The organism is Halomonas sp. AOP27-A1-41 (assembly GCF_052378605.1).
Taxonomy (GTDB): Bacteria; Pseudomonadota; Gammaproteobacteria; order Pseudomonadales; family Halomonadaceae; genus Vreelandella; species Vreelandella citrativorans.
Map to the genome: position 1 here is coordinate 56,900 of NZ_JBQSXT010000003.1, position 57,671 is coordinate 114,570.

Consider the following 57,671-nt stretch of genomic DNA (forward strand, 5'->3'; position numbering starts at 1 on the left):
CTTGCCAACAGGTCGCCGTAGGCACGCAGCGTGCCGACGTTTTCACCGGTCGCCTCATAGGCATCGAACGCGTGGTCATAGTCAGGTTGCTTGAGCGTGGAGGGGTCAACATCCAGCCGCTGAGCCAGCGCCGCCGCACGCTGGCTTAACCGGTGCTGGCGCAAGGCGATAAAATCCATGCCGCCCAGCGTTCGCGCATCAGGGTGTAACTGCCCATAAACGCCCTGACGAACGCCAACCAGTTTGGTAATCGGGCCGATATCGTCAGGGTTGCCTCCACTATCCGCAATCATTGTTCTCGCCCGAGCACTGACGTCAGCAAGGCCCACGCGGTCAATCAACATATCGGATGCCGTGTTATCACTGACGGTAACCATCTGTTCAAGCAAGTAGCGAATCGAGATCGGCGTCCCCGGGTCGTGCCAGATCACGGGGCCCGCACCATCCACAAAGTCACTGCGAGAAAGCGTTAAGCGCTCATCCAGCGACAGCGTGCCTGCTTGACGTTCAGCAAGCACTTGGGCGGCAATAGGCACTTTTACCAACGAGGCCAAATACCAGGGCCTGTCCGCGTGCCATGAGTAGGCTTCTCCGGTGGCCAGGTTTTGTACATACACCCCTAACGTGCCTTCAAAGATGCCCTCAATAGCGGCGACTCGGGCATTCAAGTCAGCCTGCCATGTACTCTGTTTATCGACCTCGTAGTACCAGTTCGTCTCAAAAGCCTGTGTCTCACATTCCTGTGTTTGAGCACCGTCGGCATAGGCTGGCAGTGCCATTAAACACACTATGGCTAGCAGCCAGCGTTGCCATTGTTGCTGTCGTTGCAAACCATGTCCTCTTAGCGGTGCGCTGCGATCCAACGTGTCACCCAAATCCACCCGGCGGCGCCCAGTATCAACACGCCGCTAATCGCCAGCGCCTGTGGATAGGTATACATGCCCTCGCCTTGCAGCAAAAAGCGCAGCACGAGAAAGATCATCACAATATGAAAAATAAACGCTTTTAGCGCATCGCTGCCGACCACGGTGAGCGGCAAAAGTGCCCTGGCAGCAGCCGCTCCACCGGCCAGTGCCAATGCGAGCAAAATAAGCGCGCCACCTACACTAAACAGCATGAACTCCAGGCCAGGCGGATGTTTGCCTGTGTTATTGGCAACGGCCATCATGGCGGCATACACACGCTCATCCGCCAACGCGAGACCATAAAACGCCATTACCATTAACGCGCCTGCCGCCAGCAGTATTAACACCAAGCGGCGGCGCAAGTGAGCCGTAAAGTAACAGCGCAATAGCGCTTCACCTACCAATAATCCCACCAGGATAAGGGGCGCCCGGCTAATCTGCCCCCAGACATAGTGGTCTGGGTGGTCGACCAGTAAGGCTTTCAGGATATCGTTACCGCCAAAGCTAAGCCCTTGTAACCAGGCAGAAAGCGCCGTTAAGCCAATCAGTGTGGCAATCCGGCTCCAAAGAGGTGCCCGTGCCCATAGCGGTAGAATAAGCGGCACCCAAAGCAGGGCAATGGCATAAAAGCCTAAAATCTCGACCCAGATCCCAAAGCGCCCATAAAGCAGCGTATCGACAATATCACCAGGGGTACTAAACGGAAGCATCTCGATAATAATGAGTGCCTTGTACCAGAACCACACTTCAATCGCGCGTAGCCATAGTTTAAGGCGCCGTTTAGGCCAATCATCGCTTTGAGTGTGTGAAAGAAAGGCCACTGCCAAGGCAATGCCAAATACCAAAATAAACAGTGATGAGGAAAATTTGGTTAATAGATGGATAGGTACCATGCCCCAGTCAGGCACATTACGTATGCCTATCAGCCCACTAACCGTGTGGCTGACAATCATTAAGCCAATCGCGATGCCTCGCGCCAAATCAATAGCCGCGATTCGCCCTTCCGCTTTAGGAAGCTGCGGCGCCTCTTTCCAGTTCACCACGATACAGGCTTCCTTATAGTCATAACGGGCCAAGGGATAAGTAATGCTAACAATAGACGATAAGGCAACAACTTTTGCCTTGGGCTTTAAACGCAAAATGCCCCGCAGGCGGCGGGGCATTTTGTGGCTCATCCGTAAGCCAGAGCAAGCGTTATTCCATTAGCGGGTTAATTACCACTGGGTGTCGTCATCGCCATCAGTGGTTTCGTACTCCTGCTCCTCTTCCTCTTCTTCATAGGTGAATTCTTGCTCTTCCTCTTCATACTCAGTGGTTACATCTTGATCTTGCTGCTCAGTGTCATACGAATTAAAACTGCCTTGCTCGTCCTGCGTCGTCTCTTCTTGCGGCACGGGCTCTTGCTCAGTACCACTTTCCATTTCAGCAAACGCAAGAGGGCTTGCGATCAGACCAAACGATACACCTAAAATACCTAGTTTTTTCAGAGCTTCCATTTTCATGTCGTGCCTCCTAAGTAATCTGCTTTCTGTTGCTTCGTAAAAATAAATCAAACAAGGAACATCTAGCCAAGAACCAACCATCATCCTGATGCTGCGTTCTTGTCCTGATTACTGCACACGTCGTACCAGGTTTTTCTAAAAAACAAAAAACATATATAAAGTCAAAAACTTAAACTCAACAAGAGCATGCCAACCTATTGATTTTATGAAATATATTTAATAGTTTACTGTTTAACTGTGGCACATGAGCCCGCTTTGGTCATGCCAGGTGCGGTTAATGGCTTCGTCATTTAGGTTTTAAATGAAAACGGGCAGCGACTGATCCACAAACACAATAGACCTTCCCAACAGCTGGCATCAGAACATCCATCTTGAGCAACAGGATGCTGAGGGAAGTGCGTAGACAACATGTGCAAAATACAATAAAAAGTTCAGGAAGGAGGCCCTGCCCAGGCCGCTCCCACCATCGATCATAGTTAAAAAATCATCAGGAAATTCTTATCAGTGCGAATGACGCGGCACGTCAGAGCCTCGACAGCCGATCAGGAAGTCAAAGTCACAGCCTTCATCGGCTTGCAGCACTCGCTCAATATAGAGCTGGCGATAGCCGCCCTGGCTTGCGATAAGGGTCGAGGCCGCCGTGGCATCAAACGCGGCGAGACGTGCCTGAATCTCCTCTTCACTGACGTCCAGGTGCAGCCGGCCGCTGGCGCAGTCCAATTCAATCCAGTCGCCGTTACGCACCACGGCCAAGGGGCCACCCGCAGCAGCTTCGGGTGCCACGTGCAGCACCACGGTGCCATAAGCGGTTCCACTCATGCGCGCATCAGAGATACGCACCATATCGGTAACGCCCTGAGCAAGGATCTTGGGCGGTAGCCCCATATTGCCGACTTCGGCCATGCCGTGATAACCGCGAGGCCCGCAGTGTTTCATCACCAGGATATCGTTGGCTTCAACGTCCAGGTCCGGATCATTGATGCGCGCTTTGTAATCGTCGAAGTCTTCAAACACGACGGCACGACCACGGTGCTGCATCAGTTCGGCGGTCGCTGCCGAGGGCTTTAACACCGCGCCATTGGGTGCAAGATTGCCGCGCAGCACACAGATACCGCCATCTGCGGTCAGCGGGTTATCCAGCGGACGAATCACATCGTCGTTATAAAGCGGGGCGTCCTTGACGTTTTCCCACAGGGTTTTACCGTTAACGGTGAGAGCGTCTTTAAAGGGCAGACGATCGGCATCCCCCAAGCGCTTTAGCACGGCGGGCAGGCCCCCGGCGTAGTAGAACTCTTCCATCAAATAACGCCCGGAGGGCTGTAAATCTACCACCGTGGGCGTACCGCGCCCCACCCGGCTCCAATCGTCCAGCTTAAGGTCTACCCCCATCCGCCCGGCAATCGCTTTCAGGTGGATCACCGCGTTAGTGGAGCCGCCAATCGCTGCGTTGGTACGAATGGCATTCTCAAACGCTTCTTTTGTAAGAATTTTGGAGAGTTTTAAGTCTTCATTAACCATCTCGACAATGCGGTTACCGGAAAGGTGCGCAAGCACATAACGGCGTGAATCCACCGCAGGAATTGCCGCATTGTGAGGTAGTGAGGTGCCCAGGGATTCCGCCATACAGGCCATGGTAGACGCGGTCCCCATGGTGTTACAGGTGCCCGCCGAGCGTGACATGCCCGCTTCAGCGGCCATAAAGTCGTGCAATGAAATCTCGCCCGCTTTGACCTGCTCAGAAAGCTGCCAGACCACGGTACCCGAACCAATATCCTTGCCTTTGTGCTTGCCGTTAAGCATGGGGCCGCCGGTCACGACGATGGTGGGAATATCACAGCTCGCCGCGCCCATTAACAGCGCTGGGGTCGTTTTATCACAACCTACCAGCAGCACCACTGCATCAATCGGGTTACCACGAATCGCCTCTTCAACATCCATGCTGGCAAGGTTACGGGTAAACATTGCGGTCGGGCGGAGGTTGGATTCACCGCTGGAGAAGACCGGGAATTCCACCGGGTAGCCACCCGCTTCCAGTATGCCCTGCTTTACATGCTCCGCTAGCTTGCGAAAGTGAGCGTTGCAAGGCGTCAGCTCCGACCAGGTATTACAGATCCCGATAATCGGCTTGCCCTGGAATTCATGGTCGGGAATGCCTTGGTTTTTCATCCAGCTGCGGTACATAAAGCCGTTTTTATCGGCGGTTCCAAACCACTGGGCAGAGCGTAGGGGCGGCTTTCGTTCAGACATGGACGTCTCTCCGTACAATTCGGTAAAAGATAGAAACAAAACAGGAAAAAAGTGTCGTTAGGCGCGCTGGCGTCGCGTCTGTTTCCAGCGGTCAAACATTACCGCCAGTAGCAGAATTGCCCCACGTACTAGGTACTGGTAGAACGTTGGTACGTTGAGTAGCCCCATGGCGTTCTGCACGCAACCCATAATCAGTACGCCGACGACTACACCGGTGATAGTGGCAACGCCGCCCGATAGCGCCACCCCACCCAGTACACAGGCAGAAATCACCGCAAGCTCTAGCCCCATGGAGGTATTGGGATCGCCCAAGCCCATCCGCGAGGCCAGTAACACGCCCACTACGCCCGCAACAACGCCTTGTAAACCAAAGACAATAATCTTGAGTCGGCGGACATTGACCCCCGCGAGCGACGCGGCCTCCGAGTTACCGCCCGTGGCCAGCACATTGCGTCCGAAGGCGGTCATATTGAGCACCACACCGAAGATGACAAAGCAGGCCAACATGGTCCACACCGGCAGCGTCAGGCCTAGAAATGAAGCGCTACCCAGGTCAAAGAAACCCGGCACGGTAATCATCACCGCGTCGCCGCCCGAGGTGATATAGGCCAGCCCGCGTACAAACTCCATCGCTGCCAACGTGGCAATCAGCGAGTTAATACCAAACCTGGCAATCACAAACCCGTTAAAGGCCCCCACCGCGCCCCCGGCAACAACGCCACCTATAACGCCGATAAAAACGCTACCGGTGCTAGAGGTCACAACCGCTGCCACTACCCCCGCAAACGCCACGATTGAGGCCACCGAAAGGTCCACCTCGCCCAGCGCCAACACCAGCATCATGGTGGTCGCTAGGCTGCCTATCAGGGTGATCGAAAGCAGCAGCCCCACCATGTTTCGCCCGGTAAGAAAGTCGGGGATAAACACCGCCAAGGCGATAAAGAGCAGCATAAAAACGGCGATCAGCCCAGAGGTGTCCAACAGCGTGCGCAGCGGTTTAACGAGCCCTTGGCGCCCCGCAGGGCGCGTTGGCTCAACACCTTCTTGGGTTAATTTGTTCGATGTCATCACAGGTGTCCTGAACGTGTTCGATAATGGGTACCGCTTAGGCGGGTAGTGCCAGGCCTAATAGTCGTTCGGGCGTGGCGGCGTCTCTTGGCACCACGTCGACCAGCTCACCGTCGCGCATCACTGCGATGCGGTCACAGATGGAGCTAACTTCGGCAAGGTCGCTGGAAATCACGACAATGCTTTTCCCCTGCTCGGCCAGGTCGTAAAGCAGGCTATAAATGTCTCTACGCGCGCCTACATCAATCCCGCGCGTGGGCTCGTCCATTACGAAAAGGTCAATCTCTTCCGCGAGCCAGCGGGCCAAAATTACCTTTTGCTGATTGCCCCCGGATAGCTTGCCTATCGGTGCCCGATAGCTGGGGGTTTTAACGCTAAGCTGCTGAATATAGGCTTCAGCATTGCGTCGCTCGCGGCCAGGGTGACGGAAAACACCCCAGCGCTTAAAAAACCGCCGACAGCTGATATTGAGGTTGTCGGCAACACTCGCCACGGGGAAAATCCCTTGAGATTTACGGTCCTCCGGGCACATGGCGATACCGGCACGAATCGCCTCTGCGGGACTTTTAAAGCGTCGCGATTCGCCCTGGAACGTCACACTACCCGCTTTAGGCGCTTCCACCCCGCATACCAGCCGCAATAGCTCACTGCGACCGGCGCCTACCAGGCCAAACAAGCCAAATACCTCGCCACGCTTCACGGAGAAGCTAACCGGCGCATTCAGGCCGCGCCCTTGAATCTCGTCAACAGACAGCACCACATCGCCCTGCTCGCGGGCGCGATAGCCGTACACGTCATCGATGTCCCGCCCCACCATCTCGCTAACCAATAGATCATGCGTCAGCTGCGACATATCTTCGTGGGTACGAATATGCTGGCCGTCGCGAAAGATAGTGACCGCATCGCACATCTCAAACACTTCTTCCATGCGATGGGTCACGTAGAGCACCACCCGCCCCTCGTCACGCAGGCGTTTGACGATGCGTTTAAGCTGACGGATTTCCTGAATGGAAAGGCTACTGGTAGGTTCATCGAAAGCGATAACGCGGGCATCACGCAGCAATGCACGGCCAATCTCAATCATCTGCTGCTGGCCGATAGAGAGATCACGCACCTTGGTCGAGGGATGAATGTCACCCTCGCCAAGGTCAGCCAGAATCGCCAGCGCCCTTTCCCGCAACGTTCGCCGGTTCACAAACCCCTGACGCGTAGGCAGCTGGCCCAGCAGCAGGTTTTCAGCGACCGACATATTGGGCGAGAGCGTTAGCTCCTGGTAGATAATGGCGATCCCTTCGCGCAATGCTTCACGGGCGTTGCTGAACACGTGGCGCTGTCCATCAATCCAGAGAGCCCCCTCTGCAGTGCGGTTCACCCCGCTAAGCACCTTAAGCAACGTCGACTTACCCGCGCCGTTTTCGCCCATCAGCGCATGCACCTGACCGGTATGAGCAGCAAAGCTCACCCCATACAGCGCGCGCACTCCAGGGAATACAACACTGATATTGTCAAAGCGAAGATATGGATCAGACATACGTGAGCACTCCACCAAATAGCCCGTCACAAAAAGTCAGTTACAGACCGAGCGCGTCGCGCACTTCTTCCCAGTTATCACGCGTCATTAACGTGCCGGACGTTTCTGTAATCGCCTGAGGCTCCTGGTCTTCGCTGATCCAGCGGTAAAGGTCTTCAGCCGTTTGTCGACCGTGCATGGTAGAACTCACCGCAACGGTGCCGTGGAAGCCCGTGGGGTTGTCGCGGGAAAACTCAGCAAATGCCGCGCCTGAACCATTGATGCCCACCCCAATGACATCCTCAGCGGCCAGGCCGTACTGTTCGGTCGCCCGAACGCCCCCCAGCACACTCTCTTCATTTAGCGCGTAGATTATCCAGTGCTCATAATCACCGCGCTGAGAAAGCACCGGTGATGCAGCGGAAAATGCACCACTCGTATCCGTACTTTGTTGAGGCGCATCGAAGATGTTCTCTTCGGGGAAGCCTGAAGCAAGCAGCGCTTGGGTCGCTCCATCCGTCCGTTCAACGGCAGTCGGTAGCTCGTTATTGGTAATACGCAGCGCACCTACGTTCTCAACATCCCAGCCACGGGCTTCCATCTCGGCGGCAATTGCCTCACCAACCTGCTGGCCAATTTTGGTGCCGGACATACCCAGGTGCGGTACGCCTTCCATAGGCTCACCACTGGCGTTAACAAACTGGTCATCGACGGTCACCACTTTCATGCCGTACTGTTCGGCGCGATTCATGATCGCAGGCCCAAGACGTACATCTGGCGGGCAAATGACAAACCCTTGAGCGCCTTGTGAGTAAAGGTTATCAATCGCGCTAAGCACCTCTTGACCATCTTCACCACCCAGACGAACAACCTGGAAGCCAAGCTCCTCGCCCGCCTCTGTAGCGGCGCGCTGTTCGTTAATAAACCAGGCTTGTTCCGGCTTTTTGACGATAAAGCCCATCTTCACGTCGTCCTGTGCCTGCACAGAACCCAGCGAGGCCAGCATGACGGCGCTACCCAGCGCCAGGCGCGTAAACGTGGTTACGATGCTCATTGTTGTGCTCCTGATGTTCCAATTATTATTGATGTTATTGCTGCAATCACTGTCTGCTGCTCGTCAGGCACTTGGCTAGGCGTCCATATCGTCCTGGGCAGAGAAGCGGAAGATGGTACGTGAACGGTAGGTCTCTCCTGGCTGTAGCACCGTGCTGGGAAAGGCATCCTGATTAGGCGAATCGGGAAAATGCTGCGTTTCCAGTGCAAAGCCAGAGCGCTGTGGATAGGCATTGCCACTTTTGCCCGTTAAATCACCGGCCAAAAAATTCCCCGAATAAAATTGAATACCTGGCTCAGTGGTTTCAATTTCCAGCAGCCGTCCACTTTGTGGCTCCCACACCCTAGCGGCCATCACCAGATCGCCTTGCTCGGCGTTATCTCGGTTAAGCACAAAGTTATGGTCGTAGCCCTGCCCAAAGCGCAGTTGATCGTTATCTTGCTCAATACGCTCGCCAATCGACGTGGCCTGGGTAAAATCGAACGGCGTGCCTTCAACAGGCTGCAGCTCGCCCGTCGGAATCAATGATTCACTCACCGGGGTAAAGGCATCGGCATTGAGCATAAGCTGATGATCAAGGATGGAGTCGTTTCCTTCACCCTTAAGGTTGAAGTAACTGTGCTGGGTAAGATTGACGGGCGTTGCCTTGTCGGTCTCGGCCTGGTAATCGACAATCAGTTCATTTTGATCGGTAAGGGTATACGTCACTTCAACCGTCAGCTCTCCAGGATAGCCCTCTTCGCCATCCTCACTGACATAGCTCAACACCAGCCCCGTCCCTTCCTCATTTTCAAAAGGCTCGGCCTGCCAGAGCACACGATCAAACCCTTGCTCGCCGCCGTGCAGGTGGTTATCACCATCGTTGGTGGCTAACGAGTAAGTTTCACCCTCCAGCGCAAACTGACCTTCGGCGATACGGTTGCCGTAGCGGCCGATGAGTGCGCCAAAGTAGGGATTAGCTTGCTGGTAAGTGTCAGACAGATAACCATCCAGCGATTCAAAACCCAGCGCGATATCGTCAATGTTTCCGTCTACGTCAGGTACTTTCAGGGATACGATTGTGCCCCCGTAATTAATGACCTGAAGCTCAACGCCATTGGCGTTCGTCAGCCGGTAGCTTTGCACCTCACGGCCGTCCGGCAACTGGCCGAACGTCGATTGTTCGACGGCGTTCTCTGCTTTACTGTTCGCCATGGGTTCCTTATCACTTTGGGCCTGGGCTACGTTTGTCATCAGCGCGATGACGCCTGCGCTCAGTAACAATCTTGAGCCAACGCTACCTGTATGAGAGGGCATGGTGTTCCTCCTGTTAACATCGTTATTGTTATTCGTGCGGTATGCGGTTCACTACCAGGTTCATTACCAATTTTTCCACTACACGCCCTACACTAGACAGCTCTTAGATAACTAACCAATATAGGAACACGTTAATTCCGATACACTTATTGTTATCAAAAGCACTGAAAGGCTTATTCCATGAGCGTTCTTGACAGTAACTGGTTTCTCAACGCTCGACTAAAGTTGCGTCATTTTCAGCTATTTTTGGCGCTTGACGAGCACCGCAACCTGCATCGTGCCGCTGCCCAACTCAACATGAGCCAGCCCGCAGCCTCAAAACTACTCAGCGACCTGGAAGCCAAGCTGGGGATTCGCCTTTTCGAGCGCCACCCACGTGGTTTAACACCCAACTGGTATGGCGAAATCATGATTCGCCACGCGCATAGCGTGCTGTCGGCATTGCGGCATACCGGTGAGGAGTTAACCGCCTTACGCGACGGAAATATGGGCACCGTGGCAGTGGGAACAGTCATGGCACCCGCCGTTACGCTACTCACCAGCGCTATCGAGCGGGTACATAGAGACCGGCCGGGGCTTAAAATCAGTGTGGATGTGGATGTCAGCAAAGCGCTGGTGCCACGTTTGCTGGAAGGTGAGCTGGATTTCGCCATTACGCGTATCCCATCAGGCGTGGATGTAGAGCGCTTCGTATTTGAAGAAATTGGCGAAGAAGAGCTGTGCTTTGTGTGTCGAGAAGGGCATCCGCTAGCGGGCAAAACTCCACTGAGCCTCACTGATATGGCCGCCTACCCGTGGTCTTTACAGCCACCCGGCGCGCTGATGCGTCAACGGGTAGATAGTCTGTTTTTACATCATCAGGTAGCACCGCCAAGTCAGGTCGTCGACACCGCGGATGTATTTGTATCTTTAGCACTGGTCGATAAATCCAACACCATTACGGTGACCACACGCGAAACGGCGGACCTGCTTTGCGCCCCTCAGCGCTTTCATCTCCTCCCATTCAGTGAAACGCTCAGCGTACAGCCTTATGGTCTGGTCAGCTTACGCCACCAGCGGCTCTCGCCGGGGGCTGCAGTACTGATGAGCACTCTGCGCGAAATAATCGCCCACAATGCTCAACTGAAAAATAGCCATCGGTAAACGGAGCCAGCTATCTGTGCCTGGTCTTAGCGCTTGACCTTAGCACTTAGACTTAGTGTGAGTGCCGCGGCACTTCCGAACCCCGACAGCCGACCAGGAAGTCAAAGTCACAGCCCTCATCCGCCTGTAGCACATGCTCGATATAAAGCTGGCGGTAGCCGCCCTGACTTGCGATTAGCGTTGAGGCTTCTGTCGGGTCACTTTCGGCCAGGCGTGCGGTAAGTTCGGCGTCGCTAATATCCAGATGCAGCCGCCCGCTGGCGCAGTCGAGTTCGATCATATCGCCGTTGCGTACCGCGGCTAACGGACCACCCGCCGCGGCTTCCGGGGCCACATGCAGCACTACGGTGCCATAGGCGGTGCCGCTCATCCGGGCGTCGGAGATACGCACCATATCGGTCACCCCCTGGGCAAGGATCTTGGGCGGCAGGCCCATATTGCCGACTTCCGCCATGCCGTGATAGCCGCGTGGCCCGCAGTGCTTCATGACCAGAATATCGTTGGCTTCAACGTCCAGGTCCGGGTCGTTGATGCGTGCCTTGTAATCGTCGAAGTCTTCAAACACAACCGCACGACCACGATGTTGCATCAACTCGGCGGTTGCCGCGGAGGGCTTTAATACCGCGCCATTCGGCGCCAGGTTGCCACGCAGTACGCAAATCCCGCCATCTGCGGTGAGCGGATTATCCAGCGGGCGGATGACCTCGTCGTTATACAGCGGGGCGTCCTTGACGTTTTCCCACAGGGTTTTGCCGTTGACGGTTAATGCATCCTTAAAGGGTAAGCGATCCGCCTCGCCCAGGCGTTTGAGCACGGCGGGCAGGCCCCCCGCGTAGTAGAACTCCTCCATCAAGAAGTGCCCTGAAGGCTGCAGATCGACCACCGTAGGCGTACCACGTCCTACCCGGCTCCAGTCATCTAATTGAAGATCGACCCCAATCCGCCCGGCGATGGCCTTGAGGTGAATCACGGCGTTGGTCGAGCCGCCTATGGCGGCGTTGGTGCGGATGGCGTTATCAAAGGCTTCTTTAGTTAGTATTTTGGAGAGTCTCAAGTCTTCATTGACCATCTCGACAATCCGGTTGCCCGAGAGGTGGGCGAGCACGTAGCGGCGCGAATCCACCGCCGGAATCGCGGCGTTGTGGGGTAGCGAAGTGCCTAATGACTCAGCCATGCAAGCCATGGTGGAGGCGGTACCCATGGTGTTACAGGTTCCTGCCGAGCGTGACATGCCCGCCTCAGCGGCCATAAAGTCGTGCAGCGAAATCTCACCGGCCTTGACCTGCTCAGAAAGTTGCCAGACCACAGTGCCCGAACCGATGTCCTTGCCCTTGTGCTTACCGTTGAGCATCGGCCCGCCGGTGACCACGATAGTGGGGATATCGCAGCTCGCCGCGCCCATTAATAGTGCCGGAGTGGTTTTATCACAGCCGACCAGCAGTACCACTGCATCAATCGGGTTGCCACGAATAGCTTCTTCTACATCCATACTCGCCAGGTTGCGGGTAAACATCGCAGTGGGGCGCAGGTTCGATTCGCCGTTGGAGAACACCGGAAATTCGACTGGGTAGCCTCCCGCCTCTAATACCCCTTTCTTCACATGCTCAGCCAGCTTACGAAAGTGGGCGTTGCAGGGCGTGAGTTCCGACCAGGTATTGCAGATACCGATGATCGGCTTACCCTGAAACTCGTGGTCGGGAATCCCTTGGTTTTTCATCCAGCTGCGGTACATAAAACCGTTCTTGTCGGCAGTGCCAAACCACTGGGCTGAACGTAGATAAGGTTTATTTTCTTTAGATGCATCGCTCATTATCTCTCCTTTACCACTCGTTGCCAGTCACTAAGTCTTTTGTCGTTACCGTAAAAACACACGACCTGAATCAGATGATTAGTTAAACCAGAGTGAATACCAGCCAGGATAAGCCGAAGGCCATTAGTGATATGCCAATCGAAATCACCGTCCAGGTTTTAAGCATGGTTTTAGTATCGACACCTAGAAAACGCCCCACTAACCAGAACCCTGAATCGTTGACATGGGAGTAGCCGATTGCGCCAGCAACGATTGCCACCGCAATACAGGCTGTCGCTAATCCTGAAAGAGAAGGGTCAGCCAACACGACGGGGGCCATGATGCCCGCAGCAGTAGTTCCTGCGACGGTCGCAGAGCCCTGCGCAATACGGATGACCGAAGCGATGACGTAGCCTGCCAGGATAATAGGCAAGCCATAGTTTTGAAGGCTCGCCGCTAACGCATCACCGATACCGCTCGCGGTTAGTACGCCACCGAACATTCCCCCAGCACCGGTAATAAGAATAATGCTGCAAACGGGCGAAAGCGCTTTTTCAACGGTTTCATTAATAGAGCCAATGGCCTTGCGCGCTGACGATCTAATGACCAGCAACCACATCGCGACACATGTGCTGATCAACATGGCAATCGGTGTTTCACCGATCAATATCAAGCCTTGCAAGATCGGGTTTTCAGCATCAACGACTCCACCTTCAGACAGCGTTGTAAGACCGGTATTGAGGAAGATGAGTACGAGTGGCAATAACAACACTAAAAGTACGGTACGAAATGCCGGGCGTTTATCGACGGGCATCTCTTCATTACTTTCGCCCATCAGGCTGGGGACGGGTTGAAACGGCATACGGTTAGCGAGTACAAGCGATAGACGGTAGCCCATCAAATACCAGGTAGGCAAACCGACCAGCAGCGCAATAAACAGTACTTTCCCAATATCAACCTGAAGGAAAACTGCCGCGGCTACCGGCCCTGGATGTGGCGGTACCAGCGCATGCATGACCAAAAAGGCACCTGCCGCCGGTAAGCCGTATAGCAATAGCGATGCTTTAAGCTCTCTTGCCACGGAATAAATAACCGGCAGCATGACGACGAAAGCCGCATCAAGAAAGATGGGGAAGCCAAATAGCAAGCACGCAATTGATAAGCCCAAGGGTGCTCGGCTATGGCCGAATAAACGAATCAAGGTATCTGATAATACCTGGGCGCCCCCTGAGACAGCAACGATTCGCCCCAGTACTGCACCAAAGCCAATCAATAGCGCAACATTGCCTAAGGTGTTACCAAAACCACCCAAGAGCGTTGGAACTAAATCTTCCCCTGTGATACCCGTCGCTAGCGCAGTACCAATACTCACGATCACCAGCGCGAAAAATGGATGAAGACGTACCCTGATGATCAATACCAACAAAATAACGATGGCAGAAGCTGCTATCAGCATCAGGGCAAGGGTAGAAGCCCCCAATGTTTGAGTGGTTTCTAACATGGCGTTTTCCTAAGGTTTGTCGTTATTCATGCTGCGATATATCGCAGCTATACAAAGCAAACGCACTATAAGCAGCTAATTGATAACCAACAAATATATGAACCCTCTAAAATCAATATCATTTTAGTTATCAAACGAGGGATAAAGCCTGATTTATGGGACATAGCCGAAGAGGCCAGACATTGTTAGGTGAGACTAAAGTTGCCCCAGACCGAGAATAAATTAATGCCTTTACATCACGGAGTTATGCTGCCTTGAGCATAGTCAAAGAGTAGTAGGCGATTAAGCAGGCTATGGAAGCACGCTTAAGTATCAGGGTTTGCCATGCACCAAGGCTTGGGAAATATTGAACGTACGCCACCACGGTTTCCGGCAAGCACGATGGCGGCGTAAACAAGCGTTTATGAGGAAGTTTTCAGCAAGCTACCCCGTGCTTTATTAATGCAGATCATGCTGATGCCCTTTCAGATTTACGCTTCTGATAGCGATAGGCTTTAATCAACAAAGGTGAGCACCACAGCAAGATGACCGCAATGCCAAGCCCGGCACTGATGGGCCTTGCAAAGAAGCTGGTCAGGTCGCCACCGGTTCGCAACATGGCGCTCATAAAGTTGTTTTCAACAACGGAGCCCAGTACCAAACCGAGTATGGCGGGCGCCATAGGGAAGTCATTGACGGCAAGCAAATAGGCCACTAAGCCAACGATGAGCATTAACCAGATATCCACAACGCTATTGTTGATAGCGAAAGCACCCACAATGCAAAAGCACAATATAATGGGCATCAATACTCGACTGGGTGTAAGGATGAAAAGTTTTGACAATCTAATGGCTATATATCCAACAGGTAGCATCATCAAATTAGCCAATATAAACACAATGAAAAGTGCATAGATTAGGCCACTCCCATCCATAAAAATGGTGGGGCCGGGGTTCATCCCCTTCATATATAAAACGCCAATCACGATAGCGGTAATGGAGTCGCCGGGAATCCCGAAGACCAGAGCGGGCACCCATGCGCCACTGATCCCGGAATTATTGGCCGAGCTGGCATCGACAATGCCCTCGATATTACCGGTACCATATTTGGAACTGTCTTTTGACCTGCCTTTTCCCACACCATAAGAGATCCAGGCGGCGATATCCGCACCCGCACCGGGTAGCGCGCCAATCATTGTGCCGATTGAGCTGCCACGCACCATATTGCGCCAATAACGTTTAATGTGTCTCGGCACATTGTGGAAAACACTATCCTTATCAACAACGCTGATGGTTTTGTTCTCGGATTTTGATCCGTAGTAACTCATCAGTTCATTGAGGGCAAACATACCGATCATAACGGGTATGAAGTTAACGCCAGCCATAAGATCGGGCACTCCAAATGTGAAGCGAGGAGCACCACTCATCATATCTAGCCCTACCGTTGATAGCAGGACGCCAAACAGCAGTGACAGAAATGCTTTTGTTCTAGAGCCTACAGAAATAAAAATTGAGCAGCTTAGCCCCAATACCGCGAGCCAAAAGTATTCAAACGCACTGAACTTGAGCGCTACTTCCGCAAGTGACTGAGCAACGACAATCAAAATGATGGTGCCAAAAATACCGCCAAAAACGGAGCAGACCAGATTAATACCCAGTGCTTCCCTTGCCCTGCCCTTTTTCGCTAACGCATGTGATTCACCTACATAGGCAGCAGAGGCAGGTGTGCCTGGTATATTGAGATACGTACCGGGAATATCTCCCGCAAATATTGCCATGGCCGATGTGGTTACAATGGCAGCAATAGCGGGAATAGTGTCCATATAGAAGGTTAAAGGGACTAATAGTGCGACAGCCATTGTTGCCGTAAGCCCAGGCACGGCACCAACAAATATGCCGAATAATGAAGCTGCCAAGATAACCAAGATGGTATCAACATTTAAAACCAGCCCCACTCCATTCATCAAGATATCCATGGCAGGCTACCCCCTAATAAAATCCCTTGCGGCAATGGGATAAGCAAATAGTGCGAGAAAATAAAGTAAATGGCGGATGACATAACCACCGAGGTTACCAGAGCCACGTAAACCCTTGTTTTTCTCAATAACATGAGCAAAAACATAATGATCATTATGGTAAGCATTGCCCCCAGGTAATCGCTTGCCAGGATATAAAAAACGATCGCTATGGGGGGCAGCACCATCGCCCAGCTTATTTTTTCAGACGGCGGGGTAGCGAATGTCGGATCATCCTGTATTTCTTGAGCAGCCGCTTTTCGTCTCTGCCATAGCGCATTTAAGGTAAGTACCGCGCCGCCGATGCAAAATCCCCCTCCAACGAGAGAGGGGAACAGAGAAGGCCCATACTGAAGGCTGGGTAGAGTAGGAAATTGCTGGGCTGTGATAATCGTCACAACCCCTGCAATCATAAATCCTAGGCCGGCGAAAACATCTCTCATTGTCATTCCTTAGTTAGCCAAGCCAACTTGTTCAACAATTTCACCGAGAATACCGTCCATCTCTTCCATCATTTGGCCAAATTCTTCCGCATTGCGCCACTCGGTTCCAAACCCTCTCTGTGTCATGAAATCCTGGTACGTATCGCTTTGATAAGCAGCCTCGAGAGCTGACTCAAGCGTTGCGACAACCTCTGGGTCCATCCATTGGGGACCAACGATGCCTCGCCACGCACCTACTTGGTAGTCACTACCCACAAGCTCGTTGGCGGTAGGAATATCGGGGAAGGCTGAAAGACGCTCTGCAGCCATGACGGCAAAGCTTTTTACACGCCCTGCATCCATCATCGAACGAGCCTCAGGCACCGACGTAGATACAATATCGATCCCACCAGACGCCAGCTCCGTCATCGCGGGCGCCGAACCTTCGCTGGGGATCCAGATAACCTGATCGGCAGGAATGTCCTGGTCCATCAAAAAGCCCGTAAAGGCCAGATGCCAGATACCCCCCTGCCCGGTTCCCGAAGCGGTAAAGCTGCCTTTCGGCTCAGTACGAACAACCTCCAGCAACGCATCCAGACTCTCGTATGAAGAATCAGCGGCGACCTGGAGACCCGGGGAGTCGTAGTTGATTTGCGCGATGGGCGTGAAGTCTTCGTAGGTAAGCTCTGTCAAGCCTTGCCAATGCATAGTGTTAACTTCAACAGTGGCTAAGCCGAGCGTGTAGCCGTCAGGTGCTGCGTTAAGTATGGCGGTATGCCCAACCACGCCGCTGCCGCCGGTACGATTCACCACGTTGACGTTCTGTCCCAACTCCTCCTCCAAGGCGCGGGCAATGGTGCGCGCTGTTGCATCAGTACCGCCACCTGCTGCCCAAGGCACAATCAGCGTAATGGGGCGTTCTGGATAATCCGCCAGAGCTGAGCCAGAGGCCACCATAACAACTGCCGCTAAACTTGAAATACAGAGCGTCTTAAGAGAACGGTTTGTAATTATCATGTTTACTTCCTCTGGTAATTGCTTACCTACGTTTTATAGTGGCTAAGATGGCTTAAAGCGCCTTATATCAGTACGTTCTGGTTGACGGCTGAGGTGGCAGCTCTTTATAGCGGGCAAGCGTTGCCAGCGCTCCCTGACGGAGCAGGCTGATATCAATACCCACCGCAATAAATTGGCAGCCTAACGCCTGGTAGCGACGTGCATCCTCCTCTAACGGCGCCAAAATCCCTACCGGCTTGCCTGCCGCATGAACTGTGTTAATCACTTTCTGTATCGCGCTCTGGACATCGGGGTGGCCAGGATTGCCGGGATACCCCATTCCCACCGAAAGATCTGCCGGACCAACAAAAACCGCATCGACGCCGTCAGTGGCGGCAATGGCTTCTGCCTGCTCAACACCTTTAGGTGACTCAATCTGGACAATCAGACAAAGCGACTCATGCGCCTTGTTCAGGTAGTCATCCACGCCATCCCATCGGGTTGCACGCACCAGCCCACCGCCCACACCGCGTATGCCACGCGGCGGGTACCGCGTTGCCCGTACCAAGGCGGCCGCTTGCTCAGCACTTTCCACCATCGGCACCATCAATGTTTGCGTACCTATATCCAGTAACTGCTTGATCAACGCAGGGTCATGATTAACGCTACGCACAACGGGGGCAGATGAGTAAGGTGCCACGGCCTGCAGTTGGGCCAAAATAGTGGGTACCGTATTCGGGGCATGCTCACCATCGATTAGCAGCCAGTCGAACCCGGTGTTAGCGATTATTTCAGCGGCATACCCCGTCGCAAAGCCAGCCCAGCAACCCCACATGGGTTCGTGCTTGACCAGCATGTTTTTAAAGGGATTAGTGGGCAATTGCATGCATTGACTCCTTTGGAAGGCAAATGAAAACCACTGACTGAAGATCACCTACATCATTGACTGACCAAGTTTTATAAGCGCTGGCTTCTTGAACGCTACGTCTTCGTCTATGCCATAGCGCGAATACGGCCTGTTTAAGACACACTCCTCCCGGTGAGAAAGGAGGAAAGCAAGGGTCGTATAAACGAGGCAAATCAGGAAATGGTTAAGTAGTGGCGGTTTCTACAACAGATCCTGTTGTGAGAAACCGCCTACCAAGTCGTGCCTCAGTTAGCTAAGCCAACCTGTTCAACAATTTCACCAAAGACGCTGTCCATCTCTTGCATCAGCTGCCCGAACTCTTCCGCGTTACGCCATTCGGTGCCAAAGCCTTGCTGATCCATAAACTCTTGATAGGTATCGCTGTTGTAAGCAGCTTCTAATGCTGCTTCAAGCGTTGCCACTATCTCAGGGTCCATACCTTTAGGACCGGCGATACCTCGCCACTCGCCCACTTGATAGCTACTGTCGATTAACTCGTTGGTAGTGGGAGTATCAGGAAAACTGGGTATACGCTCAGGCGACATGACCGCAAAGCTTTTAACCCGACCGGCTTCCATCATTGAGCGGGCTTCAGGCACAGAGCTTGGTACGATATCAATACCCCCAGATACCAGCTCTACCATCGCTGGCGCCGCACCTTCACTAGGAATCCAGGTAACCTGGTCGGCGGGAATATTCTGATCCATCAAAAAACCCGCAAAGGCTAAGTGCCAAACACCGCCTTGACCGGTACCTGAGGCAGTAAACGTGCCTTTAGGCTCAGTACGTATAGCGTCGAGAAGTTCTTCAAGGCTTGCATAAGGGGAGTCTGCGGCGACCTGTATGCCGGGGAAGTCATAGTTGATTTGCGCAATCGGGGTAAAATCTTCATAGGTAAGGTTGGTTAAACCCTGCCAATGCATCATGTTCACTTCACCGGTCGCCAGGCCAAGCGTATAGCCATCCGGCTTGGCATTAACCATGGCAGTATGACCAACAACGCCACTGCCCCCGGTGCGGTTAACAACGTTAACGTTCTGGTCCAGCTCCTCTTCCAGTGCACGGGCGATAGTACGCGCTGTCGCATCAGTACCGCCGCCCGCAGCCCAGGGCACAATCAGCGTAATAGGACGTTCTGGATAATCCGCAAGGGCTGCGCCAGAGGCCACCAGAACCGCTGCCGCTACGCTGGAAGCGAGGAGTGTCTTGATCTTGAGAGAATGGTTTGTAATTGTCATATCCACTTTCCTTTAGTCGTTAACTGCCTGGATTCGATTATGGTTTTTTGAAACTGCCGGGTTCCATCCTTTATTGCGATCCTGCCAAAAACTTCCTTTATTTCTATTAAGTCGATAAACCTTATCTTTTAGAAAGCCTCATTAAGCATCTTGAAAAAGTCTTCTCTGGAAGGTGCACGTGGGTTGGTAGCCGTAGAGTGGTCTTCCAATGCCCACTGTGCCACTTGGTCTAAATGTTCTTCTCTAACGCCCATTTCACTCAGGCTGGAAGGCATTCCCAACTTAGCATTGAGCTTTACAAACGCTTCGGCTAAATCGTCCCCCTGAGCAAGCCCCATCGCGTCTTTGAGGCGAGCAAATTTTTCCTCGCAATCACGCTGGTTAAACCTGAGAACAGTCGGCATTAGCACGGCATTGAGCGTGCCGTGGTGAAGTTTTAGCTCATGCAGCCCGCCTAATGCATGGGATAGAGAGTGAACCGCCCCCAACCCTTTCTGAAACGCCATGGCACCTTCCAGAGCCGCCATCATCATTTCATTTCTAGCGGTTAAGTTAGTGCCGTTTTCAACCGCCTCGACCAGATAGGCACTTGCGCGCCTCAGGCCGTCCAATGCAATCGCTTCAGCAGGAGGGTTCACTTTAGGGCTTAAAAAGGTTTCAACGCAGTGAGCGATAGCATCCATGCCCGTTGCGGCAGTTAGAAACGGCGGTAAACCGAGTGTTAAACGTGGGTCGCAGATAGCAACTGAAGGAATCAGATACGGAGAAAGAAAACCCAGTTTCCGCTCATCGTTCATAGTAATCAGGGAAGCTCGCCCCACCTCACTGCCCGTCCCCGCGGTGGTGGGTACCGCAATCAGCGGCAGCACATCGGCATTGATCTTAGCGACCCCACCCTCAATCGCCGCGTACTGGCGTAATGGAGCGGGGTGGTTAAAAAGTAAAGCGACCGCTTTAGCCAAATCAATGCTGGAGCCACCGCCCACGGCTACGATGCCATCACACTGGTTTTCTCGTAGGAAAGACAGGGCTTGCTCTACAGCAGCTTCAGTAGGATTGGAAGGCGTGCCATCGAAAACGCAGGCTTTTTCATTAAACTCTTCAGAAAGCTCTGCAGATTCAATCACCTGCGTAATAAGAGGAGTACTACTCAGCCCCTTATCAGTCACAAATAAAGGCCTTTTCACCTTAAGCAACTGCAGCTCATTCGCTAGCTCCGCAATTGCATTCTCACCGAACTGAATTTTTGTTAAGTAGTTGATGATGTAGGGCATTTTCATTTCTCATTATTGTTTTGCTTGAAACCAAATATGCATCTTGCTTAAAGGTGTCATACAGCATACCTACATGACAATAGTTTATTGATGATTTTTTGGCCACTCATGCCTTTAGAAATTGGTTTGTTCACGCTGACCGTTCACTAAGCGGTTTATTTTCAGAGGGTTGTTGTCTTTCAGAGCCTCCGGTAGCAAAGCCATGGGGAGATCTTGATAACAAACCGGCCGCAAGAAACGATGAATAGCCGCGCTACCCACTGAGGTGGTACGCGTATCCGACGTGGCCGGGAACGGGCCGCCATGAACCATTGCATGGCACACCTCGACACCGGTAGGCCAGCCGTTTACCAGGATGCGCCCGACTTTCCGCTCGAGCGTGGGTAACAGGGCACGAGCAGCTTCCATGTCACCTTCATCCATCTGTAAGGTGGCCGTCAGCTGCCCTTCGAGCTGTTTAGCGACACTTAGCATTTCGCTTTCGTCGCTGCATTCGATAATCAAGGAAGCGGCGCCGAATACTTCTTCCTGTAACGCCCTGCTGCTTAGGAAATCAGCCGCTGGGGTGGTGTAAAGTGCCGTCTGACATTGATAGCCGTCCCTACCTGGCGCGCCACGCGCGATTTCCTGGGCGTTATCGCTTAGTTGCGATACCCCCTGCTCATAGGCCTGATGGATCCCCGGCGTCAGCATTGTTTGGGAGGAGCTTTCGTTCACAGCGATACCTGCCGCTTCAATAAACGTATCCAAGCCATCGCCTTTCACCACGACGACCAGCCCCGGGTTGGTACAGAACTGACCGGCCCCCATATTGAGCGAGCCGATAAATCCCTCACCCAGCGCCTTGGCACGAGCGCTGAGCGCTTCTGGAAGTACGAACACCGGATTGATCGAACTCATTTCCGCGTAAATGGGAATAGGCTGAGGCCTTGACTGGGCGGTCGCCAACAGCGCCATGCCACCTGACCGAGAGCCCGTAAACCCTACGGCCTGAATGTTAGGATGGGCGACCAAGGCCTGGCCGACTTCCCGCCCCGATCCAAACAGCAAGGAGAAGACGCCTTCCGGAAGCCGGCACCGGGAAACCGCTTTCTGTACGGCCTGGCCCACAAGCTCCGAGGTACCGGGGTGCGCGGAGTGAGCCTTGACGATCACGGGGCACCCGGCCGCCAAGGCCGAGGCGGTATCGCCGCCCGCCACGCTAAAGGCCAACGGAAAGTTGCTTGCCCCGAATACCGCAACGGGCCCCACTGCGATGTGCCGCTGACGAAGGTCGGCGCGGGGCAGCGGCTGACGGTCCGGCAGTGAAGGATCGATACGCACATCAAGCCACTCCCCCGAGCGAACTACATCGGCGAATAGGCGCAGCTGGCCGCAGGTGCGCCCACGCTCGCCTTCCAGGCGGGTCTGCGGTAGACCACTTTCAGCCATGGCGCGCTCGATCAGCGCCTCATCCAGCGCCTCGATTTCGCTGGCGATGGTCTCCAGAAATGTCGCCCGCTCTTCAAGCGAGGTTTCTCGGTAGCTATCGAAGGCCGAACTTGCCAGCTCACTGGCCTTTTCCACGTCTGCCTCACAGCAACCCTTGTAGGGAGGATCCAGCGTTTCACCCGTTGCCGGGTTGATGGCACGAATCTCCTTTCGCGTGCCGTCTATCCAATGCTGGCCGATCAGCGACTGACCTTTAAGTGAACTCATAGCGTCATTCCTACCATTGTTAATCAAGATGATCGTACTTCGTTACTCAGCCGTTCCGTTTTCCTTTCACAAGGCCGTTACACCAACGCTCTCGTCCGGCATCACTTTGATACGGTTGATCAATGGTTTTGTCATTAGATCGCACTCAATGCGCATTTCGTCACCGTCCTGGAGTTTCACGGCGTCGGCGAAGCTTAGAACCGCGGCGCCGAAGAAATGCACGTGGAGTTGTCCGGGAACGCAAAACGTTGCGTACTTGAAGTGGTGGTGCTCAAGGTTTTCGATCGAGTGGCACATATGTTGTTCGCCACTTGCAAAATCGTGCTGCCATACGACCGAGCCGTTACGGTGAATCGAAACGTTACCACGGACTTCTTCGGGCAGCTTACCGATGACGATCTCGGGGCCGATGCTGGCATCACGAAGTTTAGAATGCGCCAAATAAAGGTAATTCTGTTTTTCCGTGACGTGATCGGAAAACTCGTTGCTCAACGCATAGCCGATCCGGAATACCTGCCCTTGCGCATTAACGATATAAATGCCCGCCAGTTCGGCTTCTTCGCCACCGTCGAGTGCGAAGGCGGGCATTTGAATATCCTGGTACGGCGCGCGAAGCGTATGGCCCGTTCCTTTGTAGAACCACTCGGGCTGTACGCCAGGGCCCCCGCCTGCGGGCTTGCCACTTTCCACCCCCCACTCGAAGATGCGCTGAGTGTCGGTGATGGCTTCTTCGCTATTGCTCATTTCTCCCTCTTTGCCATGCATTTTATGGCGTGGCGCCGCGCTGCCCAGATGCGTAAGCCCAGTACCGGTAAGCAGCAGATGGGCGGGGTCCGGATGGGTGATCGGGGATAGCAATCGGCCAGCTTCGATCATATCGTTATAATTGAGCGCCTCGTCAGTGGCAGAGGCCTCCACCACGTCGCTTAATGCACGGCCTTCATTGGCCGCCCGAAGCGCTAGGTCATAAAGCGATGCCGAAAGCAGCTGTAACTTTTCTCCTTTCACTTGCGCAGCAATGACGGTGCCATTCTCGGAACGAATCTGAACAACATGAATATTATTTTGCATATGGACCTCAACGAATTAACGCAAGTGATAGCCAGGGCACGTAAGTCACCAGCAGCAAGGCGATTAACAAGGTAAGAAAGAAAGGTGCCGACGACCGCAGAAACTGCATGGTGCCCAATTTGGCGATATTGCAGCTGACAAACATCAGAACACCCAGCGGTGGGGTAATCTGGCCGATAAGAAGATTGAAGAGCATGATGATGCCGAAATGGACCAGATTGATATCCAGGGAATTCAGCAAAGGAATTAGAATGGGTACTAATACGATAATGATCGCGATGGTTTCCATGAACATTCCAATCGCCAGAAGCGCGACATTCAATAGAAGAAGCACCGCCCAAGGATTATCTGTAAGGCCAGTGATCCAGCCAACGACCTCCTGAGGTGCCTGCAAAATACTCAATGACCATGCCAAGGGCGCCGAAGCGGCGATGATGATCAGAATGGACGCTGCTTCTCGTGCTGTTGAAACCAGCAACTCGCCCATATCACGCCAGTCCAGTGACTTGTAGACGTACTTGCCCACCAAGAAGGAGTATGCAACAGCAATGGCGGCTACTTCAGTGACGGTAAACACGCCCAACCTGAACCCCACGATAATGATGATAGGCATCAACAGGGCCCAAGCGGCGGTTTTGGCACTGGAATAGAGCCTTTTCTTGTTGAAGCGCTCATCCTTAGGGTACTGCTTGATCATACTGATCAGCGTAATCAAAAGTGTTAGGCAAAAAGCGATTAATAGCCCAGGCAAAATACCTGCAAGAAACAGATCTCCAATCGAAATATTGGCCTGCCAACCGTAGACCACCATCAAGATCGACGGTGGAATGATCGGGGAGAGCGTAGCGGAAGACGTGGTGAGCGCGACCGAAAACCCACGATCGTAACCATGCTTTTCCATTTGCGGTACCATCACGCGAGTCGTGGCCGCGCAGTCGGCGAGCGACGAGCCGGATATACCAGCCATCAGGACGCTCGACAAGACGTTCACGTGAGCCAGACCACCTCGCAAATGACCGACCAGCGCCCGACAAAAACCGAAAAGCCGCTCGCTGATGCCACTCTTATTCATTATGCCTCCTGCCAGCATGAATAGCGGAATAGCCAGTAAGGGGAACGACTCGACACCCGAGGAAACACGCTGAGCCAAGACATTCATAGGAATATCCAGCGCCAGGATCGCGATAATGGACGCCCCCATCATGGCGACGGCAATCGGCATTCCTAATAAAATCAGCACAAATAGAAGTAGAACGATCGCAGCTAGCATAGTAGGAACCTATATTTCATCTAACGCTGATTCGAAGACCAGAAAGTCACGCTTGAGAAAGACGTTAACGAAGATGTGTAAAAGCCCAATAAAAAAGGTGATCGGCATGGCCATCGAGAAATAGGCGAGTGAAATACCCAGCATGGGCGACGTGTTACGAGAAACGCTCAGGCAGTAGAGGTAGCCTAGATAGGTCATGTAACCAAGCGTTACCGCCACCAGAGCAAAGATGCACACCCTGATCACTGGTCTCGCTATACTCGGAAGGAAGTAAAGAATTGAGTCCACGGTAATATGCTTTTTCTCGGCAAAAGCGATGCTACTTCCGATGAACGTAAGCCATACGATCAAGAGCCTTGAGACGCTTTCACTCCAAACAAACGGCGTCCCTACCACATAGCGAAAGAACACCCCAGCGACGAGCAACAAGGCCATCGCGCCTAGCAGCGAACCCGCAACCCACTTTTCCACCGTTAAAAGTTGCGAATCAAGACGCAGTAACACTGATTTCATAGCAATGCCTTTAGAGTTTACAGTCCCCGCCTTTTTACGAGACGGGGCTGTACGGAATCAGTCCTGCTGGCGGTAGCTTTCGACAGCATCCAATACGCGCTGAAAATGCTCTTCGCCCCAGCGGCTTGTTAAGTTGTCGTGAGCACTTTGTGCGGCTTGCTCGAAAGGCGCGCGGTCGATATTGTCCACCACGTCAATCAGACCCGAGTCCTTCATGCTTTGAAGCATTTCTTCCTCACGCGCGCTCTGCATGGCGTAGTTTTCATCGGCTAGCTCGGCCATGATGTCCTTGAGCGCTTCTTGCTGGTCACTGTCGAGCGAGTTGAAGCGATTGCTGTTGATCAGAACCACCTGGCTTTGAAGCATGTGGCGGCTCATGACAAGCTGGTCTTGAACTTCGAAGAACTTGCGCGCATAGATCGTGGGGATAGGGTTTTCCTGACCATCGACGGTACCCTGCTGAAGCGCCAAATAAACCTCACTAAACGGAATAGGCGTTGCGGACGCGCCAAAAGCACTAATCATTTCTACCCATGCTGGAGACTCGGGCACGCGAATTTTTAAGCCTGCCATATCTTCAAGGGAATTAACGTCAGCCCCTTTGAAGGTAAAGTTACGCCACCCCCAGTACCAAGATTTTGCTAAAGGCTGTAAACCGTATTGCTCATCTAGCTCTTCAAAAATGGGTTGATAAGCTTCCCCTTCTAAAATATGCCGCGCCTCGTCCCAGCTTTGGAACATGAAAGGTGCGTTCGAAATTTCGAGTGCGGGAACTAACGTACTGGCTCCTGAATACCCTGGAACGACTATATCTACAGAACCATTACTCGCTTGCTGTAGCAACTGCACTTCAGATCCTAACTGTTCGCTCGGAAAGACCTGAACGCGCACTTCACCACCAGTGCGTTCTTCAACTAGCTGGGGGAGCTTTGAAAAAAGCTCGTAGCTTGCCTCACCTGGATTAAATGTATGGGCTAAGCGCAGCGTAGTAGCAGCATTCACTGCAGAAGCACTTCCAAACACCCCGCCGACGCACAAGGCAATTCCTAAAAAGCGTACATTTTTCATTATTGAAGCCATTGGTCACTCCGATTCTTATTAAAAATTAGCAGGCTTTATTATTTCTATGATTTAACTTATGAAGCCATTGCGTGCTCAACACATGAAAGCAATCTAGAGCAAATGAACATTGCATTCAATGACCATTATATAGGACGATAGTCTAATCGACGTACGCGGCCTGCTTGTTAGAGTGCATCTACAATGACCGCTTTTGAGCTTGCGCTTGGCTCCTGTATCGAAAGCTCAATAACCAGTTTGAGGTAAACAATGGATCTCATTAATTCCCCGTCAGTTATTATTCAGCTCAACCCGCGGGATAACGTGGGCGTAGCCTCGAAAGCGGTACCCAACGGGTTTCCAATTGATAAAAATGGCACACTTGCTAAAGAGAATATCGATGCTGGTCATAAAGTTGCGTTAACTAACATCAATAAGGGCGAGGCTATTTATAAATATGGCCAACTTATTGGGATAGCGGCACAGGATGTAGAACCCGGTGAGCATGTGCACACCCACAACCTCACCATGATAGAACTCGATTCCTCATTAAAAGATTTTCAGCCTCACCCGCAAACAGACACCACAAGTAGTTCACGGACCTTCCAGGGTTTTCAACGTGATGATGGTAGCGTGGGCACGCGTAACTACATTGGTATTCTGTCGACCGTTAACTGCTCCGCGACGGTAGCGAAAGCAGCGGCAGACACACTCAATCAGTCTGACGAACTCAGCCAGATGGGCTTCGATGGCGTCGTCGCAATCACCCATGGCTCGGGCTGTGCCATGAATACGGACTCAGAAGGCTTTTCCTTTCTTGAGCGCGTCATCGCCGGTTATGCCCAGCATCCCAATTTTGCCTTCGTACTCATTATCGGTTTGGGCTGTGAGACCAACCAGGTCAAAACACTCGTCGCAAAAAAAGGCTTAGAAGACGCCTCGCGGCTTGCTTACTTTAATATTCAGGATGCGGGAGGCACTCGCACCAGTATTAAAACCGCGTGCGATCACATCATGCAGATGGCTGCTCAGCATGGGCAGATGCGGCGTGAACCTGCACCCCTAAAGCACCTAGTGGTGGCACTGCAGTGCGGCGGCTCAGACGGTTATTCAGGGATTACGGCGAATCCTGCGCTTGGCCACGCGGCTGATCTTATCGTGCAACACGGGGGCAGCGTGATCCTTGCAGAAACTCCCGAGATTTACGGCGCTGAGAATCTTTTGATAGACCGCTCTATCAATGAAAACGTCGCGCAAAAACTGCTTGATCGTATTACATGGTGGAAACATTACACCGAAATAAATGGTGCTGAATTAAACAACAACCCGTCGCCGGGCAATAAAGCAGGCGGGCTTTCGACGATTCTTGAAAAGTCCCTAGGAGCCGTTGCGAAAGGTGGCAGTTCAAGCCTAAACGACGTGCTGCACTATGCCGAAAAGATAACCACTCGTGGCTTTAACTTTATGGATAGCCCGGGCTACGACCCCGTTTCTGTAACTGGGCAAATTGCTTCTGGGTCAACGGTTGTCTGTTTTACTACCGGACGTGGATCGGTTTCAGGTTTTAAACCCGCGCCCTGCCTGAAGCTCGCAACCAATACCTCCATGTATGAGAAAATGCATGAAGACATGGATATAAACTGTGGCGTTATCGTCGATGGCACTGCCAGTGTAGAAGACGTCGGGGAACAGATTTTTGAGCGTATCATCGCCATTGCCTCAGGCGACATGAGCGCTAGCGAGTCACTGGGTTATGGTAGTAATGAGTTCGTTCCCTGGCTGGTCGGTGCCATCACCTAATCGTATATTGAAAGGCAACTAACTAACCATGACACAAACGCTGCGCGACCAGCTCTATACGGCTCTTAAGCAGGGTATTGTTGGAAAGCGCCTGGAACCTGGCCTTGTGCTGCTTGAAGGGAATATAGCCGAGCTGTTTGGTATCAGCCGCTCCCCTGTTCGCCAAACCTTGAGCCGGTTGCATGAAGAGCAGTATATCTGCCGATTTGAGGGGCGCGGCTATCTGGTGGGCGCATCGCCAAGTGAGATAGTACGTCGCTCCCTCAGCGAGCGTGATTTCAAGCAACTTGGCCATGCCCCCAAAGTAGATCGTACCGCGTCCTGGCGTGCCCACATCGACAGCGTCGAACATGACATTGTCCTATGCTCAATCAAGGGCACCTTTGAACTTAATGAACTGCAGCTTTCCAAATCACTGAATGTCAGCCGCACGGTTACCCATCAAATTCTTCTCCATTTGCAGTCCATCGGCCTGGTCGAAAAGATTAAATACAATAGTTGGAGCGTAGTCCCCTTAGACGACAAGCGACTACACAACCTTTATGAAGCACGCCGCCAATTAGAGCCTTACATGATTACGCGTGCCACCAACAATATTTCAGAAAGTGCACTCAACGGCTATATTGCCAAACTTAAACACGCCGCAGACAGTTATCCAGATATTAAAGGTGAATTACTGGATGAGTTAGAAAATGACCTTCATCACACCGCCGTCAGTCTAGGTGATAACCAGGAGGTAATGAATATGCTACGGCGCACTCATCCTATCTTGTTAATCAGCAAACACCTGCTTGGGCGGGTGCTTAAACTTCCCGATCAAGATCCTTTTTTTGATGAGCACTTGTGGATATTTGAGAAAATACGTCTGCAAAAGCCTCACCAGGCTGCAAAATTATTAATGGTCCACTTGGAGCGCTCAGAATCTAAAGTACTTGAACGTCTTATCAATTTCAGAGAATCAGGCGATATCAAAATACCGCTTTATCTACGAGGATAAGCCAATAGCATTACCTCAATAACAATAAAAGCGGTTCAACAGCCTCCCCACCGTTAGAGGAACTAATAATGACAACGTTACGGTCTATCGGCTTTATTGGCACCGGTATTATGGGTGCTCCTATGGCACGGCGCTTGGCCAAAGCAGGTCATCAGGTGCGCGCTTGGAACCGGACAAGAAGCAAGGCCGACAGCTTGGAAGCGGTAGGTATCGAGACAGTGGAAAGTCCTGAACAGGCAGTCACCGAAAGCGAGGTTGTGATCGTTATGCTCAGCTCGGGTCCGGTGTGCGATGAATTACTGTTAGGTTCAGATAGCCTGCTCAACGCCATGCAGCCCGGCGCCACTCTGATCGTCATGAGTTCTATTCCGGTCGAGACGGCACGCCGCCAAGCTAAGGAGGCCGCAAAGCATCAGGTTCACTACTTGGACGCACCGGTATCCGGTGGTGAGCAGGGAGCGATTGACGGCACCCTGGCCATCATGGCGGGCGGAGATGCTGAAAGCTTTAAAGCCGTTGAGCCTATTCTTTTATCGCTCGGCAGACCGGTCCATGTTGGCCCTGCGGGCAGCGGTGAGCTGGTCAAGCTTGCCAATCAGATGATCGTGGCCAACACCATTGCTACCGTGGCCGAAGCCATATTACTGGCAGAGCAAGGGGGAGCTGATCCTGCGCAGATGCTGAATGCGCTAGAAGGAGGCTTTGCCGACTCGACTGTTCTGCGTATCCACGGCCAGCGCATGATCAAGGAAGATTTCACTCCCGGCGGGCCGTCGAAATGGCAATTGAAAGACACCCAGACTGCCATGGCTTTAGCCCAGGAATGGCAGCTGAAGCTGCCGGTATCCTCGTTGGTCAACGGGCTTTATGAAGCGCTTATCGCCCAAGGAGAGGGTGATCTTGACCATAGCGCCCTGATACGCCAGCTCAGACGCCACAATCAATAAACCTTCTGTCCACCCATAACGCCGGGAAAATAAACACAATGAGCCAACATTACGATGTGCAGGAAATAACGCGATTCAGCACTGACTTACTTTTAGCCGCAGGGCTCGATGATGGTAAAGCCAATGCCGTCGCTGAAATGCTTGTCGAAGGCGACCTGATGGGACACACCACTCACGGGCTGCAACTCCTTGCGCCTTATCTTGAGGAAATACAGTCAGGCCGCATGCCAGTCACTGGTGATTATGAGGTGATTTCTCAACGAGCCGCCGTACAAACCTGGGATGGCCGTTACTTACCCGGGCCGTGGTTGATTCTCAAAGCCATGGAAGCTGCGGAATCCATGGCGCGTTCCTGCGGTACCGGTACGGTGGTGATTCGGCGCTCTAACCATATTGCCTGTCTGGCTGCCTACCTAAAGCGTGCTACCGATCAAGACCTTGTGGTGGTGATTGAATCATCCGACCCGGCGACCAAATCCGTTGCCCCCTATGGCGGGTTAGTGGCGACCCATACGCCCAACCCTATCGCCGTGGGCTACCCGACTGATTCAGGCCCTGTTCTTTTGGATGTCAGTACGTCCATCACCACCAATGGCATGGTCGGGCGGCTTAACAAGCAAAATAGCCGTTTGCCTTATCCGTGGCTTAAAGACAATCAGGGCCAGGCAACCGATCGCCCCGAGGTACTTTTCGACGAGCCCAAAGGCAGCATTATGCCCATCGGCGGGCTAGATCACGGCCATAAAGGCTACGCACTAGGGCTCATGGTAGAAGCCTTGACGTCTGGCCTGGCAGGGTTCGGGCGCGTCCAGTCACCTTCGCAGTGGGGGGCTTCGGTCATGGTGCAGGTACTGGACCCGGAAGCCTTTGGTGGGCTTGAAGCGTTCAAGCGTGAAACCGGCGCGTTGGCCGATGCGTGCCGTAACAATCCCGTCGCCGAAGGCGATCCTCAGGTACGCATTCCTGGAGAGCGCGGGCTCGATCTCCATAAGCGCTACTCACAACAAGGCGTTCCGCTTCCGGAGGGTGTTCCCGAAGCGCTTCACGATTGGTCAGAGCGTTTAGGTGTTGCCTTCCCTCAGGCACGCCAATAACCGCTTTCTGCTTAGGTTTATGGTCAAGTTCAGACAAGTGAGCGTTATCCAGGACGTCATCAAATAACTGATCGGAGGTCACCATGAAACAGGAACGTATCGGATTCATCGGGCTCGGCTTAATGGGTAAGGAAATGGCCCGCAATATAGTGCGTAATGGCTACCCGCTAACTGTTATGGCACACCGCAATCGCTCGCCTTTAGAGGTGCTCTCTGCCGAAGGAGCAGTTGAAGCCGCAAGTGCTGCCGAGATGGCCAAAAACAGCGATATTGTTTTTATCTGCGTCAAAACATCCGAACAGGTTAGCGAGATTGTGACCGGACCCGATGGTTTGATGGCCGGGGCCCATGAAGGGCTGATTATTGTCGACTGCTCTACGGCTCATCCTGAATCGACCGAGCGCCTTGCTGAAACTGTCGCAGCGCACGGAGTTACCCTGGTTGACGCGCCGTTGGCCCGCACACCGCGCGAAGCCCGTGAGGGGCGGCTTAACGTTATGCTGGGAGGCGATACCTCAACGGTTACGCGCATTACGCCAGTTATCGAAAGCTTCGCCGAGAACATCTTTCATGTGGGTGCCGTCGGGTCAGCGCATAAGCTGAAACTTATCAATAACTTCCTGTCGCTGGGTGCGGCGGCACTGGTTAGCGAAGCCGCTACCATGGCTGCCGGAATGGATGTCCCTCAGAATAAATTGCTGGAAATCTGCTCTCAGGGTGGCGCCAACAGCGCCATGCTGGCCCCGGTTATGGAGTGGGTGCTGCAGAAAGAGTGCACAAAATTGCAGTTCAGCCTTGAAAATGCAGAGAAAGACATGCGTTATCTAGCTGAAACGTTAACCGAGTACCGGCTAACATCCGACATGCTTCCCCCACTTTGCGAGTTCCTTAAACAGGCTCGAAATGACGTGGGGAAAGAGAGCTTCGTTCCCCAATCTTACGACAGCTGCATGCAGCGTAATGGTATGGGCTCAGACGGCAACAAGCACTGAGATAAACCCCAGGTTACCTCGCCATCGCGGCTTAACTTTCCATCGCGAATTGGCAGCGTTCACTCCACAAACGCGTCGGTAGCCTCGCGGTGGCCATACAAAAATGCGTCAGCCACTTGGCGTAGTGGCGCTATATCCACGTCACTACGCCCACTGGCGACAAGCTCAATAAAGTGGTTATAAAGGCCTGCATACTCGCGCTCCTCCTCATCCACTATAAGCTCGTCGTTAATCATCAGGCGCCGCCCTCCCTGGGTCAGGCTCAAACGGCCGTTATCCGTAGCGACGTGGATATCCCAGGTTTGTGGGCCGGTTTGGCGAAAATCAAAGACCGCCTCAATCTCGGCACCATCTGGATCGGCAAAAGACAGCTCAGCGGCAATTGGGGTCTGGCAATTAGTCGGTACCCATAACTGTGCCTGGCGCAGAAAAAACGCCTGAGGAAGAATGCTGGTGACGATCGAAAGCGCGTTGATACCTGGATCAAATACCCCCATACCGCCCGACTGCCATATCCACGCCTGACCTGGGTGCCATACTCGCACGTCTTCTTTCCACTCGATCTCGACGCGCTGAACCTGGCGTGCTGACAGCCACTGCTTGGCTTTTGCTACGCCGGGGGCAAAGCGTGAGTGCCAAGCGGCAAACAAGCTAACGCCTTGCTCGGCAGCCAGCGAAATCAAGCTTTCCACCTCACTGAGTGTGGCCCCAGGTGGCTTCTCCAGCAGCACATGCTTGCCACGCAGCAACGCCAGGCGCGCCTGTGAGTAACGCAGGTGCGTCGGCGTGCAGATTGCCACGGCGGTTATTTCAGGGTGGGCATCGAGCATCGCGCCCAGGTCTTGATAGCCGGACACGCCCGGTAACGTAGCGTGAGGATCTGCAGTGGCGACAAGCAGGCAATGCGGGATGGTAGCTATCGCCGGAAGGTGCTGGTCACGAACGATTTTGCCCACACCCACTAAGCCGAGGTTGAAGTCAGACATGTGCTTGCCTTTGTTTTGATGTGAAAGGTTTTAATGTAAAAGGTTTTAATGTGAAAGCTTAACGAGAAATAGATTCAGGGCGCAGCGTGGGGCAGCTCAACGCTGCGCCCTAATGAGCTGACGCTATGCTCAAGCCCTAGCGCTTCTGCCGTCCCTGCCAATACCGCTTGGGCCGCTAGAAACGCCTCGCGAGGGCGACGCAGCCGGATGCTTTCCATCAGCTGCCGATGACGCTCCAGGCTCTCTTCCGGATCAGAGGCGCTTTCGTTCGACATCGAGACCAGCAGGTAGATAGAGGGCCGCAGGATATGCGACAGCTGCGCCCAGACGATATTGTGGGTCGCCTTAAAGATCGCCTCGTGGAAGGCAATATCACACTCGCTGTGTAAACGCCGTTCTTCTTGGCAGGTCGCATTGCGCAGGTTCTGGCCCAGCCCTTCAAAGGCCTCTTCAATGGCCACTAAATCACGTGCTTTGGCGCGTTTGGCGGCGGTCATTGCCACATAGGGCTCAACATCCAGGCGAAACGCGAGAATTTCGCGCTGAATATCGGGATTGGGGGCCGCATAACGGGTAAGCCAGTCGGTCACCTGAACATCGAGAATATGCCACTCTGAGTACTCACGCACCTTAGAGCCGTGGCCTGAGATACGCTCGATAATCCCCGCCTCCACCAGTTGGCGCAGATCGCTACGTACCGCCGAACGGTTAAGCGAAAAGCGTTCACATAGGTCCAGTTCACGCGGCACAAAGTCGCCGGGGCGATAGCACCCGCCGAAGATTTTCTCGGCAAGGTATTCAGCGATACTGGGGCGAGCCAGCGGCTTACTGAGAGATGATGTCACTGCGATAAGACCCTATTTCAATTCCAGACAATCATAACGTACTTGACCTGTCTACGGTGGTGGGTGTCGTCGTTTCAAGCCCGGCGCGCTGCCTCAGCTCCAGCCGCCGTTCATAAAGCCCTTTAGCACTTAACGTGCCAAGCACCAGGGCGCCGCCCACCATGGCGACCGGTGCGGGCTGTTCCGCCAGAATCCACCAAGCCAACAGTGTGCCCACCACGACTTCCAGCAACAGCAGCAAGCCGACTTCAGCGGAAGGCAGATACAACGGCCCACGCTGCAACAGTGTGACGCCGCAAGGCACAATGAACAGGCAAAGCAATACCACCACCGCTAGCTGGTTCGTAGCGGGTAAGGATGGCTCGCTGCCCGCCAGCCAGAAAATCCCTGCTACGCTTCCCACAATAAGGCCGTTGAATACCAGCATCGGGCTCATATCCACCCCTGGCCGCGTACGGCAGAGGGTAAAGTTAATCGCCAGAGTCGTCGCCGTCACCAAGGCGAAAGCGTTGCCTACCCACGAGCCTGCGCCCGAGTCATCTAACGCAATCATGGCGACACCCGCCATGCACAAACAGATCGCAAGCCAAGTGCGTCGGGGCAAGCGCTCCTTGAGAATGACCCAGGAGAGAATTGCCGCGATCAATGGTGCGCTGGCCAGGATCATCAACACGTTACCTGCCTTGGTGTACTGATTGCCAAGCACAAAACCACAGGTTGTCAGACTGAACAGCAGCGCCACGGCGATGCCGGTCCAACCGCAGCGGCGATAAGCCGCCAATGTGCCGCGGCCATAGCGCGCCAAGGCGATCAGTAAAAAACCCAGCGCGGAGAGAAAGCCGCGCCACATGAGTATCTCAGCATCGGGCAGATCGGCTACTTTGATCAGCAAGGCATCCGGCGCCATGATCATCGCGCCGCCACCGGTCAACAGCAGCCCCTGCTGGCGATGTGATAAAGCACTAAAGCTGCTCATGCTAGTGATTATCCCTGGGCGGATGCTGGCGGGCGACATCGCGGTACTTGGTCGCAGGTTCTAATGTCATGCCGCGATCCAGCGGCTCGACCATGCTGCGCTGAATCTCTTGCCAAGGGGTCTGGTGGCCTGGGTAACAGTAGCCGCCCTGCTGAGCCAAACGCTCGCGGCGTGCTTCCAGCTCACTGGCATCAATCAGCAGCTGTACTTCGCCACGTTTAAGATCAACCCGCAGCCGATCGCCGCTTTCAAGCAGCGCTAGCCCGCCTCCTGTGGCTGCTTCCGGAGACGCGTTGAGAATCGACGGCGAGCCGGAAGTGCCCGACTGACGCCCATCGCCCAGGCAGGGCAGCGACTCAATCCCCTGTTTGATCAACGCCTCTGGCGGCTGCATATTAACCACTTCGGCGCCGCCGGGATGCCCTACCGGGCCAGCGCCACGCATCACTAAAATGGTGCGAGCGTCGATATTCAACGCTGGGTCGTCGATACGGGCGTGATAATCTTCTGAGCCATCAAACACCACCACCTTGCCTTCAAAGGCTTCAGGGTCGCCGGGATCACTCAAGAAGCGCTCGCGGAAATCTCGAGAGATAACGCTGGTTTTCATCAGCGCTGAGTCGAACAAATTGCCCTTGAGATTAAGAAACCCTGCATGGGCCACCAGCGGCTCGGCGTAGCGGCAAATCACATTGGGATCCTGGGTTTCCCGGCCCTGCAGATTATCGCCCAGAGAGCGACCATTCACCGTCAGCGCATCGCTATGCAGCTTGCCGGCCCCCTGGAGTTCATGAAGGATTGCGGGCACGCCGCCCGCACGGTGAAACTCTTCACACAGAAAAGCGCCGGCAGGCATCACGTTGGCCAGCAGCGGAATCTCGTGGCCCAGGCGCTGCCAGTCGTCGTTATTAAGCTCAACGCCTGCATGACGGGCGATAGCGTTAATGTGTACCGGCGCGTTGGACGAGCCGCCCATGGCCGAGCAGGCCACAATGGCGTTCTCAAATGCTTCGCGGGTCAGAATATCCAGCGGGCGCAGGTCTTCCCAGACCATATCGACGATTCGCACACCGGTGTCATAGGCCACCATGGCGCGCTCTTTGTAGGGCGCGGGGATGACCGCCGAGCCCGGCAGGCTCATGCCCAATACCTCAGCCATGGAGTTCATGGTGGACGCCGTGCCCATGGTATTGCAGTGGCCAATCGAAGGCGCTGAGTCGCTGGCGCGGGAAAGGAATTCTGCGTAGTCGATATCCCCCGCTGCCAGGCGCTTGCGCAGCTCCCAGATAATCGTGCCCGAACCCACCCGCTCGGCGCCCCGCCAGCCGTTAAGCATCGGCCCACCGGACAGCACAATCGCGGGGATATTCACCGTTGCCGCGGCCATCAGCGCAGCGGGAGTGGTTTTGTCACAGCCGGTGGTGAGCACCACGCCGTCTAACGGATAGCCATGGAGCACTTCCACCAACCCCAAGTATGCAAGATTGCGATCCAGCGCTGCGGTCGGCCGACGCACATTCTCATGGATAGGATGCATGGGGAACTCGAACGGCACGCCACCCGCCGCGCGAATACCGTCTTTAACCCGCTTGACCAGATCAATATGGTGACGGTTGCACGGGGTTAAATCAGATCCCGACTGGCAGATACCAATAATCGGCTTACCGCTCGTCAACTCATCCAACGTAATGCCGTAATTGAGGTAACGCTCAATACACAGCGCCGTAGTGCCGGGATGATCAGGGTTATCGAACCAGTAACGTGAACGCAACTGCTCAGGGGTTATTCGATGAGGGTTGGCCATGGCTACGCTCCACGCCTAAAGTAAAGGTAAAACGTCAGCAGGCGTGCCTAAGCCACTTAACCGTCTACTAACATTCTCAATTAAATTCAATAATCTCCTTTAAACATAAGGAGAGGGGGTCGCCATGACGGTACGCGTTCTTTACAGCGCCGTCGATACATACAAAAGTATATGTTGAACATATACTCAAAACGTTAGACATTCAGTTCAGGGCTGCGGTGCTGACCCCACGAGGGAAGTGCCGCTCAAACATAACAACAACCACGTTGCAGCTCGCTTGCAAGACGTTCTTCGCGAAGCGGTCTGCAGTACGCCAGGAGAGTGATAACGATGCATTATCTTTGGAAACGCACCCTGTTAATGACCGGTGCTACGCTACTCAGCTCAGGCATGGCTTACGCGCAAACGCCCGACCTTTCTGACCCACCCGAGATCGAAGGCGGCGTCGTAGGCGATCACGGCAGCGTGACTCTACGCATGGGGCTTGGCTTGGCCGAAAGCTCGCCTCAGTACATCTCCAGCCAATACTTTGCGGATATTCTCGACCAGCGCAGCGAAGGAAGAATCAGCGTCAACATCTTCCCCAACAGCCAGCTCGGTGATGACGTGCAGATGATGGAAATGCTCCAGACCGGCACGTTGGACATGACCTACCCTTCCTCCTCCCCCGCGACTGGCTATGTTGAAGAGTTGGCCGTTTTTGACCTACCGTTCCTGCTCCCTACTCGTGAAGCTGCCATCGAGGCCATGCGTAGCGACGCTGCCCAAGAGATGCTCGATGCGTTTGACGGCACCGGCATCAAGGCATTGGCCTTTGCTGAAAACGGCTTCCGCCAGCTTTCTAATAGCGCACGCGAAGTTTCATCGCCGGAAGATGTAGCCGGGCTGGACGTCCGCGGCCTTTCAGTACGTACCATGGAAAACCCCGTTCACCTGGCTATCTGGCAGGCACTTGGCGCCAACCCAACACCCATGGCGTTTGGCGAGCTGTTTTCAGCCATGGAGCAGGGCGTTGTGGATGGCCAGGAAAACCCCTGGAGCACCATCCTGACATCCAACTTCTATGAAGTGCAGGACTACGGCTCCGAAACACGCCACGTTTATACCCCCTTTATTAAGATGATCTCCCAGCGCTCCTGGGATCGACTGGACCCTGAGTATCAGGAGCTGGTTCAGGAGGCTGCCCTGCAGGCCGCCGATTATGAAATCCAGCTCTCAGCAGAGTACGACGACTGGGCACGCGAGCAGCTTGAAGAGCGTGGCATGCAAGTGACGCGCTTAACTGACGAACAGATCGCAGCTTTCCAGGAAGCTGTACAGCCCGTTTATGACGAGTGGGCACCACGCATTGGTGAAGATTTAGTGGCAGAGTTCCAGCGGCTCGCCGGGTCGACAGCAGCCCAATAGGTATCCGCTGATACTTCGGATTGCTCTCGTGCGCATTTTCCACGATTAGACCATGCAAGAGGCCAACGCCTCTTGCATGGTCGTTACCTGTCTTTTCGGAGAGCTCATGGACACACCTGATACTCCTATTCCGGATACCACGGCCTTTTTCGATGACCCTCAGCGCGAGCCGCTGGAGATCGATACCGAGCAGCGCCGTGGTCCTGCGCTGTTCCGATGGCTAACACTGGCAATGGAGCACACAATTGCGGCTCTGCTGGTAGCGCTCATTTTGTCGGTGTCGGCCAACGTCGTGGGCCGCGCCGTATTGAATCATTCGCTGCCCTGGGCCGATGAGTTGGCACGTATGTTGTTTATCTGGCTGATTTTCCTGGGTGCCGCGGCGGCATTTGCTCGCTATGAGCATATTGCGGTGGATATCTTAGTGCGCAGGTTAAAACCGCGCGCTGCCCATGCACTGTATCTGTTTCAGCATTTGGTGATCACTGCGTTGATGGGCATCATCGTCTGGGGTGGCTTTTTGGTGATGTCGCGAGCCTCCGGGCGCACCGCAATCCTTGGCGTGCCGTGGAATATAGTGAATGTCTCGCTGGTACTCTGCGCCGCCTTTATTGCCGCCGTGGCTATCTGGCGCGCCTGGCAAAGCATTTTGCAGATACGTTCGCCGGACGTCATGCCCACCGCTGATGGAGACCGTTAAACCATGCTATGGATTTTTCTAGGCATTCTGTTCGCCTCGCTGGCTCTGGGCTTGCCCATCGCCTTTGGCCTAGGCGTTGCGGCCGTGGTGATGGCGCTACTCTCGGATATTCCTCTCTCCATCATGATTGAGCAGTCAATACGTGGGGTAAATAGCTTCCCTCTGTTGGCCATCCCGTTCTTTATTCTAGTGGGCGAAGTAATGAGCAACGGCGGCATTGCCCGCCGCTTAATGGAGCTTGCTGGGGCTTTGGTCGGTTTCGTTCGCGGTGGTCTGGGCCAGGTCGCGATTACCGGCTCAATGTTCTTTGGCGGCATTAGTGGTTCTGCCGTGGCCGATACAGCCGCGACCGGCGCGATGATGATCCCCTCCATGACTAAGCAGGGCTACACTGCTCCCCAAGCCACGGCAATCAATACCGTTTCCTCGGTCATCGGCATTATTATTCCGCCGTCTATACCTCTGATTTTGTTCGGCATCGTGACTGAAACCTCCATTAGCCGCCTGTTTATAGCGGGTATCGTGCCGGGGATATTGATTGGTTTCGGGTTAATGGCCACGACCTTCATCATGGCCACCATCGGCCATGCCGGACAGACCCGCAAGTTCCGTTTCGATGTACTGTGGAAAGCCTTTAAGGCGGCGTGGCTTGCCCTGGTGTTGCCGGTGATCGTTATCGGCGGGATTATCGGTGGCGTATTTACCGCTACTGAGGCCGCCGTTGCCGCCCTGCTCTACTCGCTATTTATCTCGTTGGTGATATATCGCGAATTCCACATCCGCGAGCTGTGGGGTATGTTGATTCGTACGGCTCGATTAACCGGGATGGTGTTACTTCTGCTGGCCTTTGCCACCGTCATCGCCTGGTTTCTGACTATCAATATGGTGCCGCAAACGCTGGTTACCCAAGTCCAGGCAATCACCCAGGATCCCTTCTTACTGCTATTAATCGTTGCGGGCTTACTACTACTCGTAGGATTCGTGATGGACCTGACGCCTGCCATGGTCATTATGGCACCTATGCTGACACCCATTGTCACCTCTGTGGGTGTCGACCCGGTCTACTTTGGCGTCCTCATGGCATTCATTCTGGGTATCGGCCTTTTAACACCGCCGGTAGGCACCTGCCTTTACGTTGGCTGTGGTGTCGGCAAGGTCTCCATGGAACAGCTGGTTAAGGCCATGCTGCCCTACTACGCCGCCCTGCTGGTGGTACTGGTTATCTTGATTGCCTTCCCCGGGATTGTGACATGGCTACCGGACCTCACCGCTGTGCGCGGCAACTAATCACTGACATTATATAAGGAAATCATATGCGCTTGATTCAGTACCTCGACCAGAACCAAGTTCACGTTGCTCTGGTAGAGGATGCCCAGACGGTTCGCCCCATCGCCATAGAGGGCGGCACTTACGCGCTAGCCAAAGCCGCTATTGCCGCTGGGGAGTCGCTTGAACAAGCCATTAAATCACGGCTTGGCGACTCGCTGGTTGATTACCAAACGTTAATCGACGAGCAGCGCCTGCTACCGCCGCTCACGCATCCCGACCCCGCCCACTGCCTAGTGACCGGCACCGGCCTCACCCACTTGGGCAGCGCGGATACCCGGTCCGCCATGCATGCCAAAACCCAAGTGGCCGAGGAGGAACTGACCGACTCCATGCGCATGTTCAAACTCGGCGTTGAAGGCGGAAAGCCTTCCGATAACGCCGAAGGGTCGCAGCCGGAATGGTTCTATAAAGGCGATGGCGACTGCATCGTCGCGCCGGAAGCAGACATGCCTTCTCCCGCGTTTGCTCAGGATGCTGGTGAAGAACCAGAGCTTGCGGGGCTCTATATTGTGGCTGACGATGGCACTCCGTGGCGGATTGGCTACGCTGTGGGTAACGAATTTTCCGACCATGTTACCGAGCGTTTTAACTACCTATGGCTGGCGCACTCTAAACTGCGCGCCTGTAGCGTTGGGCCAGAGCTGTTGATCGGAGAGTTGCCTGCCCACCTTGAAGGCACCAGCCGCATTGTGCGCGATGGTCAAACATTGTGGGAAAAGCCGTTTTTAACCGGTGAGTCCAATATGGCCCACAGCCTCGCCAATCTTGAGCACCACCACTTCAAATACGCAGGCTTTCGCCGTCCGGGCGATGTCCACGTCCACTTCTTCGGCACCGCCACGCTGAGCTTTGCCGACCAGATCCAAACCCGCGATGGTGACCGTTTCGAGATTACGCTTAACAATTTTGGCCGCCCGCTACGTAACACGCTGCGCATGCCAACGAATCACGAGTACGAAACAACCATCGTCAACGCGCTTTAACAGGAGGCTACATGACACTGCAAGGTACACTGCTTATCGGTCAACAGGCCGTCACCGGTACTCAAGCCGATATTGTTGCCGTTAACCCGGCCACCGGCGAGACACTGGAGCCGCGCTATCCCGGTGGTAGCCGCGCCGAGGTTGAAAAAGCCTGCCAGCTTGCCGAAGCGGCGTTTGATCAATACCGCGAAACCTCACTTGAAGCGCGCGCTCACTTCCTGGAAACCATTGCCGAAGAAATTGAGGCCATTGGTGCTGACTTGACCCAGCGCGGCGTGGCCGAAACCGGCTTGCCTGAAGCGCGCCTTGAAGGCGAGCGGGGTCGGACCTGTGGCCAGCTACGGCTGTTCGCTTCGGTAGTGCGCGCAGGCGAATGGCTGGATTTACGCTACGACCCGGCCCAGCCTGAGCGTAAGCCCATGCCGCGTGCCGACTTACGCCAGCGCCATATTCCGCTTGGCCCCGTGGCCGTGTTCGGCGCCAGCAACTTTCCGTTGGCTTTCAGCGTAGCAGGGGGCGATACCGCCTCGGCGCTGGCGGCAGGCTGCCCTGTGGTCGTGAAAGGCCATTCAGCCCACCCCGGCACTTCTGAGCTGGTAGGCCGCGCTATTCAACGCGCCGCGGCCAGGTGCAACATGCCGGAAGGGGTATTTTCGCTACTGTTCGGCTCAGGTCGCGATATTGGCCAGGCGCTGGTCTCAGACCCGCGTATTAAAGCGGTTGGTTTTACCGGCTCACGCAGCGGCGGCATGGCCTTGATGGCGACTGCCCAGGCGCGTCCCGAGCCGATTCCCGTTTATGCCGAGATGAGCAGCATCAACCCGGTATTCCTGTTCCCTGAGGCACTGCAAGCGCGCGGCAACAAGATTGCCGAAGGTTTTGTCGCTTCGCTGAACATGGGTGCCGGCCAGTTCTGCACCAACCCTGGCCTGGTCATTGGCCTCAAAGGCGCTGACTTGGATGCGTTCATCACTACCGCAGGGGAAGCCGTTAAAGCCAGCGGCGCACAAACGATGCTGACGCCCGGCATCCATGAGGCGTATCAAAGCGGTGTCTCCGCCCTTTCGGGCCAGCCAAGCGTCAAGGAAGTGGCCCGTGGTCAGTCAGGTAGCGGCCCGCATAGCTGCCAACCGGGGCTATTTGTGGCCAGCGCTCAGGACTTCCTTAACAATGACGCGCTTCAGGGCGAAATTTTCGGCGCTGCATCGCTGGTCATTGAGTGCGCTGACGCGCAGGAGATGCAGCGTGTTGCCGACCAGCTCGAAGGTCAGCTGACGATTACCCTGCAAATGGACGATGGCGACCTGGAGGCCGCAAAATCACTTCTGCCCACGCTTGAGCAGCGCGCCGGCCGACTCCTGGCCAATGGCTGGCCGACCGGGGTCGAAGTGGGCCACGCGATGGTACATGGCGGACCGTTCCCGGCAACGTCCGACAGCCGCACCACGTCTGTCGGCAGCGCCGCGATTTATCGCTTCCTGCGCCCGGTCTGCTATCAGGACCTGCCTGCTGGCTTACTGCCAGAAGCATTGCGCGACGATAATCCTTTTAATGTTTCACGACTGGTCGATGGCAAGCGTGAAGGCTAGCCCCAGCAACGTTAAGAAGCATCCGATAGGCGTTTTTTAAGCTGCCTATAGGTGCCGTAGTGACGGTCGAGGTGGCGCCGCATGGCCGCCTCGGCCGCATCAGGGTCCCGGGACTCGATCGCTTCGATGATTTCAGTATGAGCAGCAGTGGCCGCCTTATCCTCATCCTTTTGCTGTAATACCAATGCGCGCCGATCATCCAGCCATTCAGAAAGCGCCACGTGAATAGCATCAAAGATCGGGTTACGGCCAATACTTGCCAATACGCCATGAAAGTCGTTATCGGAGCGCTTGAAACGAGCCTCATCACCAATAGCGTCACGATTGGCTGACAGCGCATCGCGTAATCGCGTCAAATCCTCATCGCTTGCGTGGCGCGCAGCATGACGCGCCAGCGATATCTCAAACATCGCCCGGGCTTCCTGAAAATACTGCTGCCCATCAGGCTTGGAAAGCAACTGCCGGGTAACGCCAGAAAGCCTCGCCATGACGGCTTCGGCGGTAGGCCGGATCACCCTGGCACGCGTACCGCTGTTGATCGCGATTAACCCAAGCTGCTGCAAATGGAACAGTGCTTCACGCACGGCGGGCCTGCCCACACCAAACTGCTCCATCAATTCCCGTTCTGAAGGCAATTGATCATTTTCGCTTAGCCGCCCCTCAAGAATCTCTGCCTCAAGCTGTTCGGCGACCTGTTCAGACAGCGTTTTACGCTCGATCCGGTATCTGCTCATAGGCAGTCGCTCCTGATTAACCTGGAATTCACCGCCACTTTACTGTATTTCCCGTTGCGATCCTTCAACTGTCCCTTCAATCGAGTCGAGATAGCGGCGCTAGCTGGTACTGCTTGGCGATCTCTGCATAAGCCGACTGATTGGCAGAATCCAGTGGAATGCCGCCAACATCGCGCTGCGCCTGACAGCGCCATTCGCGATCACCTGGCGCCATTACCCGCGCGTCTGGTGTAGCAGGCTGGGCCCGGAGATCCGCTAAATATTCAGCCAGTCCGCGTGCAAACGTACCTTCTTCCACAAACGCATCGGGTTTCATTGCTAAAAAGAAATGCCCCACGCCACGTGGCGTCGCCATATCCGGCCCGACCATGGGTAAAAGTTTGAAGCCGTGCTGCATTCCCGAGAGCATCGAACTAAGTATTTCGACCATGCCGCCAAGCCCTGCGCCTTTAAACCCAAAGCTACTGCCTCCTAACGGCAGCAATGCTGTAACCTCGCCAGGTACGCGGCTCACCTTACCTTCAGCATTAGCAGCCACCTGATCCGGCAGTTCGCGACCAATCGCCCCGAACTGCCGCACGCGGTTCCAGGGAATCGAGCTGGTCGCCATATCCAGCAAATACGGCGCGCCCCCAGCTACCGGCGCCGCAAAGGCGATAGGATTAGTGCCGTGAAAAGGCTTGGCGCCGTCATGGAGCAGCACGAACGGATCCGAGTTACAGAACGCCATGCCCAGATAGCCCTTTTCGGCCGCCGCCAACGCATAGCACCCCGCTGCGCCAAAGTGCGATGAGTTTCCAACCGCCACAGCCCCCATTCCCACGTCGCCAGCCATCGTCATGGCCTGCTCGATGGCGGTGTAGCCTGCCAAATGGCCTAGCCCATCATCGGCATCTAAAAAGCCCGTTGCCGCCAAGCGCTGGTGAAACACCATGTCAGGCGCGCCGTTGATACGCCCGCCTTTCAGCGCCTGTAAATAATGCGGCAATAGACGTAACCCGTGGCTATCTGTACCCATGCGTGAGGCGGTTACCAACGCTCGGCTCACGGCATCGGCAGATGCTTGATTGGCGCCAGCAGCCACAAGTGCCGCTTGCATAAAGCGCGTTAAATCCTCACGGGTAACGCGAAAATCCAATGACGTATCGGTCATCAAGCAATACTCCAAAGCCTAATATTGTTGTTAACGGCTAATCAGCCGGTCGTGCTCAACGGTATATCAGCGTGGGAAGCCACATGGAAATAGCCGGAATAAAAGTCACTAACAGCAAGCAGATCACCAGCGGAATCAGGAACGGAATGGTTCCTCGCATGCAGCGCTCAAAGCTGACATTGGATACTCGGGAAAGTACGTAGAGCACCATTCCCACCGGCGGCGTCAACAGGCCGATCATCAGGTTGAGCACCATAATCACGCCAAAATGAACGGGATCGACACCCACGGCCACCGCCATGGGCAACAGGACCGGCACCAGGATGGTGATCGCGGCGATCGTTTCCATAAAGCAGCCGACAATGATGAGTACAATGTTGGCCATCATCAGTACGGCGAGTTTGCTATCGGCAAACGGCCCCATTAGAGCAATCACGTTCTGGGTGACTTGGTTACTGGTGAGTATCCAGGCAAATATTGATGCGGAAGAGACAATCAACAGAATGACCGCCGTTGTCTCAATGGTTTCCATACTGACTTTTAACAGCTTACGCCAGGTCAGGGTACGGTAAACCACGATACCCAGTATCAGCGCATAGAACACCGCAGCGACCGCCGCCTCAGTAGGGGTAAACGCGCCGGTGATAATACCGCCCACGATAATGACGGGCGTCATCAGTGATAGAAAAGCCCGCTTAAAGGTATGCCCAAGCACGCGCATCGAAAATATCGCGTCACGCTGATAGCCGCGGCGGCGCGAGATGATAAAGATCATCAGCATTAACATCCCCCCCATTAACAGCCCAGGAATTAACCCGGCGGCAAACAGTTGGCCCACAGAGGCTGATGCCATAACGCCGTAAATGACCATGGGTAAACTCGGCGGGATAATCGGCCCGATGGTGGATGAGGCCGCGGTAATACCCACCGCAAACTCCTCATCGTAGCCCGCATCTTTCATCGCCTTCACTTCAATCATGCCAAGGCCACCGGCATCCGCCACGGCCGCCCCTGACATTCCAGAAAATACGATACTGGCACCCACGTTAACGTGCCCCAGCCCACCGCGCATCCAGCCCATCAGGGCCTTGGCAAAATTGAAGATTCGCTCCGTGATGCCGCCGTTATTCATCAGGCTGCCAGCAAAGATAAAAAACGGAATGGCCAGCAGTGGAAAGCTGTCGATGCCGTTGATCATGCGGTGCGCTATGACGATGCTGGGCACTTGGCCTGTGATCAGTACAAACATCAGACAGGCGCCCGCCAAGCTAACCGCAATGGGAACCCCGAGCACCAACATGGTGAATAACGCGAAAAACAAGAAGCCGAGGTGATAACCCATCAGCGGTAATATTACGCACCCCAGCACGGCCAGCACCGAGAGCAGTGGCGACACTAACGGTTTTTGCCAACGCATCATGGAAATTCGGGGCATAGTAGGCCTCTCGATAAAAATGGCATAACGGGATACCACTTCTCAAACGACATCGGTACGATCCCGGTACTTCAGATAAAGCCGCTGGATGGTACGTAGCGCCATTAATACAAACGCCGCACAGACCGTGAAATAGATGATGCTCTTGGGCAGGTCGACCGATACCATCAGGCTATTGGTACGTGCTGCCAGCTGATAGGCGATCCACGCCATTGCTATATAAAAACCAAGGCTTACCAGGCCCACCAAGCGCTCCAGTAAGCGTGCCTGCCACTCCGGCATGTAATGGTAGAAGAACTCCACCATGATGTGGCTGCCGTTGCGGGCGGCCATTACGCTGCCCAAAAAGCCAACCCCAATCAGCAGATAACGGGCAATTTCCTCAGTCCAGCCGATAGAACTGCCCATCACATAGCGGCTAAAAAACTGAGCGAAGACCACCAGAATAAGTGCCCAGAACAACGTCAGGGTCACAAAGTCTTCAATTCGATAATCACTCAGTTTGAAGGGGGCATCTTCAAAGGCGGATTCAAAATCCACCATAGGATCAATGCTGGGCGGTGCATCTTCGCACTCGTCACTCATGGCACAATACTCCAGACACTTCGCTAAAAAGTTAGCGAAGTGCTCGCTGAGGTTGGGTTATTGGCCGATAGCCTGTAGGCGATCGTAGGTTTCCTGATCCCAAGTGGCGACATTGCCGTTATGGGCAGGTACAACGGCCTCACGGAAAATGTCGCGATCCACTTCGTTGATGGTATTACCCTGTTCCTCAAACCAGGCGACCAGCTCTGCCTCAGCCTGCAGGATATCCTGGGTGTTGTTCTCAGCGGCTTCCTGGAATACCTCGCGGAATATTTCCTGATCCTCTTCGCTCAGTTGGTTCCAGCGCGGTCCACCTACGATCGTGATTAGCGAATCAGTAATATGGCCGGTTAGATTGATGTAATCCTGTACCTCATGAAAAGCCTTGGCGCGAATGGTTGGCAGCGGATTTTCCTGCGCGTCGACCACACCTTGCTGCAGGGCCAGGTAGACTTCATCGAAAGCAATCGGGGTGGGGTTAGCGCCTACTGCGTTAGGCATCATCATGTACATCGGCGCGTTGGGCACACGTATCTTGAGGCCTGACATATCCTCGGGTGTATTGATCGGCGTATTCGATGTTACATGGCGTTCGCCATAATAATTGAGCGTCAGTGGCACGTTCCCGGTGGCATCCTGGTAGCCTCGGGCAATTTCCTGGAACAGGTCACTGTCAGCAAAGGCCTGCCAGTGATCAAAATCACGGAACATATACGCAGCCCCCGCAATGCCGATTGGCCCATAACCGCGGCCAGCAAACTGCGTGCCGGTATAAATGACATCCACCGTGCCTAGCCCAAGCCCTTCGTTAATGTCTTCCTCTTTACCCAAAGAAGAAGCGGCGTATACCTCCATGGTGTAACGGCCATCGGTCCGCTCTTCAATTTCATCTGCCGCCCACAGTGCCCACTTATGGAAAGGCTCCGACGTTTCATAAACGTGGGCAAAACGCAGGTTCTCGGCGGCCTGTACCGCACCGGCCACGCTGATACCTGCAGCGATTAGCGTAGCGGTTAACAGGCGAGACATGGCTAGGTGGTATTGGCTTTTGTAGCGCATCTTATTTTCCTCACAACCATTGGATTTATTGTTGGTTATTTGCGAGTAGCACTTGCGAATAGCAATAGCGGATGTAACCGACCATCTTGCTGTATACGTATCATACCAGCAGTTTCAAACCTAGCTGGTGGCCTTCAATTGCGCAACTACCTTCATCTAAACAGATTTGCCTATCGACCCGAAATGTAGCGGTGCGCTAGAGTAAGTCATGCTCTGGTATACCTGTCATACAGAACAACATCTATAACAACGCAGGCGACACGGTAGCAACGCCGGTCGCTTGTCCATCAGGAGGCGCTCATGCAACCACTATCACTGATTGATACTCTTCCCACCGACATGGATAACGCTCTGCTCGTGGGCCGCGTATGGTTGGACGGCGCGCACCCGGGTCCCGCATTGGTCACGGTGAACGAAGGCAACATCATCGACATCACCGAGTTTGGCCCTACCATGGCCGACCTGCTGGAGCGCGACGATGTTCTGGAGGTGGTGCGACGCGCCGAGGGTGCATCGTTAGGCAGCATCGAGACGCTGCTGGCGAACTCTCAACAGGCTCAACCACAAGTGCCCTACCTGCTCGCCCCCTGTGATGTTCAGGCTGTTAAAGCTTGTGGCGTCACCTTCGCCGTCAGCTTACTTGAGCGGGTAATCGAAGAGCAGGCCGGCGGCGACCCGGCTAAAGCCGTTGCGCTGCGCGACGACCTGCAGGCACTGATTGGCACCGACCTTTCCAAGATTGCCCCCGGGTCTGAAGAGGCCATGGCGCTTAAGACAGCGCTTCAGGCACGCGGTGGCTGGTCACAATATATGGAAGTGGGTATTGGCCCTGATGCGGAAGTGTTTACCAAAGCTCAGCCGCTTTCTTCGGTAGGCTTTGGAGCATCAGTAGGATTGCATGCGTCTTCACAGTGGAATAATCCTGAGCCCGAAATCGTGCTGGCCGTGGATAGCCGCGGCCAGGTACGCGGCGCCACCTTGGGTAATGATGTCAACTTGCGCGACGTTGAAGGACGCAGCGCCCTACTGCTTGGCAAGGCGAAAGATAACAACGCCTCCTGCTCAATCGGCCCGTTTATTCGTCTATTTGATGATCACTTTACTATCGACAGCGTGCGCAACTGCCAAGTCGCACTGCGTATTGAAGGCGAGGATGACGACTTCCTGCTTCAAGGCGAGAGCGATATGCGCGAGATCAGCCGCGACCCGTTGGACTTGGTAAGTCAAACCATCGGTGAACATCACCAGTACCCGGATGGTTTCATGCTGTTTCTGGGCACGATGTTCTCCCCTATCAAAGACCGTGATGGCAAAGGCCAGGGCTTTACCCACCACCTCGACGATCGCGTGACTATTTCTACCCCAGCCTTGGGCTCCCTGGTTAACCCGGTGGGCAGAAGCGATCAGCTACCGCCTTGGACCTACGGCATTCGCGAACTGATGCGTCACTTGGCCCGCCGCTGATCCTTCCACTGCTTAAATCACACCCCGGAGAACGCAATGACAACAATTACGCACGTCGAGATCCAGGATATCCGTTTCCCCACCTCGCGCTCGCTCGATGGCTCTGATGCCATGAATGCCGCCCCCGATTACTCAGCCACGTATGTCATCCTGCATACCGATGATGGCAGCCCGGAAGGGCACGGTTTAACCTTTACCATCGGCCGGGGTAACGAGATTGTGGTCACCGCCGTGCACTCCCTGGCGCCGCTGATCGAGGGTCGCACGCTTTCCTCCATTACCGACAATATGGGTACGTTCTGGCGCGAGCTCACCGGCGACAGTCAGCTGCGCTGGATTGGCCCCGATAAAGGTGCGATTCACTTGGCTACCGCCGCCATCGTTAACGCCGTGTGGGATATGTGGGCAAAACGCGAAGGCAAGCCGGTATGGAAACTGCTGGTGGATATGACCCCAGAGCAGTTGGTGCGCTGCCTTGATTTCCGCTTTGTCACCGATGCGCTAACGCCTGAAGAAGCAATTTGTCTGCTGCGCCGCCAGGCCCCCGGCAAAGCCGCGCGTGAGGCCGAAATGCGCCGCGATGGCTACCCCGGCTACACCACTTCTGCAGGCTGGCTTGGCTACAGCGATGACAAAGTGCGCAACCTGGCCCGGGAAGCGTTAGCAGAAGGGTGGACCCACTTTAAACAGAAAATTGGCGGCGATATTGAAGAGGATGCCCGCCGTGCAGCGCTACTGCGAGAAGAGATCGGTTGGGACAACGTGCTGATGATGGACGCCAACCAGGTATGGGAAGTCGATGAAACCGTCGCCAAGATGCGCCGTCTGGCTGAATTTGACCCACTATGGATCGAAGAACCCACCAGCCCCGACGATATTCTGGGCCACGCAGAGATCCGCCACCGCGTCGCGCCTATCGGGGTCGCCACCGGCGAACACTGTCACAACAAGGTGATGTTCAAGCAGTTCTTTCAGGCGGACGCCATTGACTACTGCCAGCTGGATGCTGCCCGCCTGGGTGGCCTCAATGAAGTGATTCTAGTCGTACTGATGGCCGCCAAGTACGGCGTACCGGTTTGCCCGCATGGCGGCGGTGTTGGGCTGTGCGAATACACCCAGCATATTTCGCTGTTTGACTACATCGCGGTATCCGGCGAGCTTGAAGGGCGTGTGCTTGAGTATGTGGATCATCTTCACGAGCACTTTATCGACCCAGTAGTGATTAATCATGGCCGCTATCAGGTGCCCGAGGCACCAGGCTACAGCATTGCCATGCACGCCGAGTCCCAGGCACAGCATCGCTATCCAGAGGGTGCTGCATGGCAGGAAGCGGACCAATGACAGACGTTAATATCTTTCTAAATGAACTCACCAGCCTGCTTGGCGAGCGTGGTCTGCTGCGTGAGCCGGAGGCCATGGCGCGCTACGTCAGCGACTGGGCCGGCGATACGCTGGGCGTGCCGCTGGCCGTGGCACGCCCGGCTGATACAACAGAGGTCGCTGAGGTGGTCAGGCGCTGCTATGCACAAGGTGTCGCTATGACGCCCCAAGGCGGTCATAGCGGTTTGGTGGCAGGTGCCTTGCCCGCCGCAAGCGGTCAGGAGCTGGTAATCAGCCTGGAGCGGTTGAATAGCGTGCGCGCCATTGATCCGATCAATTTCACCATCACGGTGGATGCGGGCTGTATTCTCGAAAACGTCAAGCTGGCCGCTTTTGATCATGACTGCGAATTTCCGCTTTCGCTCGGCGCTCAGGGCAGCTGCCAAATCGGCGGCAATATCGCCACTAACGCAGGCGGGCTCAACGTGCTGCGCTACGGCATGATGCGCGAGCTGGTGCTCGGCCTTGAGGTCGTGCTGCCGGATGGACGCGTGCTGGATAGCCTGAATGCTCTGCATAAGGACAATCGCGGTTACGACCTTCAGCAGCTGTTTCTGGGCAGTGAAGGCACGCTGGGAATTGTCACGGGTGCTGTACTCAAACTCTCGCCTCGGCCTACCCAGAACCACACCGCCCTGCTCGGCCTGCCGTCGGTACAAGCGGTGATCGATCTTTATAGTTTAGCGCGACGCGACTGCTGCGACTTGCTGACCGCCTTCGAGCTCATCCCCCGCCGCTGCATTGAACTTGCGATAGAGGCAACGCCCGAGCTACGCGACCCGCTGGAAAGCGCTTACCCTTGGTACGTATTGATGGAAGTCGCGGCCACGGGACCAGTGGATCTAGGCGCCATGCTGGAGCAACTGCTGGAAACCGGTATGGAGCGTGAGCTGGTGCTTGATGGGGCACTGGCATCCAGCGCTAGCCAGTCTGCGCAGCTGTGGCAGTTTCGTGAAAGCATGCTGGAAGGCCAACGGCGGCGCGGCGAGCATTTACGTACCGATATCTCGATACCTATCTCAGCCATTCCCGACTTTGTCACCCGCGCCAGTGACGTAGTAATGAACGCGTCTCCCGAGTGCGAAATCATCGCTTACGGGCACGTGGGCGATGGCAATCTGCACTTCAATATACTGCCGCCCACTGCACTTCCTGACGCAGATAAAAAAGCCCATCTGCACGCCTTGGAAGAGCGGCTTTTTGACGTGCTTGATGAGTTTCACGGCAGCATCAGCGCAGAGCACGGCATTGGGCGCACCAAGCAGGCGGCCTACCTGGCACGGTTATCGCCTATCGAGCGGGAGTTGATTAGCGGGGTTAAAAACCTGTTCGACCCGAAAGGACTAATGAATCCCGGGCGTATTCTGCCTAACGACGGCTAATCGCCAACCTAGCCCCGCCCCGCCGGGATTTCCAGCAGGGCGGGGCTAGTCATATCAATACCCCATCACGCCAGGCAGCCAAGTGGCCAACCCCGGCACAGCAATCAACAGTAGAATGGCCGCCATAATCGGCAACAAAAACGGCAGTACCGCCTTGACCACCTGGCCGTAACGCAGCCGGGTAATACCCACCATCATGAACAGCACCGTGCCGAACGGTGGCGTAATAACCCCGACCGACAGGGTAATCACCATCACGATACCGAAATGTATCGGGTCCAAGCCTGCACTCAACGCGGCAGGCACCACAATGGGGGTAAAGATCAGGATGCTTTCGATCACCGACATAAAGCAGCCGATCAGCAAGAAGAACAGCGCAAAGCAGATCAGCAGCGCAATAGTGGGCATATCGATACTGGCCACTTGACCAGCCAGCGCTTGGGGAATGCCCATACGCACCAGAATCCAGCCATAAAAGCTTGATACCGCAATGATCAACAGAATGACCGCGCTGAACATCAGTGTACGGCGAAACGCGTCGTACAGGCTTTTCAAACTCAAGTCGCGATAGATCACCCCACCCAGTATCACCGCATACAGCGAGGCAATTGCGCCGGCTTCAGTTGGTGTGAAAAAGCCGCCCCAAATACCGCCAACGATGATTGCAGGCATCATCAAGGGTAAAATGGCCCGTTTACCGGTCCGCACGACCTCGCCTGCATCAAACGGTACGGGAGCAGGCATCACGACTTTTCCCGTGGCGCCGAGTAAAACGGTCATGCCCATGAGCAGTAGCGCCATTAAAATACCCGGCACCAACCCCGCCATGAAGAGCCCACCGATACTTACATTGGCGAGCCAGCCGTAAACCACCAGCGCAATACTCGGCGGTAGAATCGGGCCAACCACGCTCGAAGCCGCGGTAATTCCGGTCGTATAGTCCAAGGCATAGCCGCGCTCTTTCATCGCCTTGATTTCGATACTGCCAAGCCCCGCGGCATCGGCCACCGCCGTGCCAGACATGGTGGCAAAGATAGAACTCGCCACTACGTTGGCGTGGCCTAGCCCACCTTTGGTAAAGCCCACCAAAGCCGTCGCAAAATCAAATATCCGGGTGGTGGTCGACCCCAGGTTCATGATGTTGGCCGCCAGGATAAACAGCGGAATCGCCATCAAGGTGAAATTATTAAGCGTTTGCACCATGCGCAGTGAAAGCAGCTCAACCGGCAATCCGCCAGCCCCGGTTACCGCCAACGCAATAAATGAGGTAACCCCAATCGACACCACCACGGGCAGGCCGATCATCATTAACAGCAGCAGCCCGCCGACGAATATCGCGAGTTCCATCATGGCGTTATCTCCTCGTGCGCGGGCTTATTCAACCACGTGACGGGGCCGCGTAAGGTTTGCCAAGTGGCGATCAGCGCCATGGCAACAAAACTGAATAACAAGCCGTAATAGAGATAGGAGAAGCTGATACTCAACGAGACTGTTTTATTATTGGCGCTCATATCGGACATGATCCAGGCGCCCCAGCTCGCCAGCACAAAAAAACCGACGGAGATAATGGCCGTCAGCCGGTACTGCACCTGATGCCCCATCGCACTCAGCCGGTGGCTAAACAGGTCCACGACCAAGTGGTCGCTGCGTACCCAAGCGGAGATCGAGCCGAAACCAATGGCGTAAATGGCCAACAGCGAGACGACTTCCTCGCTCCAGGGCATGCCCCAGTTGAGCAAATCGCGGGCAACCACGGCGGCCACGACCAAGCCTAAAATACCAACCAATAACGCGACACCCACGGCATCGCATAGGCGAGTGACATAGCGCAGGACATAAAAAGCCAAACGATCGGCTCCGTTTGCGGGTGGCAGTGCTCCATCCACAAGATAACTCCTTACCTAAGACGGTGGCGGCATCATCATGCCGCCACCTAATGATGATCAGTCGCTTACTTGGCTCGCGCTGATTGCGTCGTCGCGTACACCGTCGGCCATTTCTGACAGCACACGATCAATGGCGGGCATGGCCGCTTCACGGAAGGCTTCAGTATCCGGCTGGACGACTGTCATACCCTCTTCTTGAAGGGCATCCAGGTAGTAATCATCCAGTTCGAGCTCCTGCTCGGTGCCGTAGGCACGAGCGACATCAACCGCCTCAGAAATCAGCGCCTGATCCTCTTCCTCCAAACCGTCCCACCAACGCGCGCTGGCAACCCAGCTCCAGGGGAACTGCACGTGGCTGGTGGTAATGAGGTAGTCCTGCACTTCCCACAGGCGCCGCGTGTAGGGCGAAGAGAGGGAGTTTTCATGGCCATCAACCTGGCGGGTCTGCATGGCGAGATAGATTTCCGGCGCAGGCACGTTCACCACCTGCGCGCCCAGTTCTTCCCAAACTTCTAGCCAGATCGGCAGTGACGGCAGACGTAGCCGAAAGCCCTGCAAATCTTCTGGTGTATGAATCTCTTTATTGGCAGTCATATGGCGCGGGCCACGGTGCTGAACCCCCAGAAACTTGAGGCCGCCCTGCTGTTCTGCCTGCTCAATCAGCGTCTGGCCCGATGGGCTATCGATATAGCTATCCACCTCGTCCCAGGTCGTGAACAGGAAGGGCACGGTAATGGCGTCGTACTCCGGCGCATATTGCTGGCGCCAGTTGCCACCGGTGAGTGAAAGCTGGGTCTGGCCCAGGTTGAGCAGCTCCAGTACGGAATCTTCACCGCCCAGGGAACCCGCGAGAAAAGGCCGCACGTTGAAACGCCCCGGCGCCTGCTCTTCCAGGTACTCCGCAAAGCGTTCAACCGCAGCACTTTCAGAGCCGCCTTCACTCATGGTGTTGTTAACTTGAATTTCAATCGGGTTGGCCAGCGCGAAGGGAGCAACCGCTAAAATGCCTACTGCAGTGAGCGTGGCAAGTAGTGATTTTTGCATGAGATGTACTCTCTCAATTTGTCGTTATAGGCAGAATGGTGCGATGTTGTTCTATCGATCTTGAAACAAGCCGCCGATACGCTTCAAATCGACGTTCGAGAAGGCTGACTTCGCAAAATACGATGGCTGGAGACTCCATGACAGTGGGCGTTTGAGGGCTCTCGTAAAACAGCATACGACTAAAGATGGAGAGGCATCGGCAGTCGTTAGCCAGGTTTGTTCAGGGCTAGCCGATAAGGGAGGGCTCAGAATGTTAATGAGCTTTCTCCAAACGCGAACCCGAAGGGGGAGGCGTAGCCTTTAAGAAGACGTCGTTTCAGCCTTAACCAGATGATCGACTAAATGACGGGCAGTGGCCGGTAGCGTGGCATAGCGGCGCATACCGATCACCAGCTCGCGCTGCGCCCAAGGGTCGCTAAGCGGAATACTGTTCAACTCCAGATCGCCCAATTCACGATAGATGGTCTTTTCAGGCAGTATGCCCACGCCCATCCCGTGATGAATCATGCGGCAAATGGCATCGAAGCTACGCACCTGAATGCGCATCCGTAACGCCTTGTCAGCAATATTGGCTTGTTCATGCAGTAGTGCTTGCAGCGAGGCATCCTGCTGGAGGCCGATAAAATCGAAGTCGAGCGCCTCATTGAAGGCAATACTTTCACGCGCCGCGAGCGAGTGATTGCCAGGCGTTACCAATACCAGCCGGTCATTCCGGTATGAAAGCTGTTGAAGGTCAGGTGCCGCGACATGCCCCGCGAAGATGCCGATATCGGTCAATCCATCGCGCACGGCGGCCACAATTTCGCTACTCACCCGCTCCTGCAGGTCGATTTTAATATCGGGGTAGTGGCAAGAGAAAGTGCTGAGATCCTGGGGAAGAAACGCAATAATGGCCGAGGTGTTGGAGTGGATGCGCACATGGCCGCGCACCCCTTCGCCATATTCACTTAGCTCTGCTTCCAAGCGCTCGATATTATCCATGATGCGCCGGGCGTGGTGCAGAAACGCCTGGCCTGCGGGGGTTAGCTCAACGCCTCTGGGGCGGCGATACAGCAGCGTGGTCCCTACCAGCGCCTCAAGGTCGCTAATCCGCTTACTCACCGCAGCAAGCGCTAGATGCTCGCGCGCGGCGGCGGCGGTTAGACGTCCCTCATCTGCCACAGAAATAAACAGCTTGAGGGTGACAAAGTCGAAGCGGCGCATGATCACATCTCTTAATCAACAGTCTGCTTATGCTAACGCATACCTTCGCCAGCCACGAACCCTTTGTTACCCATTGCCTAATTGTCGACCCAAAACGGCTGCCCCATGCTGGCGCTCACTACGAATAACGACAAGTAGAGGAGAGCCTTAATGAATACTCCTGAAGCGCGCAAGCTTCCCTTGCAGGACCTAAAAGTGCTTGAGCTAGGCCAACTGATTGCCGGCCCCTTCGCCACCAAACTACTGGGTGAATTTGGCGCTGACGTGATCAAGATTGAGCCGCCCGGCACCGGCGACCCACTTCGCAAATGGCGAATGATTGAAGACGGCACCTCGCTCTGGTGGCACGTGCAAACCCGCAACAAGCGCTCAGTGGCGCTGGACTTACGCAGCGAAGAGGGCCAGGCCTTGGTGCGCCAACTTACTGCCGAGGCAGACGTTGTCGTGGAGAATTTTCGCCCCGGCACGCTGGAGAGCTGGGGGCTGGGTTGGGAAGCGTTATCAGCCCTCAACCCACGGCTGATCATGGTGCATATCTCAGGTTACGGGCAGACCGGCCCCTACCGCGACAAGCCCGGCTTTGGCGTAATTGGCGAAGCAATGGGCGGGCTGCGCTACCTTACCGGCCAGCCGGACGAACCCTCCGTGCGGGTGGGCGTGAGCATCGGCGACTCGCTTTCCGCCCTTTACGCGGTGATCGGCACCTTGCTGGCCCTTCAAGAGCGAAACCGCAGCGGCCTTGGCCAGGAAATTGATGTCGCTCTGTATGAATCAGTATTTGCCATGATGGAAAGCCTGCTGCCGGAATTTGATGCCAGCGGCCAGGTCCGCGAGCCCAGCGGCAGCGCCCTTCCCGGCATTACGCCTTCAAACGCCTACCGCTGCCTGAACGGCGACTACGTGCTTATCGCTGGCAATGGCGACAGCATCTTTAAACGCTTGATGGGCGTGATTGGCCGCGAGGATTTAGGAAGCGACCCAGCACTTGCCCATAACGATGGGCGCAGCCAGCAAGCCACCATGATTGATGCAGCCATTGAAGCCTGGACGCTAGAACGCCCGCGGGACGCCATTCTACAGGCCCTAGACGATGCCCGGGTGCCCGCCGGCTACCCCTACACCGCTGAAGATATCGCCTTTGATCCCCACTACCTGGCGCGGGAGATGATCCAAACCTTTACCCGCCCCAACGGCCAGCCGCTCAAAGTGCCCGGCGTACTGCCCAAGCTAAGCGCCACGCCCGGGCGCCTGGGCAATGGCGGCCCGAACCTTGGTCAACACACCGACGACGTACTGGACGAGCTGGGTATCGATCAAGAAACCCGCACCAAACTGCGCCAGGCAGGCATCATTTAAGGAGTTTGTTATGAGCCAGTTATCACCCTGCCCTTTGAGAATCGAGATCAACGAAGTCGCCCCCCGTGACGGCCTACAAATTGAA

Annotated in this window: 50 protein-coding genes (2 of these 50 running past the window's edge); 16 read left to right on the top strand and 34 right to left on the bottom strand. The window is 54.7% G+C overall.

All coding sequences use genetic code 11. The annotated features are described in order from the left end of the window. From ACT3TC_RS03465 to ACT3TC_RS03500, 8 genes are all read right to left on the bottom strand, one after another. Positions 1 to 830 carry the 5' portion of a serine hydrolase gene (locus ACT3TC_RS03465; protein WP_444639124.1) on the bottom strand. The gene continues 313 nt to the left of window position 1, outside the view, so the window shows 830 of its 1,143 coding nt (coding positions 1-830); it begins with the start codon at positions 828 to 830; the stop codon falls past the left edge of the window. 11 nt (positions 831 to 841) lie between these two features. Next, entirely contained in the window at positions 842 to 1,948 is a 1,107-nt protein-coding gene (locus tag ACT3TC_RS03470) for an acyltransferase family protein (RefSeq protein WP_444639236.1), read from the bottom strand. 171 nt (positions 1,949 to 2,119) lie between these two features. After that, entirely contained in the window at positions 2,120 to 2,407 is a 288-nt protein-coding gene (locus tag ACT3TC_RS03475; protein ID WP_444639125.1) for a hypothetical protein, read from the bottom strand. Positions 2,408 to 2,908: 501 nt separating this feature from the next. Continuing rightward, a complete protein-coding gene (locus tag ACT3TC_RS03480; RefSeq protein WP_444639126.1) occupies positions 2,909 to 4,654 on the bottom strand; it encodes an IlvD/Edd family dehydratase in 1,746 nt (581 codons plus the stop codon). Positions 4,655 to 4,711: 57 nt separating this feature from the next. Further along, positions 4,712 to 5,722 carry an L-arabinose ABC transporter permease AraH gene (gene araH / locus ACT3TC_RS03485; RefSeq protein ID WP_172117992.1) on the bottom strand — a complete coding sequence of 337 codons (1,011 nt, stop codon included), beginning with the start codon at positions 5,720 to 5,722 and terminating at the stop codon, positions 4,712 to 4,714. 37 nt (positions 5,723 to 5,759) lie between these two features. After that, on the bottom strand, positions 5,760 to 7,253 hold the full coding sequence (araG, locus tag ACT3TC_RS03490) for an L-arabinose ABC transporter ATP-binding protein AraG (protein ID WP_444639128.1): 1,494 nt from the start codon (positions 7,251 to 7,253) through the stop codon (positions 5,760 to 5,762). A 40-nt stretch (positions 7,254 to 7,293) separates the two neighbouring features. Beyond that, complete coding sequence (locus ACT3TC_RS03495) at positions 7,294 to 8,286, bottom strand: arabinose ABC transporter substrate-binding protein (protein ID WP_444639129.1); 993 nt, start codon at positions 8,284 to 8,286, stop codon at positions 7,294 to 7,296. A gap of 75 nt (positions 8,287 to 8,361) precedes the next feature. Then, positions 8,362 to 9,582, bottom strand: coding sequence for an aldose epimerase family protein (locus ACT3TC_RS03500; RefSeq protein WP_444639130.1), 1,221 nt, complete (start codon positions 9,580 to 9,582; stop codon positions 8,362 to 8,364). A gap of 180 nt (positions 9,583 to 9,762) precedes the next feature. On the opposite strand from ACT3TC_RS03500, the gene ACT3TC_RS03505 reads away from it, so the two are divergent. Then, positions 9,763 to 10,725, top strand: coding sequence for a LysR substrate-binding domain-containing protein (locus tag ACT3TC_RS03505; protein ID WP_172117988.1), 963 nt, complete (start codon positions 9,763 to 9,765; stop codon positions 10,723 to 10,725). Between the two features lie 52 nt (positions 10,726 to 10,777). On the opposite strand, the gene ACT3TC_RS03510 is transcribed toward ACT3TC_RS03505, so the two are convergent. The 13 genes from ACT3TC_RS03510 to ACT3TC_RS03570 all read right to left on the bottom strand — a co-directional run bounded on the left by ACT3TC_RS03510 (position 10,778) and on the right by ACT3TC_RS03570 (position 26,477). Further along, complete coding sequence (locus tag ACT3TC_RS03510; protein WP_172117987.1) at positions 10,778 to 12,535, bottom strand: IlvD/Edd family dehydratase; 1,758 nt, start codon at positions 12,533 to 12,535, stop codon at positions 10,778 to 10,780. Positions 12,536 to 12,617: 82 nt separating this feature from the next. Next, complete coding sequence (locus ACT3TC_RS03515) at positions 12,618 to 14,015, bottom strand: GntP family permease (protein WP_172117986.1); 1,398 nt, start codon at positions 14,013 to 14,015, stop codon at positions 12,618 to 12,620. 448 nt (positions 14,016 to 14,463) lie between these two features. Beyond that, positions 14,464 to 15,969, bottom strand: coding sequence for a tripartite tricarboxylate transporter permease (locus ACT3TC_RS03520; RefSeq protein ID WP_172117985.1), 1,506 nt, complete (start codon positions 15,967 to 15,969; stop codon positions 14,464 to 14,466). Next, on the bottom strand, positions 15,957 to 16,451 hold the full coding sequence (locus ACT3TC_RS03525; RefSeq protein WP_172117984.1) for a tripartite tricarboxylate transporter TctB family protein: 495 nt from the start codon (positions 16,449 to 16,451) through the stop codon (positions 15,957 to 15,959). Before ACT3TC_RS03525 ends, ACT3TC_RS03520 begins: the two co-directional genes overlap by 13 nt. Positions 16,452 to 16,460: 9 nt before the next feature. Then, positions 16,461 to 17,447, bottom strand: coding sequence for a Bug family tripartite tricarboxylate transporter substrate binding protein (locus ACT3TC_RS03530; RefSeq protein ID WP_444639131.1), 987 nt, complete (start codon positions 17,445 to 17,447; stop codon positions 16,461 to 16,463). Between the two features lie 67 nt (positions 17,448 to 17,514). Beyond that, positions 17,515 to 18,312 (bottom strand): HpcH/HpaI aldolase family protein, encoded by a 798-nt coding sequence (locus tag ACT3TC_RS03535; protein WP_444630820.1) that lies wholly within the window; start codon positions 18,310 to 18,312, stop codon positions 17,515 to 17,517. 266 nt (positions 18,313 to 18,578) lie between these two features. Then, entirely contained in the window at positions 18,579 to 19,571 is a 993-nt protein-coding gene (locus ACT3TC_RS03540; RefSeq protein ID WP_444639132.1) for a tripartite tricarboxylate transporter substrate binding protein, read from the bottom strand. A gap of 128 nt (positions 19,572 to 19,699) precedes the next feature. Beyond that, positions 19,700 to 20,845 carry an iron-containing alcohol dehydrogenase gene (locus ACT3TC_RS03545; protein ID WP_172117980.1) on the bottom strand — a complete coding sequence of 382 codons (1,146 nt, stop codon included), beginning with the start codon at positions 20,843 to 20,845 and terminating at the stop codon, positions 19,700 to 19,702. Between the two features lie 114 nt (positions 20,846 to 20,959). Beyond that, on the bottom strand, positions 20,960 to 22,543 hold the full coding sequence (locus ACT3TC_RS03550; RefSeq protein ID WP_444639134.1) for an aldehyde dehydrogenase (NADP(+)): 1,584 nt from the start codon (positions 22,541 to 22,543) through the stop codon (positions 20,960 to 20,962). Between the two features lie 66 nt (positions 22,544 to 22,609). Then, on the bottom strand, positions 22,610 to 23,614 hold the full coding sequence (araD1, locus tag ACT3TC_RS03555) for an AraD1 family protein (RefSeq protein WP_444639135.1): 1,005 nt from the start codon (positions 23,612 to 23,614) through the stop codon (positions 22,610 to 22,612). A 7-nt stretch (positions 23,615 to 23,621) separates the two neighbouring features. Continuing rightward, a complete protein-coding gene (locus ACT3TC_RS03560) occupies positions 23,622 to 24,884 on the bottom strand; it encodes a TRAP transporter large permease (protein WP_444639137.1) in 1,263 nt (420 codons plus the stop codon). A 9-nt stretch (positions 24,885 to 24,893) separates the two neighbouring features. Next, positions 24,894 to 25,397: a TRAP transporter small permease gene (locus ACT3TC_RS03565; protein WP_444639138.1), complete on the bottom strand. Its 504-nt coding sequence runs from the start codon at positions 25,395 to 25,397 to the stop codon at positions 24,894 to 24,896. A 57-nt stretch (positions 25,398 to 25,454) separates the two neighbouring features. After that, complete coding sequence (locus ACT3TC_RS03570; protein ID WP_444639139.1) at positions 25,455 to 26,477, bottom strand: TRAP transporter substrate-binding protein; 1,023 nt, start codon at positions 26,475 to 26,477, stop codon at positions 25,455 to 25,457. Between the two features lie 249 nt (positions 26,478 to 26,726). Here ACT3TC_RS03570 and ACT3TC_RS03575 point away from each other — a divergent pair, with 249 nt between their 5' ends. From ACT3TC_RS03575 to ACT3TC_RS03595, 5 genes are all read left to right on the top strand, one after another. Continuing rightward, positions 26,727 to 28,256: a UxaA family hydrolase gene (locus ACT3TC_RS03575; RefSeq protein WP_172117979.1), complete on the top strand. Its 1,530-nt coding sequence runs from the start codon at positions 26,727 to 26,729 to the stop codon at positions 28,254 to 28,256. Positions 28,257 to 28,284: 28 nt separating this feature from the next. Next, the gene (locus tag ACT3TC_RS03580) at positions 28,285 to 29,253 is read left to right on the top strand and encodes a GntR family transcriptional regulator (RefSeq protein ID WP_444639140.1); all 969 of its coding nucleotides are present in this window, start codon (positions 28,285 to 28,287) and stop codon (positions 29,251 to 29,253) included. 68 nt (positions 29,254 to 29,321) lie between these two features. Beyond that, on the top strand, positions 29,322 to 30,200 hold the full coding sequence (locus tag ACT3TC_RS03585) for an NAD(P)-dependent oxidoreductase (protein WP_444639141.1): 879 nt from the start codon (positions 29,322 to 29,324) through the stop codon (positions 30,198 to 30,200). Between the two features lie 38 nt (positions 30,201 to 30,238). Then, positions 30,239 to 31,294 (top strand): Ldh family oxidoreductase, encoded by a 1,056-nt coding sequence (locus ACT3TC_RS03590; protein ID WP_192527912.1) that lies wholly within the window; start codon positions 30,239 to 30,241, stop codon positions 31,292 to 31,294. An 83-nt stretch (positions 31,295 to 31,377) separates the two neighbouring features. Beyond that, positions 31,378 to 32,286 carry an NAD(P)-dependent oxidoreductase gene (locus ACT3TC_RS03595; protein ID WP_444639142.1) on the top strand — a complete coding sequence of 303 codons (909 nt, stop codon included), beginning with the start codon at positions 31,378 to 31,380 and terminating at the stop codon, positions 32,284 to 32,286. Between the two features lie 59 nt (positions 32,287 to 32,345). On the opposite strand, the gene ACT3TC_RS03600 is transcribed toward ACT3TC_RS03595, so the two are convergent. The 4 genes from ACT3TC_RS03600 to ACT3TC_RS03615 form a co-directional block, all read right to left on the bottom strand. Next, positions 32,346 to 33,272, bottom strand: coding sequence for a Gfo/Idh/MocA family protein (locus ACT3TC_RS03600; RefSeq protein ID WP_444639143.1), 927 nt, complete (start codon positions 33,270 to 33,272; stop codon positions 32,346 to 32,348). A gap of 74 nt (positions 33,273 to 33,346) precedes the next feature. Further along, complete coding sequence (locus tag ACT3TC_RS03605; protein ID WP_172117973.1) at positions 33,347 to 34,117, bottom strand: FadR/GntR family transcriptional regulator; 771 nt, start codon at positions 34,115 to 34,117, stop codon at positions 33,347 to 33,349. 31 nt (positions 34,118 to 34,148) lie between these two features. Then, a complete protein-coding gene (locus ACT3TC_RS03610; RefSeq protein ID WP_444639145.1) occupies positions 34,149 to 35,093 on the bottom strand; it encodes a DMT family transporter in 945 nt (314 codons plus the stop codon). Position 35,094: 1 nt separating this feature from the next. Continuing rightward, on the bottom strand, positions 35,095 to 36,897 hold the full coding sequence (locus tag ACT3TC_RS03615) for an IlvD/Edd family dehydratase (RefSeq protein WP_444639146.1): 1,803 nt from the start codon (positions 36,895 to 36,897) through the stop codon (positions 35,095 to 35,097). A 330-nt stretch (positions 36,898 to 37,227) separates the two neighbouring features. Here ACT3TC_RS03615 and ACT3TC_RS03620 point away from each other — a divergent pair, with 330 nt between their 5' ends. From ACT3TC_RS03620 to ACT3TC_RS03640, 5 genes are all read left to right on the top strand, one after another. Further along, a complete protein-coding gene (locus ACT3TC_RS03620) occupies positions 37,228 to 38,304 on the top strand; it encodes a TRAP transporter substrate-binding protein (protein WP_172117970.1) in 1,077 nt (358 codons plus the stop codon). Between the two features lie 106 nt (positions 38,305 to 38,410). Continuing rightward, entirely contained in the window at positions 38,411 to 39,004 is a 594-nt protein-coding gene (locus ACT3TC_RS03625) for a TRAP transporter small permease (RefSeq protein ID WP_444639147.1), read from the top strand. 3 nt (positions 39,005 to 39,007) lie between these two features. Continuing rightward, a complete protein-coding gene (locus tag ACT3TC_RS03630; RefSeq protein WP_444639148.1) occupies positions 39,008 to 40,291 on the top strand; it encodes a TRAP transporter large permease in 1,284 nt (427 codons plus the stop codon). Between the two features lie 26 nt (positions 40,292 to 40,317). Further along, positions 40,318 to 41,316: an AraD1 family protein gene (araD1, locus tag ACT3TC_RS03635; RefSeq protein ID WP_444639149.1), complete on the top strand. Its 999-nt coding sequence runs from the start codon at positions 40,318 to 40,320 to the stop codon at positions 41,314 to 41,316. Between the two features lie 11 nt (positions 41,317 to 41,327). Next, a complete protein-coding gene (locus ACT3TC_RS03640; protein ID WP_444639150.1) occupies positions 41,328 to 42,905 on the top strand; it encodes an aldehyde dehydrogenase (NADP(+)) in 1,578 nt (525 codons plus the stop codon). Between the two features lie 11 nt (positions 42,906 to 42,916). Here the strand turns inward: ACT3TC_RS03640 and nanR are convergent, their stop codons facing one another. The 5 genes from nanR to ACT3TC_RS03665 form a co-directional block, all read right to left on the bottom strand. Then, positions 42,917 to 43,639 carry a transcriptional regulator NanR gene (gene nanR / locus ACT3TC_RS03645; RefSeq protein WP_444639151.1) on the bottom strand — a complete coding sequence of 241 codons (723 nt, stop codon included), beginning with the start codon at positions 43,637 to 43,639 and terminating at the stop codon, positions 42,917 to 42,919. Positions 43,640 to 43,715: 76 nt separating this feature from the next. Then, the gene (locus tag ACT3TC_RS03650; RefSeq protein ID WP_444639152.1) at positions 43,716 to 44,792 is read right to left on the bottom strand and encodes an Ldh family oxidoreductase; all 1,077 of its coding nucleotides are present in this window, start codon (positions 44,790 to 44,792) and stop codon (positions 43,716 to 43,718) included. Positions 44,793 to 44,847: 55 nt separating this feature from the next. Next, positions 44,848 to 46,227, bottom strand: a complete 1,380-nt coding sequence (locus tag ACT3TC_RS03655; protein ID WP_253927031.1) for a TRAP transporter large permease — start codon at positions 46,225 to 46,227, stop codon at positions 44,848 to 44,850. Between the two features lie 42 nt (positions 46,228 to 46,269). Next, positions 46,270 to 46,812: a TRAP transporter small permease gene (locus tag ACT3TC_RS03660; RefSeq protein ID WP_444639153.1), complete on the bottom strand. Its 543-nt coding sequence runs from the start codon at positions 46,810 to 46,812 to the stop codon at positions 46,270 to 46,272. Between the two features lie 57 nt (positions 46,813 to 46,869). Next, complete coding sequence (locus ACT3TC_RS03665; RefSeq protein ID WP_444639154.1) at positions 46,870 to 47,871, bottom strand: sialic acid TRAP transporter substrate-binding protein SiaP; 1,002 nt, start codon at positions 47,869 to 47,871, stop codon at positions 46,870 to 46,872. 300 nt (positions 47,872 to 48,171) lie between these two features. Between ACT3TC_RS03665 and ACT3TC_RS03670 the strand changes: the two genes are divergently transcribed. Genes ACT3TC_RS03670 through ACT3TC_RS03680 form a run of 3 tightly spaced genes read left to right on the top strand, consistent with a single transcriptional unit; the run spans position 48,172 to position 52,097 of the window. Next, positions 48,172 to 49,335, top strand: coding sequence for a fumarylacetoacetate hydrolase family protein (locus ACT3TC_RS03670; RefSeq protein WP_444639155.1), 1,164 nt, complete (start codon positions 48,172 to 48,174; stop codon positions 49,333 to 49,335). Between the two features lie 36 nt (positions 49,336 to 49,371). After that, positions 49,372 to 50,676 (top strand): L-fuconate dehydratase, encoded by a 1,305-nt coding sequence (locus ACT3TC_RS03675; RefSeq protein ID WP_444639157.1) that lies wholly within the window; start codon positions 49,372 to 49,374, stop codon positions 50,674 to 50,676. Continuing rightward, entirely contained in the window at positions 50,673 to 52,097 is a 1,425-nt protein-coding gene (locus ACT3TC_RS03680; RefSeq protein ID WP_444639159.1) for an FAD-binding oxidoreductase, read from the top strand. The genes ACT3TC_RS03675 and ACT3TC_RS03680 overlap by 4 nt, the downstream gene beginning before the upstream one ends. A 54-nt stretch (positions 52,098 to 52,151) precedes the next feature. Here the strand turns inward: ACT3TC_RS03680 and ACT3TC_RS03685 are convergent, their stop codons facing one another. The 4 genes from ACT3TC_RS03685 to ACT3TC_RS03700 form a co-directional block, all read right to left on the bottom strand. Further along, a complete protein-coding gene (locus tag ACT3TC_RS03685) occupies positions 52,152 to 53,447 on the bottom strand; it encodes a TRAP transporter large permease (protein ID WP_444639160.1) in 1,296 nt (431 codons plus the stop codon). Beyond that, positions 53,444 to 53,983 (bottom strand): TRAP transporter small permease, encoded by a 540-nt coding sequence (locus ACT3TC_RS03690; protein ID WP_444639162.1) that lies wholly within the window; start codon positions 53,981 to 53,983, stop codon positions 53,444 to 53,446. The genes ACT3TC_RS03685 and ACT3TC_RS03690 overlap by 4 nt, the downstream gene beginning before the upstream one ends. Positions 53,984 to 54,040: 57 nt before the next feature. Then, the gene (locus ACT3TC_RS03695; RefSeq protein WP_444639163.1) at positions 54,041 to 55,027 is read right to left on the bottom strand and encodes a TRAP transporter substrate-binding protein; all 987 of its coding nucleotides are present in this window, start codon (positions 55,025 to 55,027) and stop codon (positions 54,041 to 54,043) included. A 300-nt stretch (positions 55,028 to 55,327) separates the two neighbouring features. Next, complete coding sequence (locus ACT3TC_RS03700) at positions 55,328 to 56,230, bottom strand: LysR family transcriptional regulator (RefSeq protein WP_172117950.1); 903 nt, start codon at positions 56,228 to 56,230, stop codon at positions 55,328 to 55,330. A 150-nt stretch (positions 56,231 to 56,380) separates the two neighbouring features. Between ACT3TC_RS03700 and ACT3TC_RS03705 the strand changes: the two genes are divergently transcribed. Both ACT3TC_RS03705 and ACT3TC_RS03710 read left to right on the top strand, forming a co-directional pair. Next, positions 56,381 to 57,586 (top strand): CaiB/BaiF CoA transferase family protein, encoded by a 1,206-nt coding sequence (locus ACT3TC_RS03705; RefSeq protein WP_444639164.1) that lies wholly within the window; start codon positions 56,381 to 56,383, stop codon positions 57,584 to 57,586. Between the two features lie 10 nt (positions 57,587 to 57,596). Beyond that, positions 57,597 to 57,671, top strand: the 5' end (the start) of a protein-coding gene (locus ACT3TC_RS03710; protein WP_444639165.1) for a hydroxymethylglutaryl-CoA lyase. It continues 873 nt past the right edge of the window; 75 of the gene's 948 nt are visible here — the first part of the coding sequence; its start codon is at positions 57,597 to 57,599; its stop codon lies off the right edge, out of view.

Bases quoted from the DNA above. Each gene is read 5' to 3' on its own strand.
- ACT3TC_RS03475 (WP_444639125.1), bottom strand. From the start codon at position 2,407: ATGAAAATGGAAGCTCTGAAAAAACTAGGTATTTTAGGTGTATCGTTT.
- ACT3TC_RS03480 (WP_444639126.1), bottom strand. From the start codon at position 4,654: ATGTCTGAACGAAAGCCGCCCCTACGCTCTGCCCAGTGGTTTGGAACC.
- araH (WP_172117992.1), bottom strand. From the start codon at position 5,722: ATGACATCGAACAAATTAACCCAAGAAGGTGTTGAGCCAACGCGCCCT.
- araG (WP_444639128.1), bottom strand. From the start codon at position 7,253: ATGTCTGATCCATATCTTCGCTTTGACAATATCAGTGTTGTATTCCCT.
- ACT3TC_RS03495 (WP_444639129.1), bottom strand. From the start codon at position 8,286: ATGAGCATCGTAACCACGTTTACGCGCCTGGCGCTGGGTAGCGCCGTC.
- ACT3TC_RS03500 (WP_444639130.1), bottom strand. From the start codon at position 9,582: ATGCCCTCTCATACAGGTAGCGTTGGCTCAAGATTGTTACTGAGCGCA.
- ACT3TC_RS03505 (WP_172117988.1), top strand. From the start codon at position 9,763: ATGAGCGTTCTTGACAGTAACTGGTTTCTCAACGCTCGACTAAAGTTG.
- ACT3TC_RS03510 (WP_172117987.1), bottom strand. From the start codon at position 12,535: ATGAGCGATGCATCTAAAGAAAATAAACCTTATCTACGTTCAGCCCAG.
- ACT3TC_RS03515 (WP_172117986.1), bottom strand. From the start codon at position 14,015: ATGTTAGAAACCACTCAAACATTGGGGGCTTCTACCCTTGCCCTGATG.
- ACT3TC_RS03520 (WP_172117985.1), bottom strand. From the start codon at position 15,969: ATGGATATCTTGATGAATGGAGTGGGGCTGGTTTTAAATGTTGATACC.
- ACT3TC_RS03525 (WP_172117984.1), bottom strand. From the start codon at position 16,451: ATGAGAGATGTTTTCGCCGGCCTAGGATTTATGATTGCAGGGGTTGTG.
- ACT3TC_RS03530 (WP_444639131.1), bottom strand. From the start codon at position 17,447: ATGATAATTACAAACCGTTCTCTTAAGACGCTCTGTATTTCAAGTTTA.
- ACT3TC_RS03535 (WP_444630820.1), bottom strand. From the start codon at position 18,312: ATGCAATTGCCCACTAATCCCTTTAAAAACATGCTGGTCAAGCACGAA.
- ACT3TC_RS03540 (WP_444639132.1), bottom strand. From the start codon at position 19,571: ATGACAATTACAAACCATTCTCTCAAGATCAAGACACTCCTCGCTTCC.
- ACT3TC_RS03545 (WP_172117980.1), bottom strand. From the start codon at position 20,845: ATGCCCTACATCATCAACTACTTAACAAAAATTCAGTTCGGTGAGAAT.
- ACT3TC_RS03550 (WP_444639134.1), bottom strand. From the start codon at position 22,543: ATGAGTTCACTTAAAGGTCAGTCGCTGATCGGCCAGCATTGGATAGAC.
- araD1 (WP_444639135.1), bottom strand. From the start codon at position 23,614: ATGCAAAATAATATTCATGTTGTTCAGATTCGTTCCGAGAATGGCACC.
- ACT3TC_RS03560 (WP_444639137.1), bottom strand. From the start codon at position 24,884: ATGCTAGCTGCGATCGTTCTACTTCTATTTGTGCTGATTTTATTAGGA.
- ACT3TC_RS03565 (WP_444639138.1), bottom strand. From the start codon at position 25,397: ATGAAATCAGTGTTACTGCGTCTTGATTCGCAACTTTTAACGGTGGAA.
- ACT3TC_RS03570 (WP_444639139.1), bottom strand. From the start codon at position 26,477: ATGGCTTCAATAATGAAAAATGTACGCTTTTTAGGAATTGCCTTGTGC.
- ACT3TC_RS03575 (WP_172117979.1), top strand. From the start codon at position 26,727: ATGGATCTCATTAATTCCCCGTCAGTTATTATTCAGCTCAACCCGCGG.
- ACT3TC_RS03580 (WP_444639140.1), top strand. From the start codon at position 28,285: ATGACACAAACGCTGCGCGACCAGCTCTATACGGCTCTTAAGCAGGGT.
- ACT3TC_RS03585 (WP_444639141.1), top strand. From the start codon at position 29,322: ATGACAACGTTACGGTCTATCGGCTTTATTGGCACCGGTATTATGGGT.
- ACT3TC_RS03590 (WP_192527912.1), top strand. From the start codon at position 30,239: ATGAGCCAACATTACGATGTGCAGGAAATAACGCGATTCAGCACTGAC.
- ACT3TC_RS03595 (WP_444639142.1), top strand. From the start codon at position 31,378: ATGAAACAGGAACGTATCGGATTCATCGGGCTCGGCTTAATGGGTAAG.
- ACT3TC_RS03600 (WP_444639143.1), bottom strand. From the start codon at position 33,272: ATGTCTGACTTCAACCTCGGCTTAGTGGGTGTGGGCAAAATCGTTCGT.
- ACT3TC_RS03610 (WP_444639145.1), bottom strand. From the start codon at position 35,093: ATGAGCAGCTTTAGTGCTTTATCACATCGCCAGCAGGGGCTGCTGTTG.
- ACT3TC_RS03615 (WP_444639146.1), bottom strand. From the start codon at position 36,897: ATGGCCAACCCTCATCGAATAACCCCTGAGCAGTTGCGTTCACGTTAC.
- ACT3TC_RS03620 (WP_172117970.1), top strand. From the start codon at position 37,228: ATGCATTATCTTTGGAAACGCACCCTGTTAATGACCGGTGCTACGCTA.
- ACT3TC_RS03625 (WP_444639147.1), top strand. From the start codon at position 38,411: ATGGACACACCTGATACTCCTATTCCGGATACCACGGCCTTTTTCGAT.
- ACT3TC_RS03630 (WP_444639148.1), top strand. From the start codon at position 39,008: ATGCTATGGATTTTTCTAGGCATTCTGTTCGCCTCGCTGGCTCTGGGC.
- araD1 (WP_444639149.1), top strand. From the start codon at position 40,318: ATGCGCTTGATTCAGTACCTCGACCAGAACCAAGTTCACGTTGCTCTG.
- ACT3TC_RS03640 (WP_444639150.1), top strand. From the start codon at position 41,328: ATGACACTGCAAGGTACACTGCTTATCGGTCAACAGGCCGTCACCGGT.
- nanR (WP_444639151.1), bottom strand. From the start codon at position 43,639: ATGAGCAGATACCGGATCGAGCGTAAAACGCTGTCTGAACAGGTCGCC.
- ACT3TC_RS03650 (WP_444639152.1), bottom strand. From the start codon at position 44,792: ATGACCGATACGTCATTGGATTTTCGCGTTACCCGTGAGGATTTAACG.
- ACT3TC_RS03655 (WP_253927031.1), bottom strand. From the start codon at position 46,227: ATGCCCCGAATTTCCATGATGCGTTGGCAAAAACCGTTAGTGTCGCCA.
- ACT3TC_RS03660 (WP_444639153.1), bottom strand. From the start codon at position 46,812: ATGAGTGACGAGTGCGAAGATGCACCGCCCAGCATTGATCCTATGGTG.
- ACT3TC_RS03665 (WP_444639154.1), bottom strand. From the start codon at position 47,871: ATGCGCTACAAAAGCCAATACCACCTAGCCATGTCTCGCCTGTTAACC.
- ACT3TC_RS03670 (WP_444639155.1), top strand. From the start codon at position 48,172: ATGCAACCACTATCACTGATTGATACTCTTCCCACCGACATGGATAAC.
- ACT3TC_RS03675 (WP_444639157.1), top strand. From the start codon at position 49,372: ATGACAACAATTACGCACGTCGAGATCCAGGATATCCGTTTCCCCACC.
- ACT3TC_RS03680 (WP_444639159.1), top strand. From the start codon at position 50,673: ATGACAGACGTTAATATCTTTCTAAATGAACTCACCAGCCTGCTTGGC.
- ACT3TC_RS03685 (WP_444639160.1), bottom strand. From the start codon at position 53,447: ATGATGGAACTCGCGATATTCGTCGGCGGGCTGCTGCTGTTAATGATG.
- ACT3TC_RS03695 (WP_444639163.1), bottom strand. From the start codon at position 55,027: ATGCAAAAATCACTACTTGCCACGCTCACTGCAGTAGGCATTTTAGCG.
- ACT3TC_RS03700 (WP_172117950.1), bottom strand. From the start codon at position 56,230: ATGCGCCGCTTCGACTTTGTCACCCTCAAGCTGTTTATTTCTGTGGCA.
- ACT3TC_RS03705 (WP_444639164.1), top strand. From the start codon at position 56,381: ATGAATACTCCTGAAGCGCGCAAGCTTCCCTTGCAGGACCTAAAAGTG.